Origin of the sequence: Methanogenium cariaci JCM 10550, assembly GCF_001315945.1 — an archaeon.
Lineage (GTDB): Archaea > Halobacteriota > Methanomicrobia > Methanomicrobiales > Methanomicrobiaceae > Methanogenium > Methanogenium cariaci.
In genome coordinates this window covers 105823-161590 of record NZ_BBBG01000001.1, presented here as the reverse complement: position 1 = coordinate 161590, position 55768 = coordinate 105823, and the positions used below count along the sequence as shown (strand labels likewise).

General features: G+C 55.8%; 58 protein-coding genes, 1 tRNA gene and 21 pseudogenes (2 of these 80 running past the window's edge). 35 read left to right on the top strand and 45 right to left on the bottom strand.

Annotated elements, in window-relative coordinates; translation table 11 throughout:
• The 12 genes and pseudogenes from JCM10550_RS01045 to JCM10550_RS00995 form a co-directional block, all read left to right on the top strand.
• Window positions 1-1044 (top strand): annotated as a pseudogene (locus JCM10550_RS01045) (SPFH domain-containing protein); it begins 76 nt to the left of the window's first position.
• 232 nt (window positions 1045-1276) lie between these two features.
• Window positions 1277-2875 (top strand): annotated as a pseudogene (locus tag JCM10550_RS01040) (CTP synthase).
• A 6-nt stretch (window positions 2876-2881) separates the two neighbouring features.
• Window positions 2882-3814: pseudogene (gene guaA, locus JCM10550_RS01035) on the top strand (glutamine-hydrolyzing GMP synthase).
• A gap of 69 nt (window positions 3815-3883) precedes the next feature.
• Window positions 3884-4985 (top strand): annotated as a pseudogene (locus JCM10550_RS01030) (acetylornithine/succinylornithine family transaminase).
• Window positions 4966-6052, top strand: a pseudogene (locus tag JCM10550_RS01025) (histidinol-phosphate transaminase). Before JCM10550_RS01030 ends, JCM10550_RS01025 begins: the two co-directional pseudogenes overlap by 20 nt.
• The gene (locus JCM10550_RS01020; RefSeq protein WP_062396377.1) at window positions 6049-6561 is read left to right on the top strand and encodes an adenylate kinase family protein; all 513 of its coding nucleotides are present in this window, start codon (window positions 6049-6051) and stop codon (window positions 6559-6561) included. Before JCM10550_RS01025 ends, JCM10550_RS01020 begins: the two are co-directional and overlap by 4 nt.
• Window positions 6558-7161, top strand: a pseudogene (locus tag JCM10550_RS01015) (CDP-alcohol phosphatidyltransferase family protein). The gene JCM10550_RS01020 and the pseudogene JCM10550_RS01015 overlap by 4 nt, the downstream one beginning before the upstream one ends.
• A gap of 226 nt (window positions 7162-7387) precedes the next feature.
• Window positions 7388-7702 (top strand): hypothetical protein, encoded by a 315-nt coding sequence (locus JCM10550_RS01010; protein WP_157199799.1) that lies wholly within the window; start codon window positions 7388-7390, stop codon window positions 7700-7702.
• A complete protein-coding gene (locus JCM10550_RS01005) occupies window positions 7681-8205 on the top strand; it encodes a hypothetical protein (RefSeq protein WP_062396373.1) in 525 nt (174 codons plus the stop codon). Before JCM10550_RS01010 ends, JCM10550_RS01005 begins: the two co-directional genes overlap by 22 nt.
• Window positions 8202-8363, top strand: a complete 162-nt coding sequence (locus JCM10550_RS17835) for a hypothetical protein (RefSeq protein WP_157199798.1) — start codon at window positions 8202-8204, stop codon at window positions 8361-8363. The genes JCM10550_RS01005 and JCM10550_RS17835 overlap by 4 nt, the downstream gene beginning before the upstream one ends.
• Before the next feature lie 724 nt (window positions 8364-9087).
• Window positions 9088-9537 (top strand): hypothetical protein, encoded by a 450-nt coding sequence (locus JCM10550_RS01000; RefSeq protein WP_062396371.1) that lies wholly within the window; start codon window positions 9088-9090, stop codon window positions 9535-9537.
• A gap of 150 nt (window positions 9538-9687) precedes the next feature.
• A complete protein-coding gene (locus JCM10550_RS00995) occupies window positions 9688-10134 on the top strand; it encodes a hypothetical protein (RefSeq protein ID WP_062396369.1) in 447 nt (148 codons plus the stop codon).
• A 137-nt stretch (window positions 10135-10271) separates the two neighbouring features.
• On the opposite strand, the gene JCM10550_RS21255 is transcribed toward JCM10550_RS00995, so the two are convergent.
• The 6 genes from JCM10550_RS21255 to JCM10550_RS00965 all read right to left on the bottom strand — a co-directional run bounded on the left by JCM10550_RS21255 (window position 10272) and on the right by JCM10550_RS00965 (window position 13646).
• On the bottom strand, window positions 10272-10751 hold the full coding sequence (locus tag JCM10550_RS21255; RefSeq protein WP_245618564.1) for a hypothetical protein: 480 nt from the start codon (window positions 10749-10751) through the stop codon (window positions 10272-10274).
• Between the two features lie 178 nt (window positions 10752-10929).
• Window positions 10930-11130, bottom strand: a complete 201-nt coding sequence (locus tag JCM10550_RS21250) for an HD domain-containing protein (protein ID WP_245618563.1) — start codon at window positions 11128-11130, stop codon at window positions 10930-10932.
• A gap of 37 nt (window positions 11131-11167) precedes the next feature.
• Entirely contained in the window at window positions 11168-11401 is a 234-nt protein-coding gene (locus tag JCM10550_RS21245; protein WP_245618562.1) for a hypothetical protein, read from the bottom strand.
• Between the two features lie 27 nt (window positions 11402-11428).
• Entirely contained in the window at window positions 11429-12850 is a 1422-nt protein-coding gene (locus JCM10550_RS00975) for an MATE family efflux transporter (RefSeq protein ID WP_062396362.1), read from the bottom strand.
• A 236-nt stretch (window positions 12851-13086) separates the two neighbouring features.
• Window positions 13087-13344, bottom strand: coding sequence for a hypothetical protein (locus JCM10550_RS00970; RefSeq protein WP_062396360.1), 258 nt, complete (start codon window positions 13342-13344; stop codon window positions 13087-13089).
• Window positions 13332-13646, bottom strand: coding sequence for a hypothetical protein (locus tag JCM10550_RS00965; RefSeq protein ID WP_062396352.1), 315 nt, complete (start codon window positions 13644-13646; stop codon window positions 13332-13334). Before JCM10550_RS00965 ends, JCM10550_RS00970 begins: the two co-directional genes overlap by 13 nt.
• Before the next feature lie 149 nt (window positions 13647-13795).
• Between JCM10550_RS00965 and JCM10550_RS19445 the strand changes: the two genes are divergently transcribed.
• Window positions 13796-14203, top strand: coding sequence for an ion transporter (locus JCM10550_RS19445; protein WP_062396350.1), 408 nt, complete (start codon window positions 13796-13798; stop codon window positions 14201-14203).
• Window positions 14094-14714, top strand: a complete 621-nt coding sequence (locus tag JCM10550_RS00955) for an ion transporter (RefSeq protein ID WP_083475201.1) — start codon at window positions 14094-14096, stop codon at window positions 14712-14714. Before JCM10550_RS19445 ends, JCM10550_RS00955 begins: the two co-directional genes overlap by 110 nt.
• Here JCM10550_RS00955 and JCM10550_RS16590 read toward each other — a convergent pair.
• The 14 genes and pseudogenes from JCM10550_RS16590 to JCM10550_RS00895 form a co-directional block, all read right to left on the bottom strand.
• On the bottom strand, window positions 14674-14871 hold the full coding sequence (locus JCM10550_RS16590; RefSeq protein WP_083475200.1) for a hypothetical protein: 198 nt from the start codon (window positions 14869-14871) through the stop codon (window positions 14674-14676). The two genes, JCM10550_RS00955 and JCM10550_RS16590, sit on opposite strands and share 41 nt — an antisense overlap.
• A complete protein-coding gene (locus JCM10550_RS00950) occupies window positions 14822-15814 on the bottom strand; it encodes a nitrogenase component 1 (protein WP_062396347.1) in 993 nt (330 codons plus the stop codon). The genes JCM10550_RS16590 and JCM10550_RS00950 overlap by 50 nt, the downstream gene beginning before the upstream one ends.
• The gene (locus JCM10550_RS00945; RefSeq protein ID WP_062396345.1) at window positions 15807-16859 is read right to left on the bottom strand and encodes a nitrogenase component 1; all 1053 of its coding nucleotides are present in this window, start codon (window positions 16857-16859) and stop codon (window positions 15807-15809) included. Before JCM10550_RS00945 ends, JCM10550_RS00950 begins: the two co-directional genes overlap by 8 nt.
• Window positions 16819-17647: pseudogene (gene cfbC / locus JCM10550_RS00940) on the bottom strand (Ni-sirohydrochlorin a,c-diamide reductive cyclase ATP-dependent reductase subunit). The gene JCM10550_RS00945 and the pseudogene cfbC overlap by 41 nt, the downstream one beginning before the upstream one ends.
• 51 nt (window positions 17648-17698) lie before the next feature.
• Window positions 17699-18208 (bottom strand): YqhA family protein, encoded by a 510-nt coding sequence (locus tag JCM10550_RS00935; protein WP_062396343.1) that lies wholly within the window; start codon window positions 18206-18208, stop codon window positions 17699-17701.
• Between the two features lie 77 nt (window positions 18209-18285).
• Window positions 18286-19356 (bottom strand): TrkH family potassium uptake protein, encoded by a 1071-nt coding sequence (locus JCM10550_RS00930; RefSeq protein WP_281175198.1) that lies wholly within the window; start codon window positions 19354-19356, stop codon window positions 18286-18288.
• Complete coding sequence (locus JCM10550_RS24060) at window positions 19308-19772, bottom strand: potassium transporter TrkG (RefSeq protein ID WP_281175197.1); 465 nt, start codon at window positions 19770-19772, stop codon at window positions 19308-19310. The genes JCM10550_RS00930 and JCM10550_RS24060 overlap by 49 nt, the downstream gene beginning before the upstream one ends.
• A 131-nt stretch (window positions 19773-19903) precedes the next feature.
• Complete coding sequence (locus tag JCM10550_RS00925) at window positions 19904-20308, bottom strand: desulfoferrodoxin family protein (protein WP_062396342.1); 405 nt, start codon at window positions 20306-20308, stop codon at window positions 19904-19906.
• 15 nt (window positions 20309-20323) lie between these two features.
• Window positions 20324-21518: pseudogene (locus JCM10550_RS00920) on the bottom strand (FprA family A-type flavoprotein).
• Window positions 21518-21682: a rubredoxin gene (locus tag JCM10550_RS00915; protein WP_062396340.1), complete on the bottom strand. Its 165-nt coding sequence runs from the start codon at window positions 21680-21682 to the stop codon at window positions 21518-21520. Before JCM10550_RS00915 ends, JCM10550_RS00920 begins: the two are co-directional and overlap by 1 nt.
• Window positions 21683-21899: 217 nt before the next feature.
• Complete coding sequence (locus JCM10550_RS00910) at window positions 21900-22454, bottom strand: nucleoside deaminase (RefSeq protein WP_245618561.1); 555 nt, start codon at window positions 22452-22454, stop codon at window positions 21900-21902.
• A 139-nt stretch (window positions 22455-22593) separates the two neighbouring features.
• Window positions 22594-24645 (bottom strand): annotated as a pseudogene (locus JCM10550_RS00905) (DEAD/DEAH box helicase).
• Window positions 24642-25463, bottom strand: coding sequence for a MarR family transcriptional regulator (locus JCM10550_RS00900; protein WP_062396338.1), 822 nt, complete (start codon window positions 25461-25463; stop codon window positions 24642-24644). The pseudogene JCM10550_RS00905 and the gene JCM10550_RS00900 overlap by 4 nt, the downstream one beginning before the upstream one ends.
• Window positions 25447-25963: pseudogene (locus tag JCM10550_RS00895) on the bottom strand (ArsR family transcriptional regulator). The gene JCM10550_RS00900 and the pseudogene JCM10550_RS00895 overlap by 17 nt, the downstream one beginning before the upstream one ends.
• Window positions 25964-26022: 59 nt before the next feature.
• Here JCM10550_RS00895 and hypF point away from each other — a divergent pair.
• Window positions 26023-28268, top strand: a pseudogene (gene hypF, locus JCM10550_RS00890) (carbamoyltransferase HypF).
• Between the two features lie 21 nt (window positions 28269-28289).
• Here the strand turns inward: hypF and JCM10550_RS00885 are convergent.
• The 17 genes and pseudogenes from JCM10550_RS00885 to JCM10550_RS24050 form a co-directional block, all read right to left on the bottom strand.
• Window positions 28290-28508, bottom strand: coding sequence for a response regulator (locus tag JCM10550_RS00885; RefSeq protein ID WP_062396336.1), 219 nt, complete (start codon window positions 28506-28508; stop codon window positions 28290-28292).
• 2 nt (window positions 28509-28510) lie between these two features.
• Window positions 28511-28696 (bottom strand): hypothetical protein, encoded by a 186-nt coding sequence (locus JCM10550_RS00880; RefSeq protein WP_062396333.1) that lies wholly within the window; start codon window positions 28694-28696, stop codon window positions 28511-28513.
• A 258-nt stretch (window positions 28697-28954) separates the two neighbouring features.
• Window positions 28955-30178: a hypothetical protein gene (locus JCM10550_RS00875; RefSeq protein ID WP_157199796.1), complete on the bottom strand. Its 1224-nt coding sequence runs from the start codon at window positions 30176-30178 to the stop codon at window positions 28955-28957.
• Between the two features lie 59 nt (window positions 30179-30237).
• Window positions 30238-30618: a cupin domain-containing protein gene (locus JCM10550_RS00870; RefSeq protein WP_062396329.1), complete on the bottom strand. Its 381-nt coding sequence runs from the start codon at window positions 30616-30618 to the stop codon at window positions 30238-30240.
• Window positions 30615-30890 carry a hypothetical protein gene (locus tag JCM10550_RS00865; protein ID WP_062396328.1) on the bottom strand — a complete coding sequence of 92 codons (276 nt, stop codon included), beginning with the start codon at window positions 30888-30890 and terminating at the stop codon, window positions 30615-30617. The genes JCM10550_RS00870 and JCM10550_RS00865 overlap by 4 nt, the downstream gene beginning before the upstream one ends.
• Window positions 30891-30894: 4 nt before the next feature.
• Window positions 30895-31458, bottom strand: coding sequence for a DUF6159 family protein (locus JCM10550_RS00860; RefSeq protein ID WP_062396326.1), 564 nt, complete (start codon window positions 31456-31458; stop codon window positions 30895-30897).
• Window positions 31459-31569: 111 nt separating this feature from the next.
• The gene (rpl12p, locus tag JCM10550_RS00855; protein ID WP_062396324.1) at window positions 31570-31872 is read right to left on the bottom strand and encodes a 50S ribosomal protein P1; all 303 of its coding nucleotides are present in this window, start codon (window positions 31870-31872) and stop codon (window positions 31570-31572) included.
• Window positions 31873-31895: 23 nt separating this feature from the next.
• A pseudogene (locus tag JCM10550_RS00850) lies at window positions 31896-32748 on the bottom strand (50S ribosomal protein L10).
• Window positions 32748-33398: pseudogene (locus JCM10550_RS00845) on the bottom strand (50S ribosomal protein L1). The pseudogenes JCM10550_RS00850 and JCM10550_RS00845 overlap by 1 nt, the downstream one beginning before the upstream one ends.
• Before the next feature lie 57 nt (window positions 33399-33455).
• Window positions 33456-33934 (bottom strand): annotated as a pseudogene (locus tag JCM10550_RS00840) (50S ribosomal protein L11).
• Between the two features lie 118 nt (window positions 33935-34052).
• Window positions 34053-34538: a transcription elongation factor Spt5 gene (locus JCM10550_RS00835; RefSeq protein ID WP_062396319.1), complete on the bottom strand. Its 486-nt coding sequence runs from the start codon at window positions 34536-34538 to the stop codon at window positions 34053-34055.
• On the bottom strand, window positions 34538-34720 hold the full coding sequence (locus JCM10550_RS00830) for a protein translocase SEC61 complex subunit gamma (RefSeq protein WP_062396317.1): 183 nt from the start codon (window positions 34718-34720) through the stop codon (window positions 34538-34540). The genes JCM10550_RS00835 and JCM10550_RS00830 overlap by 1 nt, the downstream gene beginning before the upstream one ends.
• 6 nt (window positions 34721-34726) lie before the next feature.
• Window positions 34727-35834 (bottom strand): annotated as a pseudogene (gene ftsZ, locus JCM10550_RS00825) (cell division protein FtsZ).
• On the bottom strand, window positions 35831-36004 hold the full coding sequence (locus tag JCM10550_RS17830) for a hypothetical protein (protein WP_157199794.1): 174 nt from the start codon (window positions 36002-36004) through the stop codon (window positions 35831-35833). Before JCM10550_RS17830 ends, ftsZ begins: the two are co-directional and overlap by 4 nt.
• A gap of 74 nt (window positions 36005-36078) precedes the next feature.
• On the bottom strand, window positions 36079-36324 hold the full coding sequence (locus tag JCM10550_RS00820) for a hypothetical protein (protein WP_157199793.1): 246 nt from the start codon (window positions 36322-36324) through the stop codon (window positions 36079-36081).
• 43 nt (window positions 36325-36367) lie between these two features.
• On the bottom strand, window positions 36368-36667 hold the full coding sequence (locus JCM10550_RS24055; protein WP_062396313.1) for a D-aminoacyl-tRNA deacylase: 300 nt from the start codon (window positions 36665-36667) through the stop codon (window positions 36368-36370).
• Window positions 36668-36787: 120 nt separating this feature from the next.
• Window positions 36788-37177: a D-aminoacyl-tRNA deacylase gene (locus JCM10550_RS24050; RefSeq protein ID WP_062396312.1), complete on the bottom strand. Its 390-nt coding sequence runs from the start codon at window positions 37175-37177 to the stop codon at window positions 36788-36790.
• Window positions 37178-37376: 199 nt separating this feature from the next.
• Between JCM10550_RS24050 and ileS the strand changes: the two are divergent.
• Window positions 37377-40579 (top strand): annotated as a pseudogene (gene ileS / locus JCM10550_RS00805) (isoleucine--tRNA ligase).
• Between the two features lie 63 nt (window positions 40580-40642).
• On the opposite strand, the pseudogene JCM10550_RS00800 reads toward ileS, so the two are convergent.
• Window positions 40643-41379 (bottom strand): annotated as a pseudogene (locus tag JCM10550_RS00800) (tRNA(His) guanylyltransferase Thg1 family protein).
• 49 nt (window positions 41380-41428) lie between these two features.
• Window positions 41429-41696: pseudogene (locus JCM10550_RS00795) on the bottom strand (PRC-barrel domain-containing protein).
• Between the two features lie 52 nt (window positions 41697-41748).
• On the opposite strand from JCM10550_RS00795, the pseudogene JCM10550_RS00790 reads away from it, so the two are divergent.
• Window positions 41749-42924 (top strand): annotated as a pseudogene (locus JCM10550_RS00790) (CBS domain-containing protein).
• A 3-nt stretch (window positions 42925-42927) separates the two neighbouring features.
• On the opposite strand, the pseudogene JCM10550_RS00785 reads toward JCM10550_RS00790, so the two are convergent.
• The 3 genes and pseudogenes from JCM10550_RS00785 to JCM10550_RS00775 form a co-directional block, all read right to left on the bottom strand.
• Window positions 42928-44606 (bottom strand): annotated as a pseudogene (locus JCM10550_RS00785) (radical SAM protein).
• Entirely contained in the window at window positions 44596-45222 is a 627-nt protein-coding gene (locus JCM10550_RS00780; RefSeq protein ID WP_062396310.1) for a 6-hydroxymethylpterin diphosphokinase MptE-like protein, read from the bottom strand. The pseudogene JCM10550_RS00785 and the gene JCM10550_RS00780 overlap by 11 nt, the downstream one beginning before the upstream one ends.
• A pseudogene (locus tag JCM10550_RS00775) lies at window positions 45212-46689 on the bottom strand (DHH family phosphoesterase). The gene JCM10550_RS00780 and the pseudogene JCM10550_RS00775 overlap by 11 nt, the downstream one beginning before the upstream one ends.
• A gap of 94 nt (window positions 46690-46783) precedes the next feature.
• On the opposite strand from JCM10550_RS00775, the gene JCM10550_RS00770 reads away from it, so the two are divergent.
• Window positions 46784-46860: transfer RNA gene (locus JCM10550_RS00770), tRNA-Lys, on the top strand.
• 113 nt (window positions 46861-46973) lie between these two features.
• Here the strand turns inward: JCM10550_RS00770 and JCM10550_RS24045 are convergent.
• Complete coding sequence (locus tag JCM10550_RS24045; protein WP_281175196.1) at window positions 46974-47108, bottom strand: hypothetical protein; 135 nt, start codon at window positions 47106-47108, stop codon at window positions 46974-46976.
• Window positions 47105-47869 (bottom strand): ABC transporter ATP-binding protein, encoded by a 765-nt coding sequence (locus JCM10550_RS00765; protein WP_245618560.1) that lies wholly within the window; start codon window positions 47867-47869, stop codon window positions 47105-47107. The genes JCM10550_RS24045 and JCM10550_RS00765 overlap by 4 nt, the downstream gene beginning before the upstream one ends.
• 184 nt (window positions 47870-48053) lie before the next feature.
• Here JCM10550_RS00765 and JCM10550_RS21235 point away from each other — a divergent pair, with 184 nt between their 5' ends.
• The 12 genes from JCM10550_RS21235 to JCM10550_RS00725 all read left to right on the top strand — a co-directional run bounded on the left by JCM10550_RS21235 (window position 48054) and on the right by JCM10550_RS00725 (window position 53819).
• On the top strand, window positions 48054-48359 hold the full coding sequence (locus tag JCM10550_RS21235) for a hypothetical protein (RefSeq protein ID WP_245618559.1): 306 nt from the start codon (window positions 48054-48056) through the stop codon (window positions 48357-48359).
• A 330-nt stretch (window positions 48360-48689) separates the two neighbouring features.
• Window positions 48690-49190, top strand: coding sequence for an ABC transporter permease (locus JCM10550_RS21230; RefSeq protein ID WP_245618558.1), 501 nt, complete (start codon window positions 48690-48692; stop codon window positions 49188-49190).
• A 54-nt stretch (window positions 49191-49244) separates the two neighbouring features.
• Window positions 49245-49607: a hypothetical protein gene (locus JCM10550_RS21225; RefSeq protein WP_245618557.1), complete on the top strand. Its 363-nt coding sequence runs from the start codon at window positions 49245-49247 to the stop codon at window positions 49605-49607.
• Window positions 49573-49767 (top strand): hypothetical protein, encoded by a 195-nt coding sequence (locus JCM10550_RS21220; protein WP_245618556.1) that lies wholly within the window; start codon window positions 49573-49575, stop codon window positions 49765-49767. The genes JCM10550_RS21225 and JCM10550_RS21220 overlap by 35 nt, the downstream gene beginning before the upstream one ends.
• A gap of 100 nt (window positions 49768-49867) precedes the next feature.
• On the top strand, window positions 49868-50578 hold the full coding sequence (locus JCM10550_RS00755) for an ABC transporter permease (RefSeq protein WP_245618555.1): 711 nt from the start codon (window positions 49868-49870) through the stop codon (window positions 50576-50578).
• Window positions 50545-50949: a hypothetical protein gene (locus tag JCM10550_RS21215; protein WP_245618554.1), complete on the top strand. Its 405-nt coding sequence runs from the start codon at window positions 50545-50547 to the stop codon at window positions 50947-50949. Before JCM10550_RS00755 ends, JCM10550_RS21215 begins: the two co-directional genes overlap by 34 nt.
• Before the next feature lie 54 nt (window positions 50950-51003).
• Window positions 51004-51258, top strand: a complete 255-nt coding sequence (locus JCM10550_RS00750; RefSeq protein WP_062396308.1) for a hypothetical protein — start codon at window positions 51004-51006, stop codon at window positions 51256-51258.
• Window positions 51236-51532: a PEGA domain-containing protein gene (locus JCM10550_RS00745; RefSeq protein ID WP_062396307.1), complete on the top strand. Its 297-nt coding sequence runs from the start codon at window positions 51236-51238 to the stop codon at window positions 51530-51532. The genes JCM10550_RS00750 and JCM10550_RS00745 overlap by 23 nt, the downstream gene beginning before the upstream one ends.
• Window positions 51529-52365 (top strand): PEGA domain-containing protein, encoded by an 837-nt coding sequence (locus JCM10550_RS16580; RefSeq protein ID WP_083475196.1) that lies wholly within the window; start codon window positions 51529-51531, stop codon window positions 52363-52365. Before JCM10550_RS00745 ends, JCM10550_RS16580 begins: the two co-directional genes overlap by 4 nt.
• 103 nt (window positions 52366-52468) lie before the next feature.
• Complete coding sequence (locus JCM10550_RS17825; RefSeq protein WP_157199792.1) at window positions 52469-52672, top strand: hypothetical protein; 204 nt, start codon at window positions 52469-52471, stop codon at window positions 52670-52672.
• Between the two features lie 233 nt (window positions 52673-52905).
• Window positions 52906-53412: a PEGA domain-containing protein gene (locus JCM10550_RS00730; RefSeq protein ID WP_062396302.1), complete on the top strand. Its 507-nt coding sequence runs from the start codon at window positions 52906-52908 to the stop codon at window positions 53410-53412.
• Entirely contained in the window at window positions 53409-53819 is a 411-nt protein-coding gene (locus JCM10550_RS00725; RefSeq protein WP_062396301.1) for a PEGA domain-containing protein, read from the top strand. The genes JCM10550_RS00730 and JCM10550_RS00725 overlap by 4 nt, the downstream gene beginning before the upstream one ends.
• Window positions 53820-54066: 247 nt before the next feature.
• Here the strand turns inward: JCM10550_RS00725 and JCM10550_RS21210 are convergent, their stop codons facing one another.
• Window positions 54067-54363, bottom strand: a complete 297-nt coding sequence (locus JCM10550_RS21210; protein ID WP_245618553.1) for a hypothetical protein — start codon at window positions 54361-54363, stop codon at window positions 54067-54069.
• A gap of 53 nt (window positions 54364-54416) precedes the next feature.
• Between JCM10550_RS21210 and JCM10550_RS21205 the strand changes: the two genes are divergently transcribed.
• The 5 genes from JCM10550_RS21205 to JCM10550_RS00710 all read left to right on the top strand — a co-directional run.
• Complete coding sequence (locus tag JCM10550_RS21205) at window positions 54417-54749, top strand: hypothetical protein (RefSeq protein WP_245618552.1); 333 nt, start codon at window positions 54417-54419, stop codon at window positions 54747-54749.
• Window positions 54647-55039: a hypothetical protein gene (locus tag JCM10550_RS21200; RefSeq protein WP_245618626.1), complete on the top strand. Its 393-nt coding sequence runs from the start codon at window positions 54647-54649 to the stop codon at window positions 55037-55039. Before JCM10550_RS21205 ends, JCM10550_RS21200 begins: the two co-directional genes overlap by 103 nt.
• Before the next feature lie 31 nt (window positions 55040-55070).
• Window positions 55071-55202 (top strand): hypothetical protein, encoded by a 132-nt coding sequence (locus tag JCM10550_RS24040; RefSeq protein ID WP_281175221.1) that lies wholly within the window; start codon window positions 55071-55073, stop codon window positions 55200-55202.
• 158 nt (window positions 55203-55360) lie between these two features.
• Window positions 55361-55546, top strand: coding sequence for a PhzF family phenazine biosynthesis protein (locus JCM10550_RS00715; protein ID WP_172673722.1), 186 nt, complete (start codon window positions 55361-55363; stop codon window positions 55544-55546).
• Window positions 55519-55768 carry the 5' portion of a PhzF family phenazine biosynthesis protein gene (locus JCM10550_RS00710; RefSeq protein ID WP_218185080.1) on the top strand. The gene runs 227 nt beyond the window's last position, so the window shows 250 of its 477 coding nt (coding positions 1-250); the start codon lies at window positions 55519-55521; the stop codon falls past the right edge of the window. Before JCM10550_RS00715 ends, JCM10550_RS00710 begins: the two co-directional genes overlap by 28 nt.

The window sequence follows — 55768 nt, the reverse complement described above, 5'->3', positions numbered from 1 at the left end:
GTGTGGTGATCGTGCAGCCCTACCAGCAGGCGCTGGAAATCAGGCTGGGCCAGTATAAAGGCCGGCTGAACCCGGGATTCCGGTGGGTGATTCCCTTCATCACGGATATCATCAAGATTGACCTGAGAACACAGGTGATGGACGTCCCCCCGTCAGGAGGTCATCACCAAGGATAACTCACCCACCAATGTGGACGCCATTGTCTACGTCCGGGTGGTTGACCCGGAGAAGTCCGCCTTTGAGGTTGCGAACTTCCGTATGGCCACCGTGGCTCTTGCCCAGACCAGTCTGCGTGGCATCATCGGTGACATGGAACTCGATGAGATACTCTATAACCGCGAACTCATCAACAACCGTCTGCGTGACATTCTCGACCGTGAAACCGACCAGTGGGGGGGAGTAAAGGTCGAGCGGGTGGAGATCAAAGAGGTGGATCCGGTCGGTGCCGTCAAACAGGCAATGACCGAACAGACCGCAGCAGAACGGGAACGCCGTGCTGCTATCCTGCGTGCAGATGGTGAGAAACGCTCGGCGATTCTCACCGCAGAAGGGATGCGACAGTCGATGATCCTCGAAGCAGAGGGTGACCGACAGAGTAAGATTCTCCGGGCGGAGGGTGACCGGAAATCCCGTATCCTGCAGTCACAGGGTGAGGCGCAGGGTCTGCGCATCCTCTCTCTCGGTTCACGGGCACTTGACCGGAAGGCCATTACGGTGCTCTCCCTTGACGCCCTCAAACAGATGGCAGACGGTCAGGCAACAAAAATCATCTTCCCGTTCGAACTCTCCGGACTCATTAAACAGAGTGCAAAGTTCCTCGGCGAAGAGGCAGAGGTGCTCGTCGACGAGGACTGGAAGGATATTTTACTGGACGACTCCATCCTCGGCAAGTCCCCCCCTGCCGAAGAGGGCATCGAGGATGCCACAGATTATGTAAAAGAGATCGAGAAGAAGATTCAGACACTGGAAGACCCGACCACCCCCCCGGTGAATCTGGATGCATCCGTAGAACCGTCAGAACCTCCGCGAACAGAACGGGACTAACCTTGTTTTTCCCCCCCGTCTCCTTTTTTCCGGAAACACATTCACCTGAGACGAGGCACTGCACTGCACCGGCAGGTTTTCTCTTTCCGGACCCCCCCTGTTCCCGGGCACACGATCATACCGCACCCACCTTCCGGTAACCTCAATGATAAAGTGCGGGTACATGCAATAATATAGGCAAGGAGTAACGGTCGGCACTATATGCTCCGGTCGGGAAGGGGGGGAAAATCAGGTGAAATATATTGTTGTAACGGGCGGGGGGGTGATGAGTGGCCTGGGAAAGGGCATCACCACCGCATCAATTGGCCGTCTGCTAAAAAACCGTGGGTATGCAGTTACCGCGGTAAAAATCGATCCGTACCTGAATATTGATGCAGGTACGATGAACCCCCCCGGTCAGCACGGAGAGGTATACGTCCTCTCGGATGGTGGCGAGGTCGACCTTGATCTGGGAAATTATGAGCGGTTCTTAGACATTGAACTCACGTCCGCCCATAACATCACCACCGGAAAGGTCTACCGGGAAGTCATCGAGAAGGAACGGCGTGGAGATTATCTGGGCGCAACAGTCCAGATCATCCCGCATATCACCGCCCAGATCCGGGAATCCATCGCGCATGCCGCGACAATACCGGTCGCACCGGGTGAAGTCCCCGAGATCTGTCTCGTGGAGGTCGGTGGCACGGTCGGCGATATCGAGAGTATGCCGTTTCTGGAAGCGGTGCGCGAGATGCGCGCAGAACTCCCGAAAGAGGATATGGCCCTTGTCCATGTCACGCTGGTCCCCCGCGGACAATATGGGTGACCACAAGACCAAACCGACCCAGCACTCGGTGAAGGCACTGCGGGAACTGGGTCTCCAGCCGGATGTCATTGTCGGCAGAAGTGACTGTATCATGAGCGCTTCCACCAAGAGGAAAATTTCCGCATTCACGGATGTGGCAAGCAAAGCGGTGATCAGTGCGATCACCGCACCGGACATCTATCTGGTGCCGATGGAGATGGAGAAGGAAGGGCTCGCAGAAGTGATCACCGAACAGCTCCACCTGAAGACACACGAACCGGAGAACAGCTGGTACACCCTGATCAACCGGGAGAGTACCGCCCGCGTGACCATTGCCATCGTGAGCAAGTACGGTATCGAGGATGTTTATATCTCCATTAAGGAGTCCCTGAAGCATGCCGGGTTTGCCCTTGCAACCGAAGTGGATATCCGGTGGCTGGATGCAGAGACCTTTACCACCAGCGAACTCGCCGATGTGGACGGCATTCTGGTGCCCGGCGGATTCGGTCACCGGGGTATTGAAGGAAAAATCCGGGCCATTGAGTATGCCCGGACCCACGGGAAACCCTATCTGGGTCTCTGCCTCGGCTTCCAGCTCGCGGTCATCGAGTTCGCCCGCCATGTGGCAGGCATAACTGACGCGACCAGCGAAGAGATGGGGCCCGGCAGTCACGTCATCGCCATTCTCCCGGAACAGGAAGGGGGGGTGGAAGATCTGGGTGGCACGATGCGCCTCGGAAACTGCACCGCAGATCTTCACAAAGGCACCCGTGCATGCACTTTATAACACCGGGACCATCATTGAACGGCACCGCCACCGCTATGAGGTAAACCCGGAATATATCGAACGCCTCGAGGATGCAGGACTGGTCTTCTCCGGCAGATGCGGGCCGCGGATGGAGACCTGTGAACTGAGCCAGGACGCGTTCTTCCTCGCGACCCAGTTCCACCCGGAATTCAAATCAACCCCCCCGACACGGCCATCACCCCCCCTATGTCGGCTTTGTGCGGGCATGCCGTGAACAAAAAATACAGAATCAGGAGTAAGCAATCATGGTAAAAGCAGAGAAATTTATCGAGGAAGCAATCGCGGATATCCAGAAGAAGGCCGGAGATGAATATGTCGTCATGGCACTCTCCGGCGGTGTGGACAGTTCCGTCTGTGCAGAACTGGCCAAGCGGGCGATAGGCGATCGCCTGATCCCCCATCTACGTGGATACCGGCCTGATGCGAAAAGGAGAGAGCGAACAGATCAAAGCACTCTTCAGTGACATCAACCTGAAGATGGTTGATGCAAGTGAGGAGTTCATCTCCGCCCTCTCAGGCGTGACCGACCCGGAAAAGAAACGCAAGATCATCGGCGAGAAGTTCATCCGGGTCTTTGAGCGTGAGGCACGCGAGACAAAAGCGGCCTACCTTTTACAGGGCACCATTTACCCGGACATCATCGAGAGTGAAGGCGGCATCAAGAGCCATCACAATGTCGGCGGTCTGCCTGTCGACATCAACTTCAAGGGAGTCATCGAACCCCCCCTGGTGGACCTCTACAAGGATGAGGTACGGGAAGTGGCAGGCGCTCTTGAGATGCCCACCGCAATCCAGCACCGCATGCCCTTCCCCCCCGGCCCCCCCGGTCTTGCTGTCCGCTGTGTGGGCGAGGTGACCGAGGAAAAGATCGCCATCGTCCGCGAGGCAAACGCCATCGCCGAGGAAGAACTCGTCGAACAGTTCTCCCGTGGCAGTGCCTTGCCGCAGTCATCGGTCTCGGGACCGGAGTGAAAGGAGACATCCGCCTTCACGGCTGGATTGTCGCCGTCCGTGCGGTATACTCCCGTGACGCAATGACCGCAGAACCGGTTGAAGTTCCGTGGGAGAACCTGCACCGCATTGCATCACGAATTACGGCAGAGATTCCGGGCGTATCCCGTGTGGTCTACGACATCACCCCCCCCAAACCCCCCCCGGCAACAATCGAATACGAGTGAATATAGAAAAAAGAGGAAGCGAAAAAAATGGTACAGGACGAATACCGCGATATGTGTGAGACATACCTGATGCGCAACTTTGGCCGTCACATGCTGATTACGCACGGCAAAGGGGCACGGGTATGGGATGATGAAGGGAATGAATACATCGACTGTGTGGCAGGCATTGCTGTCTGTTCCACCGGCCACTGTCACCCGAAGGTTTCAGAAGCCATCTGTCGTCAGGCAAAAGAGCTCATCCACATATCAAACCTCTTCTACATCCCCGGACAGGCAGAACTCGCAAAACGGATTGTAGAGAAGTCAGGCATCAAAGGAGGCCGGGTCTTCTTCTCCAATTCCGGCAGTGAGGCCGTTGAAGCAGCCGTGAAACTGGCCCGTGTCCGCACCGGCAAGAAACGGTTCATCGCATTTAAATCCGGGTTCCACGGACGTACCTTCGGTGCCCTCTCCCTGACACACAAGGAAGACTACCGTCTCCCCTTTACCCCTCTGCCGTATGACTGTTCATTCGTTGAATACGGTGACATCGAGGGCCTGAAGGCCGTGATGGACGATACCGTTGCCGGGGGTAATCCTGGAACCGGTGCAGGGCGAGGCAGGAGTCTTCCCCCCCGCACCGGACGGGTTCCTGGAGGCGGTGCGCAGCGTGTGCACCGAGAATGACGCGCTCATGATCATCGATGAGGTGCAGACCGGATTCGGACGGACCGGTACATGGTTCGGCTTCCAGCACGCAGACATCGAACCTGACATCATCACGATGGCAAAGGGCATCGGCTCCGGGTTCCCGATGGGTGCGATCGTCGCCCGTGAGGGACTCGAATTTTTACCCGGCGAGCATGGCGGCACCTTCAACGGTGGCCCGCTCGCCTGTGCCGCGTCACACGCCACACTCGATGTCCTCGAAGAGATCATCGGCGACATTGAACGCAAGGGCCAGCGCTTCCGTGACGGACTCGCCGCTCACCATCCCCCCCGCCAGAGGGGGGGCCTTATGATCGGCGTCACCCTCGGAGATCGCTGTGCACCGGTGAAGGATTATTGTGAGGAACACGGAGTGCTGGTCAACTGCACCAGCGGAAACCTTCGCCTCATCCCGCCGCTCGTGATCACAGACGAGGAGATCGACCAGGCGGTCAGAGTTATCAATGAAGCACTTGATTCGTAAGGATTTTCTCAAAGAAGGCTACGTCTTTGCAACACGGGCAGCAGAGATTGCCCGTGCTGCGGGGGGGCACACCCGCCCGGCACGTCTGGCAAGCAACGAGAACCCGTATCCACCGTCACCGAAGGCAGTCAAGGCGGCAGCAGATGTGCTGCCCCCCCACGCCAACCGTTACCCGGACGAGACCAACAAAGAGTTCATTGACGCACTGAAGAAGCGTCACGGTGACTACCGGTTTGTCGCGAGTGTCGGGATGGACGGGATCATCGATACGGTCATCCGCACCCTCATTGCAGACGGTGACCAGGTCGCGGTGGCAACCCCCACCTACTCCTACTACGGGCTTGCGGTGCAGGCACAGGGAGGAACGACCGTATCCGTGCCCCGGAAGGCCGACTTCTCCGTTGACCCGGAGGCATTCTGCAGGGATGCGGCGGGGGGGACGAAGCTTGCCTTCCTCTGCACCCCGAACAATCCGACGGGGGGGACGACAGAGACCCCGGAGACAATCGCTGCAATCTGTGAAAATTATGAAGGAATCCTCTTCCTTGACTGTGCGTATATCGAGTTTGACGGAACCGACTACCGTCCTTTGATGAAGAGATACCGGAACCTGATCATCGGCAGGACGATGTCCAAGGCCTATTCGCTTGCAGGTCTGCGGGTCGGATACGCCTTTGTGCCGGAATGGTACGAACCAATATACCAGCGGGCAGCCACCCCCCCCTTCACCCTCAACATGGTCTCACAGGCAGCCGCCACAGCGGCACTGAGGGACACCGTGCATGTCAAAAAGATCGTATCCGTCGTTCAGGAATGGCGGCAGCGGTTCATCGACGAATGCCCGTATCCGGTCGTGCCCGGCGGGGCAAACTTTGTGATGGTGGATGTCGCCCCCCCGTAAGGCGGATGACGTGGTGACGGAACTTGCCCAAAAAGGGGGGGTCATCGTCCGGTCCTGTGCCAGTTTCCCCCCCGGTCTGCCGGACCACTATATCCGGGTCTCCATCGGAGAACCGTGGGAGAACGAAGCCTTCATCGCCGCAATAACCGACATATACCAGCCATGATGACCGCACTTACCGGGACACCCGGCACCGGAAAAACGACCATTGCAGCACTCCTCACCGCCCGCAATATGCAGGTGGTGTCACAGAAGGAAACGATGGCACCCTACATCCTCGAACATGACGCTGAACGCGACACCGATATCATCGATGATGAGGCATGGGTGGACGCCTTTGTGCCGGTGGAGGGCATCATCGAAGGCCACCTCACCCATCTTCTGCCCGCAGACCGGGTGGTGGTTCTGCGCTGCCGCCCGGATATCCTCGCCACACGCCTGAGAGCACGCGGCTACGCGGAAGAGAAGGTGCAGGAGAATGCGGAGGCAGAGGCGCTGGACAGTATCCTCATCGAGGCGCTGGAAGTGCACCCGGAGACGCATGTCACCGTGATCGATACAACGGAACAGTTGCCTGAAGAAACCGCGAATGCAATCGAGGCATTTATCCGTGGTGATGCACCACATAGCTTCACACTACCCGACTGGTCAGAATATTTAGGAAGACGTGTATGACAGTTGACAACCTCCGGCCCCCCCGTGTGCAATGGATCGTCGAACCCGTAGCGAAGGGTATGGCGAAAGTCGGGTTCACCCCCCCGAATGCCTGTTCGGTGATTGCCATGCTCGCGGCGGTTGCCGGGGGAGCGGCATTTTATTACGAAGCGTCCCTCGCGGGCGTCCTCTTTGTTCTTCTCAACGCCTTCTTTGACGGGGTGGACGGGGCGATTGCCCGGGTCACCGGCACGGCAGGGATGAAAGGCGACTTCCTTGACCATGTCATCGACCGGTATGCCGACATATTCATCATCACCGGCATATTCGCAGGGCCTCTTGCCTCGCCTTTCATCGGGGGTCTTTGCCCTCACCGGTGTGTTGATGTCCTCCTACCTTGGCACACAGGCACAGGCAGTGGGCGTGGGCCGGGTCTACGGCGGTATCCTCGGCCGGGCCGACCGTCTGCTCCTGTTGATCATCTTCGGCATCATTGCCGCATTCATTCCGGGAGCGGTGTATGCAGGCCTCACGGTGATGGACGGGATGCTCATCATCTTCGGTGTCCTCGGACATATCACCGCCCTGCAGCGGTTCCACGAGACCTGGAAACAGCTCTGATATTTTTTTATTTTCCTTTTTCTCCCCCCCATTTTCGGGAACGATTTAAACCCGGAGTTACCTGTCCGGGCTCCGGTCACCATACTACTATTGCTGCAAAGAAGGAGGGGGGGATACTCTCTCCCCGAAACAAACCGTTTCAGTCAAAGGTAACCAGATCGGGTGTCCGAAACGGTTTTATCCGCTGCTGAAAGATTAAGGGCAGATGTATGGGGGGGTGCATAAAATGGCAAAAAAATCAACACCGATTCTCCTGTTGCTTGCGGCGCTGGTAATCATCGTAATCGTCTCAATATATCTGTCATCGGTATATCTTTCCGGCGGAATACCCGGAAGTGCAAACGTTGGATCACCGGTAATTGTCTCCACCGGTTCCGGCACCGTATATCGTATATCTGCACCGATGCCGACGGTCAATGAGACGTATCCGGTGTACAGAACGGTCACTCCGGTCGTAACAGAAAACTACGTCAGAAAAATCGCAAAAAATTTCAGTCTTGAGGGGGGGAGGTCTCAACGATGGGTTCCGGGATTCTCCTGATAAAGGATACCGCGAAAGAGCCGGAAGAGCGGGTTGAAGTCTTTCAAAATTCCGGAGGATTCCGGTATACGATTCCGGATAAAATGTTTCCAACCGTGGATCATCAACCAAATTTACCCTCGGATGATGAAGCAAAAGTGATTGCCGAAACATATTGTTCGGGCCGGGGGGGTCTGCTCTCTGAAGGAGAGTGTTTCGATAACGTGTCGGTCTGTTTCCGTCAGGGTGCATGGGATGCAGGAAAAGAGATCAGTTCCTATAACGTCACCCTTGCGGCTCAGTGCAGGCAGACCATCGATGATCTGCCGACAGTAGGCGGGACAACAACGGTCTACATTGGCGAAGCGGGTGAAGTGGTGGGGGGGGTGACGAAAACATCCCGCGAACGGGAGGAAAACCCGGTCCGGTATTCCAGCATCATCAGTCCAGAGCAGGCGATTGAAGAACTGGCAGCGGGAACGGATGTCATTACCCCGCTGGGGGGGGAAATTACGACAACGTGACGATAACAAACATCTCACTTGCGTACTGGATTGAACCTCTGGCCTCTTCCCAGGAATATGTGTATCCGGTGTATGTCTTTTCGGGAACAGCAGAAGGGAAGGGAGAAAGCTATCCGGTCTCCCGATACCTGTGGGCAATTCCCTCTGCAAAGAGATAGTAATTCTCTCTTTTTTATCGGACAATCAGGAAAGGAATGAAAACCTACGGGGGGGGACAGGGGGGGGAAGACGTTTGCACTTTTGCACCTGCTTTGCACCCAAATACGGGCAAAAGTGTAACCATAAAAAACGACCAAAATGGCGGGCATTTTTGTACAGGAGGTAATAGGAGAGATAGATGTACAGAGAGTATGATACGTTTGCACACATATTCAATAACATACAGCAATCCCGGAACCTTTGGTAAGGGGGGGAATGGGTGTCTGTCTGATCCCGGTGCGAGTGTAACTGACACGGATAAAACTGACGATTGTAGCTCAATTTTGAATTAAGATTCGTATAATCCGTCAAATGCTTGCACCTCAAAGTGTAACTCTGAAAAAACGAGTGTAAATGTGCAAACAAAGAACACCAGACGCACCCTCCCACTCCCATACAACAGGTCAGAAGGGGGGGGAGTCAGGATACAAGCAAGACCCGCATATCATGGGACGACAAATCGATAGTGATTCATCATTATGAATGGTCCGAATACAACGGAACCGTCTCCAATATTGGTCAGTCCGCATGAGGGCTGCGTTCTCTGAAACAGCATACCGGACCCGGTGTCCGAAACGGTTATCGTTGTTGGTGAAAAACTGATGACTATCAGGGGGGGATTCACCAGAATGAAACAGGACACCGGAGTGCACCACACCAAAACCGGAAAAAAGAGGCATCGTCATGGAGACTGAGGACGAGAGCATTACGGCATCCAATAGAGCGCTCCTTATTACCATCGCTGCAATCGCGGTTATCGTCTTAGGTGGAATATTCCTGTTATTTTACTCAACCATACTATATCATGAACAGCATGTCATTGCAGTAGCTCGTCCTGACTTTGAATCCGATAGTGTAGTACCGCGTCACATCACATCGGATGACTTCAAAGAACATCCCGCACTGGAGGAATTAATCGTTAAGAGAAAATTAGTATTGGTATCATATGGGTTGTTCTGGGATGTTCTGCTCCGTATTGATCCCCCCCGATCCCACTACCACACGGCAGGTCAGAAGGGGGAGTCAAGGTACAGCAAAACCCGTATTTCATGGGACGAGAAAAATATATTGATTCATAATTATACATGGTCCGAATACAACGGAACCGTCTCCAATATTGGTCAGTCCGCATGAGGTCTGCATTCTCTGAAACGGCGTACCGGATCCGGTGTCCGAAACGGATATCCCTGTCGGTGAAAGACTGATGACTATCAGGGGGATTCACCAGAATGAAACAGGACAACGGAGTGCACCACACCAAAACCGGAAAAAAGAGGCATCGTCATGGAGACTGAGGACGAGAGCATTACGGCATCCAATAGAGCACTCCTTACAACCATCGCAATAATCGCGGTGGTTATCATAGGTGCAATAGTCCTGTTATGTTATTTCATAATACTAACCGGAGAAGGATTTGTCACTGCAGGACCTCATCCTCGTATCAGTGATGGAGATGCCGCCCGCTGCGAAATCACTCAGGAAGATTTCAAAGAGCATCCTGCACTCAAAGAACTGATTGTTCAGAGAAAATATGTCCTCTTTTCGCATGGAGTATTGCTCGACCTCCTCGTCCGCATTACTCCCGGGACCTATTCCTTCTCGGCAGTTCATGATCCGGGTTCCCGGTACAGCAAGAGAGTAATTTCATACGAGGAATACCGTGTATTGGAGAATCAGTATTCCGGGTGTGCATACAACGGCACGGTTTACGCTATTGTCCAGACTGCATGAGGGTTACACGGCACCGCTCTTTTGGTGCCGTCAATACGTTTCCATTTTTCAGAATGAACCCGTCCTTTGAGCATGATTCCGGAAGTGCCGCTTTGGTATCAACAGTTCCCGCGGAATGGATTCAAAATATTTGTCGGTCATGCCTGCGATATAGTCCCGCACCAGTTCTGCGGGCGATGCCGCCGCGATATATGCCGGGGGGGAGACATGCTCCGCCCGGATGAGATCCTGGTAGATAAGAGAGTCCGTGTGCTCCTTTTCGACGTCGGAGAGGAACCGTTCAAACTCAAAGGCAAAGAGTTCGTTGATCGTATCATCTGTGCATGCAGAACGGCATTCTCATAGATCTGCGCATAGTTGTATTGTTTGAGTGCCTGCACGCAGGCCGATACCTCCGGTGAAAAGCGAACCTCCCCCCCGCGATTGAAACTACCGGCGATGACATCCCGGCAGACCGTGTCGATGATCGACGCGTTATATCGGCGGTGGTCTCCTTTCAGGGAGAAGGTTTCCCGGCATTCATTGGGCAGACCGGGAAGGGACGAATCAAGACAGCCAATCTCAATCGCGTCCTGCAGGTCACGACCCAGATACGCAATGGTGTCTGCAACCCGCACCACACAGCCTTCGAGGGTGCCGGGTGCGGGGGGGTCACCGCCTTCGAGCAGCTGTGTTTTTTTCCGGGAGAGGTCGCAAAGCCGGTGATTGGGTCAGGAGAAAGCTGGGAGTTGTGCACTTCCCCCCCGTTATGGCAGAGGATGCCATCTAAAACCTGCAACGTGAGGCGGGTGTCCTCTATCGTATCGAGAAACTGCACGCTCTGCACGTCATGACGAAACGGGCCGATATGATGAATCTTGCAAAGAGCGGAGAGGCACTCCTCCCCCCGAAGTGGCCGTAGGGCGGGTGGCCGATATCGTGGCCGAGGGCAATCGCCTCGATCAAATCCTCGTTGAGGGAGAGGGCCCGGCCGATCGTCCGCCCGATTTTTGCCACCAGCTGGATGTGGATCGCCCGGTGGGTGATATGCTCGTTATCTAAGAGATAGAAGACCTGGGTCTTGTCGATATACCGGGAGAAGGCCCGTGAGTGATGATGCGGTCAACATCCCGGAAAAACGGCGGCCGGATGACCCCCCCGTCCTCCGGAAGCCCCCCCCGTCCCGCCGGATGGCCGCATCGTCACGGCAGGCATGAGAAGAGAGCAGCGCCGCCTTCTCCTCCTGTCGCCGGATGATCTCTTCCAACTGTGCACCCATAATCTCCATACTATCTGCATTGCCTGCCACAGCACATTAAACTGATTCCTCCGGAACACTTCCCCCCCGCCGGATGAGCATTTTGGTATAGATGCGTGCCCAGACAAATCCAATACCGGCACCCACGGTATTCCCGATGACAAGCCCCCCCCACCAGATACCCATGATGCCCCCCCAGCCGAAGGTGACCGCCAGAAGATAACACGAGACCACCATCATAACGATGGTGCGGATGAGCGTGATCACAAGAGAGTCCATGCCCCCCCTGCCAAACCCCCCCTGAAGAAGAGAGGCAGAAAAGATACCGAAACTTATCGCAGGGAAAAAGAAGCAGACCGTCTGCAGGAAGGAAACAAGACCGGGATAGAGGTGGGCTGCATCCTCACTATAGCTGAATACCTGGGCGATATACGGGGGGGCGCCGAGGTAGACGGCGACCGTGACGATGAGACTGATGAGAAGCCCCAGGCGGATGGCATAGAGGTGTCCCTCCTCTGCCTTGCGGATGAGGCCCGCCCCGTAGGCCGCCCCCCCACAGACCGAGACGACCGCTGTTGAAATGGCAATAAGAGGGGGGGTGATACCGATTGTGATCACCCGCCAGCCGGTGACATAGATGGCGACACCGTCTGTCGTGGCCACCATGAGAATGATCAGGTTGAGGGCAAACGTTGTCAGTGCCATTGACACATGCTGAAACGAGGCGGGTATGCCAACCTTCAGAATCTCCCCCCCGGTGATCGGCCGGGAAAACGAAAACCCGGCAAAGGTGATCTGCACATGGGTATCCCGTTTCACAAAGATCCACCAGAATATCGGGATACAGGCAGTGATGAATGCGACCACCGTTGCCCATGCCGCACCTTCGACACCCAGCCCCAGCCCGTAGATAAAGATCGGGTCGAGGATGATATTCACCAGAGAACTGACGAGCATCACATACATCGTCCGTTTTGCATCGCCCTCACCACGGAGGAGAGCGCTGCCGATGGCAAGAAAGAGAATAAAAAACGTGCCCATGAAGGTGATGTCGGCATAGCCCGTGGCCATCGCAGCGACCGATGTCTCCCCCCCGAGAATCGTCCCGAAACTGCCGGTAACCAAGAGCCCGGCGATGGTGATCAGAACCGAGAAGACAAGAACCAGCACTGCGGTGTGGGCGGCAACACGGTTTGCTCCTTCATGGTCCCGCATGCCGATATGACGGGAGATGGCCGACCCCCCCACGCCGACCCCCCCCATGCCATTTGCAAACCCGAAGACCGCAAAGAAGAACGGAAAAAAGAACCCGACCGCCGCAAGTGCGTCGGCACCAAGGCCCACCACCCAGAAGGCATCGGTCAGGTTATAGACAGTCTGGAGCAGCATACCGATCATCACCGGCCAGGCAAGGCTGCGGATGGCCGGTTTCGGGTCTCCGAGGAGGGTGGCAACACCCGCTTTCATCGGACCGGTCATACCGTGCCCTCTGTTCGACCAAGAGCCGGAGAACCGGTGCGGGGGGGATTGCAACACCCACTCATATTATTGGAATCTGACCGCAAAAATGATAAATCTGCGCAGGAGAGGACAATATCACCGCAGTGCAACAGCTTCCAGGAGAAAAGCCCGCATCGCATTCACAAGAGCCCGGGTTACTCGGGGGGGATATGCCTTTGTATATCTAACCGTGAAAAAAGGGGGGGGAAGCAGCCTCAGGCAAGGGCAAGACAAATGAGGCAGACAACCGGGGGGGGAATGACCAGGTTGTCCTCAATGGGTGAGACAAGTTCTGCGATGCCCGCCACAACCGCTGCCACCGCCGCAGTGAGAGGGGGGGGCAAAAGAACTACGAGAGGGATACATGCCGCAATGATACCTCCCGCCGTGCCCTCCCAGGATTTTCCGTTGAAGATCCGGTGCCGCCCGAAATGCAGCCCCCACAATCGTGCTGAGAGAATCAAGAACCGCAAGGGTGAGCACCCCCCGCCACGACATATTCCACCGGGAAGAAGATCAGACAGAACAGGGCAGACAGCACAAAACAGACCGCGCCGTATCCCGGCATCCTTCCGGTGCGTTCGAGATTCTTCACCATCGCTGATGCCACCGGCACCCGGTAGCCGCGGTCCACCAGATCGATGAGCACAAACCCGCCGAAGAGGCCGAGGGCAAGCCCCCCCATGATGGCATACTCTCTGCTAAGGAAAAAGATCCCCAGGGCGATGAGGACACCAAACCCCAGATGCACCAGCTGACGGCCGTCTTCATTCATTGTTCGGTATTTGCGATACCAGCGGATAAATTCGCCGGAAATACCTTGCAGACAACAAAACAGGAAGACAAATACAGGCGGAACCGGAGAAGACCCGACCAAAACCCTGAATAAATCTGATAAAAAATACTACAGAGGAAGATGAACGGATGGGTCGGATAAAAACACGGGTATTTGAGATCGTATCCTCAGCCAAAGAGGATGACAAAACCAGCCTCTGGTTTGATATGCTGATCATCTTCCTCATCCTCATCAGCGTGGGAGAGTTAATTCTGGTAACTGTCCCCCCCGGTATGCTGTTTCGCCATTTCTGGCTGTTTGCCACCATTGAAATTGTCACGGCAGTGGCATTCACCATTGAATACCTCCTCAGGATGTGGTCATGCACCGTCGATGACCACTATAAAAAACCCATTATCGGCCGAATCCGCTACGCCCTGACCCCCCTTGTCCCTCATAGACCTCATATCCATCCTGCCCTACTATATTCCCTTCCTGATCCCCCCCGGCGCCAATGTCACCTTCCTGCGGACACTCAGGGTATTTCGCTTCTTTAAACTGGGCAGATATTCCCGTTCGTTCCAGCTCATGATCAAGGTACTGGAGCGAAACCGGGAGTCACTGTTAGGTACGGTCTTCATCATCATGGTGGTGCTTATTATTGCCGCCTCCCTGATGTACCAGATTGAATTCACTGCCCAGCCGGAGGTCTTCTCCAGTATTCCGGAGGCGATGTGGTGGGGGGGCATTGTCACGATTGCGACCATCGGATATGGGGACATGGTGCCGATAACCCCCCCGATGGGCAAAGCACTGGGCTTTGTCATCTCCCTTGTCGCATCGGCCTGTTTGCCCTCCCGGCGGGTATCCTTGCATCCGGATTCTCCGAGGTCATCAAGGAGGAAGAAGAGGAAAAAAAGAAAAAAAATTCAGAACAATATCACAATACAACAAATGAATATGATATCTGTCCTCACTGCGGACGGGAAATTCGTCCGGAAGACCGACAAAAATAATATTTGGAAATTCAGCATTCTTTTTTTTCTGCGTTCACCACAGACTCGATGAGCCAGAGGACACCCTCAGTGCCTATCAGCGGGCGGTGGCAGAGCATGGAGCTTTTGCGGATGGGCGTGGTGATCTGCACAAAGGGCACGCCCGGTGCAAGGGTCGCTTCATACCGGGACCCGAGGATCAGATCCGGATCCCCCCCTGCCGCGATCATCCGTTTCACCGCCCCAGATCCGGGGGGCCCAGGTGCATAACGAGCCCTCAGGCGGCTGGTTGCGGGCACCCGCACCGCATATCTCCGCATCCAGAAAGGTGGAAAAGAGGTCGGCAGCCATATCGATGTAGCCGGCCATCCCGAAGAGCGCCACCCGCGGCGGGTCGTTGACGCGGAGGTAGCGGTCACATGCCTTGACCACCAGTTCTTCCGTCTCCTCACAGATATCCGTGACCGGGCCACTATCTGCATCCGGAAAGAGATCAGACAGGGCACAAAAGGTGCTCTCTATGGCATCCAGCCCGCAGAGTGAGCCGACGGACTGCCCGATGCCGGAGGCCACATCAGGAAGCGCGGTCACCGTCATCTCCGCCGGTTTCATGGCGGAGGCCAGCGTATCGGCACAGTAGCGGGCCGCAACCGGTATACCTGCACAGGCAAGCAGGCGTTCGGCCTCCATCCGGTTTCCGACGGCAAAGGGGGGGTCGGTTGATATGAGCCCGTCGATGTTCACCCCCCCTTCCCGTGACGGGTCCGTCTCCGTGGGGGGGAGTGCGGCCAGTGCGAGCCTATAGCCGTCCGTCATGTCACCACAATAGCCGGGGGGGGCATCGATGATCAGGGGGTCGCACCCGGCACAGTAGGGGGGGCCGAGGTCTTCACCGATGGTCGCAGGCACACAGGTGTTGATGACCACAATCTTCTCGCTGAAGGGCACCAGAGCCTCCGCCACCTCGTGCAGGCGCTCACCGGTACCGAAGATCACCTCGTCCTCGACAAGATAGGTGCAGTTGACAGGATCAGGTATGAGCGAGTCTGCAAAGAAGTAGCAGCCCGACGCCCCGTGTATGATGACGCCTGCCCCGTCCAGCCCGGCCATCGCCGCAGCGGCGCCGACCATCGCACAGGGCCAGAGGGGGGGAGTAGTACAGGGTTTAGCCATTGATAAACCTCCGCCACTGCCGGAGCATCCGCCGCAGACCGAGGGTGCCCACCGGCATACAGAAGGGGGGGATGGGAATAACCGTGCCTTCCTCGGAGACCCGGATACCCACGGCCTTTGCCACCTCGGCAAACATATCCATCTCTGCCGACTGGAACCCGAATGAGTCAAAGGTTACATACTCACCGGCCAGATCTGAGAATTCATCCGCCAGTCCGGCCTGCTGCTCTTCTTCGGCCCGGACCGCATCCGTGGTGTCACGACCGGTGAGACGGCCCGCATCCCGGATGAATTGAAGGGTTGCCGAGAGTCCGACCGGAAACTCAGGAAGAGAAGGGATGCCGGTACATGCATCGAAATGCCGCCCCCCCAGTACGCCGCATTTGTCCTCCCGGAAGAGGTTCAGCCCGGCATCACCGAATTTCCCGATATCCTCCACCGTGATGTCACGCACATACCGGATGTTCACGTCAAGGTCGAGCATGCCGAGGAGGCGGGAAACTTCCTGAAAATTGTCCTCCGCCTCAAACTCCAGATTCTTCTCACCGATGATATTTACTTTTCCGGGGTTTTGTTCTCCGGGGGGGGTGATAAAAGACGAAAGTGCAGTGAGGGTCCCGGTATAACCGTCCACAAAGGTGCCGCCGAGAAACCCGGAACTGGGCACATAGATGACCGGGCAGTCCCACGGCTGGCTACAGATACCTGCTACATCATCCCCGATGGTCTCGGAGACGCAGGTGCTTGCGACCACCACCGCAGCCGGATCATCGGCACAGACATCGGTCAGCACCTCCTGGAGTGCGTCCTCACCGCCGAATATAATCTCATTCTCACCAAGACCGGTGGAGACGATTTCCGGGATGCGGAATATATCGTGTTCGGCAAGGGTGGTGTGCAGGAGTGAGGCATTGATATGGCTGCAACCGTCCGGGCCATGGATCAGGGTCACCGCATCGGTCAGAAAGGCACTGACCGAGAGGACACCCATGACCGTACAGCCCTCAAACCGTGAGGTGCGACCGGGCAAGCTCTTCAAGTTCATGCATCTCGAGTGGGGGGGTGGGAATAGTATACGTGGTGTTTTCCATGATCTCACGCGCCAGTTGCCGGTAGACCTCCGCCTGTTCCGACTCCGGTGCGTAGTCGATAACCGTGCGCTGGTTCACCTCGGCAACCTGAACGATGTTCGCACGGGGGGGGATATAGGCGATCATCCGTGAATTCACGCGTTCGGCAAATTCACGCACCAGTGCCTCCTCGCCGGGGATATTCTTTGAATTGCAGATGACACCGGCAAGGGAACAGACACTGCGTGTACGCCGGGAGAGACGGGCGATTGCCTTGCAGATGTTGTTTGCCGCATAGAGCGACATAAACTCACCCGAAGTCACGAGGTATATCTCCTGTGCGTAGCCGTCACGCATGGGCATTGCAAACCCGCCGCAGACCACGTCACCGAGGACATCATAAACGATCACATCGCCATAGAGTGCCTCCAGACGCTGGAGCAGCTGAAAGGTGGCGATGATGCCACGGCCCGCACAGCCGATGCCCGGTTCCGGTCCGCCTGCCTCGACACACCGGATACCCCCCCATACCCGGTGAAGACCGCGTCAGAGACCGCGATATTGGCATCACCATGTTCACGTACAAGATCAAGGACGGTCGGAATCCACTCCCCCCCCACATCAGCATCCGGGTGCTGTCATGTTTCGGGTCGCACCCGATCTGCATGATATCCAGCCCGCAGTCAGAGAGAGCTGCCGAGAGATTTGCGGATGTGGTGGACTTCCCGATACCACCCTTCCCATAGAGGGCGATCTGTTTCATTGACTAAAGTTTAGTTGTGCGTGCTCTTTATTCCTCCTGATGGAGAACGGGTCATTCCCCCTGCCGGAGCAGCATCAGGCTGACCGAGAGCAGAAGTATCGCTACCGGCAGAATGAGATTTTCAAGGGTTAGGTTGGCATAGCCGGTCTTTGTTGCCGTCTCAAGAAAATGTACAAAAAGGATGAAGACGATGACCTCCCCAAGGATCATCTTCAGCTGAAAGATACTTTTGATTTTCAGCCATCCGGGAAAACTCAGCCGTTCTTTGTCCTCATCTTCCACGAGAAAGAGATACCAGATGCCATAGGCAAAGATCATCATCACCAGAGCAAAGAGAAAGACATCAATAGCCTGCGCCAGTGACACCGTTGCAAGGTCGCCCGGTGTCAGGTATTCGGGAAGAACGTCCTCACCAAAAAACGCATGCCCGTAGAAATAGTAGACAAATGCCGATATGGTCTTTTCAACACCGATAAAAAACATCAGCACCGAGCCGAGAAGGGAGGAAATCGCCGCAACCGTTACCAGATAGCGGATCTTTGTGAAATATTGCCAGACCATTTTATCTTCAGCCTCCTCCGTGCCCTCAGAGTAAGACGTTCTTTTGCGGCAATAATGATTTCCTCACCCCCCCATCCTTACCACTCAAACCCGCGAATGAGACCGATAAAGAAGACCATCACCGCCATCACCTCAAGCCTCCCCAGCCACATCTGGAGAATGAGCACCAGTTTTGACCAGACGGTCAGATCAGGGGGGGATATAAAACCGGTGGATATGCCGTTGTTGCAGGTGGCGGAGATCACATCAAAGATCACGAGGGTCGTATCAATATCGGGCTGTTCAAAGTGCATGATGATGACAAGGGCAAAGAGAATCGGCAACAGGAAGAGCACAACGGTGAGCATATTCCGTGAAACAAGGAATTCAGCCTCTGCCCGCTGAAATGTTTTGCCATTATAACGCAGAGGAAGCAATGCCTTCGGGCTGACAAACGACCGTTTGAACCACCATTTGATCCCTTTCAGGCCGATAAGGATGCGGGAGAGTTTCACCCCCCCTCCTGAGGTACTACCGGATGACCCGCCGATAAAGACCAGTATGGAGAGAAAGAGCACCGAGACCGGTTCCCAGATGGCAAGATCCGCGGACTGGAACCCGGTGGATGTGACCGCCGCGGATGCCATAAAGAGACCGGTTATGAGTGCAGACCACTGGTCCAGACCGTTAAATACGATCAGGTCTGCGGTGATGATGACAAAACCCAGAAGGATCAGCAAAAAGAGCAGCTTTGCCTGTTCATCCTTAAACAGACTGACCTCCCGTTTCCGGTACATCAGATAATATATCTTGAAGGGCAGGGCTCCCGCAATCATCACGGGTATGATGAGCAGTTCGAGGATGCGACTGTCGTAGGCCGGGATTCCCCCGGAATGGATGGTAAACCCACCGGTCGATATCGCCGTCATGGCAATATTGATGGCATCCCAGAGTGGCACGCCGGATAGCAGGATCAGGAATACTCCTGCAAGGGTGAGGATCAGATATATCCGCCACATCTGTGCCCCCCCCTGTTCCACCACACTCGGCATGAAGGCATCACTGCGCCCTTCCATGCGTTCGGTACTGTAGAGACGGTGGCGGGATATAGAGGAACGGTTTAAGAGGGCGACCGTGAACGCCACAATTCCGATACCCCCCCGAACCATTCCATCAGAGTGCGCCAGAAAATAAGGGTGTGGGACAGGGCATCCACATCAGGGGGGGCCATCGTCATCCCGGTATCCGTCCACCCCGACATCGCCTCAAAGAAGCCGTCAATGTAGGGCATGTCGGCACCGAAGACAAAGGGCAGTGCCCCCACAAGGGCACAGATCAGCCAGATGGCAGCCACCGAGAAGAGAGACATGGAGAGACGCGGTTCCCGGTCTGTTGCCGGAAGCCGGATCAGAACCGTCCCGAGACATATGAGAACCACCGGTACCGATGCCATCGGAAGGAGCATGTCAAATTCCTGATAGATGAGGGCAACGACAAGGGGGGGAATGCAGGTGCCGGCACCGATATACCGGAGGATTGTGCCGATATCCGTGGTCAGGGTCAGGTACTGGTGAAGACGGTCCATACGCATGTACACATTGCGGGAGTGCGGCTATTATGCTTTTGTTCCGGAACACAAAGCAGGATTATACCTGCATCACCGCAGACATACGGAAAATACCAAAAAAATGAGAATCGGGATGACGGGAATCTGTTTCAGCGGTTGACCCAGAGGTTGTGAACATTGCAGCATTCATACGCCTTTACGTCCGTGTCCGGGCAGGGGGGGAAGAAGGCTTCCGGTGCATCACCGGGTTTCAGATAATGGATCATCAGATCGGCACCGGCCTGCACAGCGATCCACATGATGTAATGCTCATCTGCCATCGGATGGGGTGTTGATCCGACTTTGACTCGTATCCCACCCTCCACCTTCTCAATAATAGGGACGTGCTTCTCGGTGGCAAAGTCTGCCGTCTGTTCAGAGAGTTTCTCCACCTCAGTGCCGGCACAGCTGACCGAGAGGGTATCTTCAGATGATAACAGACACATGCCGGGATCCATTTCCATGATCGTGCCGCCGCATCCGGGGCACTTGTAAAAAACAGGGTTTTTTTCCATCAGGTTCGCCTCTTTTCAGACGAGGTGATGATCCTGATGGCGTTTATAGATTTCGTCTGCCAGACCGATTACCGCGACCAGCTCCTGTTCGCCGGGTTTTCCTTTGATATACACCGGGTCAAGCATCTCTGCACTGAGTTTCGGCATCATATCTCCCAGCGTCTGCACGGTCTTTCCTCCCCCCCAGCCGAATGAACCGATGACTGCCATATACCGTGCCTTCGGCTTGAGAATATTGGTGAGAAACGCAATATGTGCCGCTTTGGGGGTGCGGCCCGAAATGAACGGTCGGGGTACCGATGACAATGGTCGTGGCATCGATGAGGTCCATGGCAATCATGCCCGGTGATGCGGTGCCGAGGTCGTAGGGACGCACCTGAATGCCCCGCTGGATCAGTGCCTCCACCAGCCGGTCCACCATCCAGCGCGTACTTTCATGCATGGACACAAAGGGGGGGATGATCACGAGATTTTTGCCCTCTTCTGATGACCAGTCCCGGTAGAGGGACATGATCTCTTTCGGGTCACGGTATACCGGCCCGTGGCTCGGTGCGATCACCGCCGGTCAAGAGTATCCACCGCATCCAGATAACCGCGGATCTTGCCCCCGGAAGGGTTGCATGATAACGGCAAAATACCGTTTTGCAGCCTCATGCAATCGGCATGAACCGTCAGAAAAGACGTCTGACGTGGCAAGGTGCGAACCAAAGAGATCACAGGAGAAGAGGATGCGGTCTTCCGGCACCCAGGTCACCATCGTCTCCGGCCAGTGCACCCACGGCATCGGATAGAAGACAAGGGTCTTATCCCCGAGAGAGAGGCAGTCATTCTCCTCCACTACCATGATACGATCTTCCTCAATTAAGACCATGGAACAGAGCAGCTCTTTGCCCTTCTCCGTTGTGACAACGGCTGCCATCGGAAAGAGTTCAAGCAGCAGCGGAAGCGAACCGGAGTGGTCCTGTTCCGCATGGTTCGCCACGATATAGTCTACGGAATCAACCTTTGCCCGGATGAGATTTGTCACATACTCCTCATCAAATCCTGCTTCCACGGTGTCGATGAGTGCAGTCTTCTCGCTTCCCCCCCGGACGACATAGGCATTGTATGTTGTCCCGTCCGGAAGGTCCATTAGGTTATCAAACGCGGTCCGGTGCCAGTCAATCACACCCACCGCCTCGATGCCGGGAAGAATCTCACGTACGACCATCATTTCACCTCACTGAACTTTGTCTTCGCTGCACCACAGACCGGGCAGCACCACTCCGCCGGGATATCAGCAAACGCTGTCCCGACAGACACTCCTTCGTCACCTTTCTTCGGGTCATAGATATGCCCGCAGACCATACACTTCATCCGGCATGCTGTATCCATCTCATTATCTCCTGTTCCGGCATATCCCTACAAAAAACAGGTTTGTCCGGAACCTTCTGCGGAATAATTACAGCACCATTATTTAAATGAATTAGTATCTCACTAAAAATATTTCAGAACAGAAAAGATGGATTTCACCACCGGGTCATTCAGTGCATGACCGGTACAGGGGAAATCCCGAACGAAAATTCCCCCCCCGGCAGCGACAGAGGATCTCTCAGAGTGCCCCGATATCCTCATTCCAGATGTCAGCATGGCGTTCAATGTACCCTGCCATCATCTCTGTTAATCCGGGCAGATTCAGATCTACCACCCTGACACCTTTTTCCCGCAAAAAATCCTCTGCACCGGCAAAACTGGCAGACTCCCCCCCCACAACCACCTTCGGGATGCCGAACTGGACAACGGCTCCCGCACAGAGATAGCAGGGCATGAGGGTCGAATACAGCACCGTATTCCCATACCGCCCGATTCTTCCGGCATTTCGGATGCAGTTGATCTCGGCATGCATCAGGGGATCATCGTCCTGAACTCTCCGGTTATGACCCCCCCGTGAGAGAATCACCCCCCCGTCCCGCACCAGCACGGCCCCCCCGATGGGAATGCCGCCCTCGTTCAGGCTCAGTTTTGCCTCTTCAGTCGCCGCCTGCATATACAATCGATCATCGTCCCCCCCGGAAGTCACTCGCATTACTCTCAGTGTAGAGAGCACAGGCGGATAAAGACTGTCTTCTCCGGCGGCAATGAAACGCACCCGTAGCTCCTCCATCATTCGTCCCGGTTCATCCGGATATCACCACCGGTAACGGATAAACCGGAGAAGGACTTCAACAAAAAACAACAAAAAAATGATCAGGAACGGATGATATCCGGCAGAAAAGCGATGAGCATACCCGAAACAGGTACCCCCCTCACGCATCCTGATCTTCCACACAGTCCAGTTCCGCAACAATCGCGAGGGGGGGATCTTTTGTCTTTCGAACCATCTTAAGAATCCGGGAAAGACGTTCAACGCCGATGAAATGCTCGGCCATCACCTGCCCCCAGAGGGGGGGAGAGAACAATCTTCCCGTTCCGTTCGCGGATGTAGCCATCCTTTTTCAGAAGGGGGGGCCAGACATCATCGAGTTCCCCCCCGACCATCGTTGTGCAGATCCCGGTCAGGCATGCAAGTTCTCCCCCCCCGCATACCACGGCATTAGCGACATACTCCTCAGATGAACCTTCAATATCATAGACCGGAGAGACCTCCTCCATCTCTCCTTTGAGGAGACGAATCGCTACCTCCTCTTCCGTGCCGCCGCCGGACTCCCGTGAATAGACCCCCCCACCCGGTTCGGCGAGGATGACCACTTTTCCCAGATCGTGGAAATCCGGCCGACCGGCGCGACCCATCATCTGGGAGAACTCCTGCACCTTTAGCCACGAGATACCCATTGCAAGGGCATCGAAGATGACCTGGGATGCCGGAAAGTCCACCCCTGCCGCAAGGGCAGCGGTGGTGACAACCGCAGCAATTTCTCCCTTCTCAAACATCTTCTCCACCTGACGTCGTTCCGTGGAAGAGAGCCCGGCATGATAGGGCATCGCTTTCTTGCCGATAGCTTCTGCCACCGTATGGCAGCGTGCCCGTGAATTGGTGAAGACAATTGTCTGCCCATGAAATCCCTTGGACGAGGTTTTTTTGAACTCCTCGGTGACCATCTTTTTGATCAGAGGTATCTTCTCTTTGCGCTCCGTGAAGATGAGATGACGTTCCAGGCCCACCGGCCGTTCGTCATACCGGACCAGCTCAGCACTCAGTTTCTGTGCAAGCGCAGACGGCGACCCGATTGTGGCGCTCAAAAAGAGGTACTGGGCCTTCGGGGGGGCGACATGCCGCAGGCGGGCAATCAGACCGTCGAGCCGGTGTCCCCGGTCCGGGTCTTCCAGCATCTGCACTTCATCAATGACGACGGTGCCCACCTTTGCCAGACGTTTACCCATCCGCAGATGATGGTCCACTCCTTCATACGTGCCGACGATGATATCAGACTTCATACTGCGCCGGGCCTTCTGACCATTGCCCGGCAGGTGAATCCTCGAAACACCGGTCAGAAGCGAGACATTCAGAAAATCACCGTAACGTTCAGAGAAACGGCGATACTTCTGGTTTGCAAGCGCAACAAGAGGAACTAAAAAGAGCATACTCCCCCCCCGGCTCTCACTGAGATTTTTCATCCCCCCCGCCATCTCACCGATAAAGGTCTTGCCACTTGCTGTCGCCGCCACCACCAGCTGGTCCTTGCCCTTCAAAAGACCCGCATCGACACAGAGCTGCTGAACCGGCATCAGGTTTTTCACTCCGGATGCGTCTACAAACTTCTTCGGGAGTGGGAGAGCGGTAATGGGCTGCGTCTTGCGTACCGCATGGGGGGGTTCAAGCCGGTCAAAGAGCGTCTGGGCAGGTTTTGTGGTATCCGGCTGCAGCATGCCAACGACACGGTCAAGATCCCGGTACACATCCAGCATATGCTCCAGATGGCCGAGGGACTTCATACCCATCCCTCCCAGATAACCTGCCTCACGGCGGAGTTCATTCTTCGCACAGTGCATGCAGATCTCCTCATGCCCGTACTTCACCGCATTCTTATGTTTCAGGGGGGGAGTTACCCGATCGGTTAAGAGACAGGTCCGGCAGAGCCGGATCACCGCGACAGGAATCTGCAAATCCTTGCACATGGACCGGAACGCCTCATCCTCACCCGTAAGATAGACTTTCTGCCCCCCCGTAATTCCCGGATCAGCTCCTTTGTGGGAACACGCCGCGGCTGACGCCTGCCCGCATCACGGTAACGGAACTCTTTCGGACGACAGCCCTTGCCGGTCTTTGAAAGTTCCAGATCGCCGCTACCGGTCACACGCCGGCCATCGTAAAAATAGAGGCGGTAGGGTCCCCGCCGTGGATTAACAATAATACTCATGAAATGCTCAAATCGCAGATCTCATACGGAAGACCCGCACTCTCAAGCCGTTTCAGGAACCCGGTGAACTCCTCATCGACGATGACCATCGCACAGTTGATACCATGGAATGAAGCCTCCAGCACTCCTTCCCGGGCACCAAAGAAGGCATCCTCAGTGACACCGACACTCTTCAGAAGCACCATCGCCTCAAGACCTACCGCACCGATATAGTCCATGCCTTCCAGAGCATCAAGGATACGGTCAGGAGAGACACTGCGTGACCCGCCCCCCCGCTGGATACGTGGCACCTTGCATACACGAATGGTTCCTTCTTCGAGTGCGATGATACCGGAGAGTTTCGTCACCCCCCCGACATCCTCTCCGGGCTGGGCAGCAATAGTTACCTCTCCCATCGCCGTCTGTTCAGCTCTGGAGGCATACAGAAGCCCTCCCTGCATAAAGACACCGACCCGGTCCCCCCCCATCTTCAGGGGGGGTTCCTTGGCAATGGCAGTCCACACAGAGACATCCTGTATGACATCCGTCGTTACATACTTCAGATAGATATCAAGTGATTCTGCGGCATTTGTTACCCACTCCACACCCTTCTTTGTGACATTGTAGCGGCCTCTGCCGTTTGAGTTCACAAATCCGTCATCCACCATCTCACGAATGTATTCACTGACCGCCTGTGGTGTGACACCCATCTTTGTGGCAATCTCCTGCTGGCGCACAGAAGGCTGATGGGCGGCAATCTCCACTAAGATCTGAAAGCGTGTCGCTTCACGCTTACTCTTCAGTACAGTGTAGTACGGGTCATCACTGTGAATCGTCAAGCAGCACCAGCCCCCCCTGGCCTTTCACATCAAGATTCGGCATCCGCTTTGCAAGTCCCCTGATGTAGACCGGACTCACTTTGTACTTGCGCGCGAGGTCATTGTATGACGAGATTCCCGACCGTACATCCTGCTCAAGGCAGTCAACCATGCCCCGTAGTTCTTCATCGGTAGACGTCGAGATATAGAGAAGATCACCCAGATCTTCCATCGAACACTGGAATCCCGCCCTGAATCGGCTGTATGTCGTTTTATATTCTTTAGAGGGCCGCTCCCCCCGGCTGCGGCATCCGCCACTGCTCCTCAATCAGATTTCCTTTCTTTAGAAGTCCGAGACATTCAGCCACGGATTCTGCGCCGATTTCAGCACAGATCTCTTCTTCGGTCATCCATTGTTTTGAGAGGAGGTCGTAGGCTTTTTTGAATTGTGAGTTGTTAAAAGTAACAATGAGCGGAACTAATTCTAGGGGATCATTAACGATCCGATTATGCCCTGTCAAAGTAAAAACCCATGTAATATTAAACGTATAAATGAATAAAGATTATCCAGACATCAAATATGCGAATCAGAGGGCAGATATCAATAAAAGGCATCGTTCAGGGAGTAGGATTTCGCCCGTTTGTTTATAAAACCGCTCATGACCTCGGCATGCAGGGCACGGTTCGTAACCTCGGCAGTGAAGTAGTGGTGCTCGCAGAAGGAGACAACTTTGAAGAATTTATGCGCCGCCTCTCCCTTGGCACCCCCCCTCTCCCATATCGACACCGTCACTGTCACCGATTCAGATGAACCGGTTCCAAGAGGATTTACGATCCTCGAAAGCACAACGGGCACCCTCTCCGGTTTTATCCCGGCGGATGTTGCCACCTGTGACGAATGCATCAGGGACATATTCACCCCTGGCGGCAGATACGAGGGATACTGGGCCACCTCCTGTGTGAACTGCGGCCCCCCGCTACAGTATCATTCGCAGTCTGCCCTATGACCGGGAGCGTACCCGGATGGACACATTTCCCATCTGCGGTGCATGCGAAGACGAGTATACCGACCCCCGCCTCCCGCCGCCATCATGCACAGACGATTGCCTGTGCTGCCTGCGGGCCCGCACTCTCCCTGTTGCGCACCGATGGCACCGCGATACCGGGTGACCCCCCTGCATACTGCAGCGTCCCTTCTTGACGGAGGTGCCGTTGTCGCCATCCGTGGTCTGGGGGGGGATTCCATATCGCCTGCACCGTAGAGGCAGCCGAACGCCTGAAAGGCAGCCTCGGCAGACCCGAACAGCCCCTTGCTGTCATGGCCACCGGTGATGAGATCGAACGGGTGGCCATCGTATCAGAGGCAGAACGAACGTGTCTCAACAGCCCCCCCGCCCACCCCCCCATCGTCGTCCTGGTAAAAAAAGACCCTGAGGCCCTCGGGAGATCTCCAAACTGCATACTCTCGGCTGCATGCTCCCCCCCTATACCGCCCTGCACCATCTGCTCTTTGCATCACTCAGCCACCCGATGCTCGTCATGACAAGCGCCAACCCCCCCCGGATACCCGATGATCACCGATACCCGTGAGGCATGCGAGAGGCTCGGCGGACAGGTTGACTACATCCTCACCCACAACCGGGTCATCCAGAACCGGTGTGACGACTCGGTCGTGCGCGACGGCAAGATCCTCCGGCTCTCCCGCGGCCTTGCCCCCCCGAAACGGCAGAGACAGGACCTCGGCGATGCTGTATACTCGGCACAGGCCCGGAGCTCAATGCGAACATCTCCATCTACCAGAATGGCTACTGCATCACCTCACCCCCCCACGTGGGCAATGTGCGCAATCCGGCGACACTCACCTACCTGAAAGAGACAATAGACCGAACGGCCAACCTGCTGGGCGCAAAGTTCGATGTGATCGCCCATGACCTGCACCCCCCCCAGTTCCTCTCCACCCGCTATGCCCGCGAACTTGCAGAGGAGACGGGTGCCACCCTTATGCCGGTGCAGCATCACAAGGCACACATCGCCGCTGCCACCACCGAGCCGTGCATCGGTATCGCTATTGACGGGGTCGGCTACGGCGAGGACGGCACAGTATGGGGGGGCGGGGGGGAAATCTTTGCCGGTAGCGTCCCCCTGTCTCACCCGCGTCGGCCACCTCGAACCGGTGATGATGCCGGGAGGCGACCTTTCCACGAAATATCCCGAACGCATGCTCTACGGCATTCTTCCGGAAGAGGAGACCGCAGCACTTCTGGCGGCCCGTGGATGGGATGCCACCGCCCTTGCAGTGCTGGAGAAACAGGTGAAACAACGCTTCAATGTCACCCTCTCCTCCAGCACCGGCCGAGTGCTGGACGCCGCGGCAGCACTTCTCGGTGTCTGCCGGGAACGCACCTTTGACGGTGAACCCGCACAGGTGCTGGAGACCACTGCCGTGCCGGGCACCGCCACTCTCTGGGACCGCGAATTCATTCAGGACAACGAACGTACCATCCTCTCCACCTCCGCCCTCCTCAGGGAGGCGTTCTCCCGGATGAAATACGAACGGACCGCGGACATCGCGGCATCATTCCAGCGGACACTGGCAACCGGTATTGCGAGATCGCTGTCATGGCCGCAGAAGAGAAAGGCTATCAGAAAATTGCCCTGAGCGGCGGCGTGGCATACAACCAGGCGATAGAATCAGCCATTCGGGAAACCATTGTGACATCAGGTCATGAGTATGTCATCAATACCCGGTATCCCCTGGGTGACGGGTGTATCTCATACGGGCAGTGTGTCTGGGCAGGCACTGCCCTGAAAAAGAACAGAAAATGAGCAGAATACAAATTTACAGAATTAATTTTTGGATACAGCTACCGACTCGAGAATCTCACGAAGGTTCGCCGAACGGTAGGGTTTTCTCAGCACTCCGGAAAATCCCTGCCGGAGGAAATCATCGGAATTCATCTCTGACACAAACCCACTGGTGACAATCGCACACACATCCGGGTCAATTGCCTTCAGTTTTTTAATTGCCTCCGTTGCACCCATACCGTCAGGGATGGTGATATCCATAATTACTGCATCAAACGGTTCCCCCCCGCGAGGAATGACCTGCGGTATTCCTCGACAGCAGTCTCGCCGTCCGGAGTCGCCATTGGATTGTACCCCCCCATCTTCTCAAGCAGAATACAGGTAATTGTTCGGATATTTTCCTCGTCATCCATTACGAGGATCTTTTCGGGCGTATCTGTTATGCTCATATATTCCCCCCCTTACGTAGTGGCAGCCCCCCCGCACCCCCCCTGTAATTCGTTGTGCCAGCCAGAACACGGACGAATTGACATGCCCTATTGCATATCAAATCCATTCACAAAATATGCAGATCACAGATATAAAAGTTCGCATAACTCACCCCCCCAGCAGATATTATCCAAAAAAGTCATCACGCCCCCCCATCATGTCATCAGGAATATCTGTAGGGAAGAGGTCCCATATTAGTGTATATGCCACCCGGCCGATCAGACCGAGAACCAGACGAGAACGGCCGCACCAAGAAGAATGAGTGTACACCCGCCTGCCCGCCGAAGTACCTGCCGGTATTCCAGCCTCATCACCGACATCCGTTCCGGGGGAAAACCTGCGACAGCGGCAGTGATGATCACCAGAAGCGGCACCACAAACATCAGATTATAAAGGACCAGAAGCCCGGTTGCGGCCCATACCTCAGATCCGGAGAGCATGGCAAGGATGGCGAGATAGACACCCCCCCCGGTGCAGGGCAGTTCGATAAGGGAGACGACAATGCCCACAAGGAACGCGGAGACGACACCCCCCCCGCGTAGTGCAATCCTCCGAACAACAGCGAGGCGGGAGCTGGAGATGCGGAGAATGACTTTCCCCCATCCTGCCGGAACGAATCCGCCACCATCACCATCCCGAGGAGAAGAGCAATGACCCCTGCGACGCAGGAGAAATACCCAGAGAACCCGCTCACCCGGACCGCGGCGAGCAGGCCAAACCCGGCGAGGAAGTAGATCAGATAGATGCCCGCCACATAGGCAGCCCCGAAGCGGAGCATCTGCGCCCTCCCCCCTGCACCTGCAAGGGTGAGCAGGAGAAATATGAGGACGGCCACCGCACAGGTTGATACCATCGATGAGACCCGCTGCAATAACCAGTCCCACCGGAGGAAGAGAAATCGTGGCGGGCACCACGGTGACATTTGCAGGCGAAGAGACAACCGGATCCAATGGTGGATCGGTGGCATTGACAGTGACATCTGCAACCACAGGATCTTCTGTCACGGCAGGCACCCCCCCGGTCGGGGGGGACGCAAGGTGGAGGGGGGGCAGATCTGTTGATATCGCACCATACCCCCCCTCAAAGAACGAGCCGTCGCTCAGAAACACCGTCGGGTAACGCGGATACGGGATGCCGTAGGCCTCACCAAACGAGAAAAAGAGTGACTCATTCTCCGTGCTGTTCCAGACATTGTAGTTCACAAAGCTGACCGACGGATACTCCGTTGCAAGCCGGTCTGCAACCGGCAGTGCCTTTGTGCAGGCAATGCAGTGCTCACTGTAAAAGAATGTGGCCGTCAGATTTTCAGCGGATGTATTGCCCGTTACCGGAACCGCACTGCAGATACCCGGAAGGATGGCCGCAGAAAAAAGAGAGATAAAGATGACAAGGAGAAGAGCAGGATGAACACCCCGTCCGGCACTACCTGCACCCCGTCTCATAGTATGCCGTTGTGTCATACAGGAGATAAGCATGGTGATGGCGGCCCGGCGAGGCGGATTCAGACCACCCGTTCGTCATCCGATTCGGTCCACATCGGATCAACGATGGCAAGAAACACGAGGCGTTCGTCACCGGTATTTGCGATGTGCTGCACCGCACCGGCAGGTATAGAGACCACCTGCCCGGCATGTACCTCCCCCCCTGCCTCATCACCGATATGCATCATGCCGCTACCGGCAAGGATGTAGTACACCTCATGAGATTCTGCAAGGCGGTGGGGGGGATATGACATCTCCCCCCCCGGTTCCAGATATGCATGGGCGAGACTGAAGCGGGCACCCACCGCACCGGAGAAGTGGGAGGGGTGCAGCAGTTCACAGAGATGGGTGCCGTCCCGGGCATCAAAAACCGGACAATCCGTCAGACTCCTGATGATCACTGACGGAACCCCTTCGGCACGAAGGCGCCCTCGACAAGAGACCGGTCAATCGCGTCCGGCACCACACCGGTCGTTGCATACCGGTACATGATGGCGACAAAGATGCCCTGCAGTGCTCCATAGAGAACCGCGGAAACCACCCAGAGCAGGAAGGCGACTGCGAAGATCACAAGACTCACTTCAAACGAACCGATGACCATCGCGAGCACACCCGCAAGCAGCAACAGGATTGCGGGAATAAAGATCAGTCCCAGCGAGAACGACCCGACCACCGTCTCACCCCCATGTTGATTTAAAGAGTTTCCACGACCGCTGAATCGCAGCAAACCCACCCAGATCATCCACTACAATCACCGGTATCACAAAGAATGTGGCAAGTGACCAGGCCGCCCCGAGGAGAGCGGATGCAAGCGATGCGAGGAGGTTGTCCCCCCCGTCGCCACGGATGAGCCGCAGGATGAGACCCACCGTTGCCGCAATCAGCGTCCACGAGAGAATCTTTCCGATGCGTGCAGAGGCCGCATGAATACCGTCCATGAATGTCGGATCGCGGCCATCCAGTCGTATCAGGGCACAGCTGACAAGTGCGGTATTGAAGTAAATAACGATGAAGTAACTCACGACATAGAAGACAAACAGGAGAACAAGCCCAAGGGGTGAACTCCCGGATGTACCCACATCAGTGAGAAAGCCTGAGAAAAAGAGCGGCAACAGAAACGTTGCCACCACCAGCAGAGTGACGACGCCAGAGAGAATCGGAAAGAGAATCATCTCCCGGTCTTTTTTGAGTATACCAAAGGTTTCTTTAAATAACTGAAACCCACGGCCGATACGTGACATAATTACCCATCAGACCCGAGAACATAAATGAACCACGATTTATCCGGAGCATCGGAGAGCAGGAAAGAAAAAGAACAGTAAACGATTGCTGAATGAAAAAGAAAAAAGGGATTAGCCGAAGAGAGCGCCGAGACCGGCCATGCCGCCCTCTTCGTCCTCTTCTTCCTCTTCCTCAACTTCTTCTTCAACAGGTGCTGCTGCAGCTGCTGCAGGTGCTGCTGCGGCTGCCACAGGTGCTGCTGCTGCCTTTGCGACAGCTTCCTCAATGTCGACACCATCGAGTGCTGCGATGAGTGCCTTTACACGGGAGTCCTCAACTTCAATGCCTGCTGCTGCCAGAACTGCGGTAACAGCTTCCTCAGTTACTTCTTTTCCTGCGTTGTGCAGAACAAGTGCTGCGTAGATGTATTCCATTTCTATTTACCTCAAATATGTTATTATTCAGTCATCCCTTTCAGAGCTTTTGCCTGAAGTGATGCACGTCCGATAATCAGTTCAACAATGTCACTCGTGTATATTGCGGCCTCAACACCAAGGTTGCGGGCTTCGCCTGCAGCCTTTGCAATGATTGGCTCAATCGTCTGCGCAGTCGGATAAGCTGCAAAGACACCAAGATTGAATGCCTGCTGGGCTGCGAGAACCACATTGTTGTAATATTCAGTCTCATCGATTGCCAGCGTGGACGGCTCAAAGAATGTGCCATCGTAGAAGGCCACCTGAAGACTCAGACCAACATCAATTGGGCGGATATCAAGCTTGGACAGGACTTCAGCCTGCTTTGCCGTGATCTCTTCGCCTGCTTTGATAAAGACCTTCCTCTCGCGGATGACAACCTTTCCACCTTCAATTGCGGCAGGAAGACCTGCCTGCTGGAATACTCCGACGATGGGGGCCCGGCTTAAAGCTGGTGGGTCCCTTCTCGACGACAATGTCCTCAGGCGCAACGTCACCGGGACGTGCAACCATCTTGGTCATTGTCTGCTGGAGCTTCCGGTAGAGCTGGAACGGGTTGTCGTTCGTGTAGATAAGTGCACTGTGTCCGTCAATGTATGTGGTGATGCCATCGATTGGCTCACCCATTGCCGTAAAGGCGTGCTCGACGAGCGTGTTTCGGGTCATACGCAGGACGGCCTTACCCTGAAGGTCCCGGCGCATCTCCTGCATCTGTTTTGCAGGAATACCATGCAAGTCTACAAGACCTGTAAGTGCGTATTCCCCCCCTGCAAGCGAGACAATCTGCTCGACTTCATCCTGTTTCCACTGTGGCAGATGTGTCGTATATAATGCCATTATATAATCCTCACTGCCGGACCCATGGATGTCTTTACATACACTGACCGGATGTTCATTGCACCGCTCTCCAGTGATCCCTCAACCCTGTGCAGTACCGCTTCGATGTTATCTGCAAGCGCATCTGTGTCCATACCGGCACTACCGACCTTCACGTGGAAGGTGGTCTTGTCCTTTGAACGGAACTTAACAGATTTGCGCAGACGTTCGACCATAGGGCCGACATCCATCGTTGGCGGAACAGGGGGGGGTGGGCATCTTACCGCGTGGACCGAGGCGCGTACCGAGCCAGCGACCGACAAGCGGCATGACAGCGGTTTCTGCAAGGAAGAACCGGTATTGATCCGCAAATACGCGGGCCTCACGGGGGGGTTCTCCTCCCAGACGCTCGATCTCTTCAGGTCCGATGATGAGGTCTACACCTGCAGCTTTCGCCTGAGTGGTGATATCTCCTTTCCCAAGCACACAGATCTTTTGTGGCTGACCTGTGCCTGTGGAAGAATCATCGTCTCATCAATACGGTTTTTTGGCTGCGACATGTCGATATTCCGGAGATTCACTGAAATTTCAATGCTCTCCTGGAACTTACGTTCAGGCGCTGCCTCCATTGCCGCTTTCACGGCATCCAGAATCTGGACCCTATCAACCATTCATTTTCTCCATAGTTCAACGACCCGGAATCCGGATCTTCTATAGGTTTTCATAGTCTATTCACTGAGAATGCTGTCGTATTCGCCTGCATTGATCTTGGGGGGGAATATATCTTTTGGATTTATCCCTTCAACCGTGACACCGACACTTACACACGTTCCGATAACCTCTTTTACGCGGTTTTTCAGATCGTATGAGATCATGTCGTCTGCCTTCATACGGGCAATGCGAACAGCAGCCTCGAGCGGAAGATCTCCTACCTTCTGGAGATTGGGTTCTCCTGAACCCTTCCCCAGACCAACCTCTTTCATGATGAGGGCAGTGGTGGGAGGGACACCTACGGAAACTGTGAAGTTCTTCTTGTCATCGACTTCAACGGTTACAGGAACCTGCATACCGTTAAACTCAGACGTCTTGGCGTTGATCTCATCAACAACCGCCTTCACATTAATTCCGAGAGGTCCCAGGCAGGCCCTAATGGAGGGCCGGCCGTTGCCTTTCCGCCGGGTACCAATACCTCGACTACTTCTCCCATTGTAATATCACCAAACCGCAGTGCCGCCTGTAGACAGGCAACACCTGGCGTGGGTCAGTACATGTCTGCATACTACCACTTAAAACTACGGGCATGCAGGAAAAAATATGAGAATAGATTAATCTTCGGGTGCCTTCTCAATAACGCGGACATTGTCCCCGCGTACGGTAATGGGAATAGGCACCATTGATTCATAGAGTTCAAGGGTAACCTCTTCTTTTCCTGCGTCAACGCGCTTGACAACGGCTTTTTCACCTTTGAAAGGACCTGCAATCAGCTCGACAATGGTGCCCTCGTCGATACCGCTCACAGCCGGTTTTGGCTCAAGGAAATGTTCAACCTCACTGAAATCAGTCTCACCTTTCACCACTGCACGCGCATTAGGAATAAGGCGGACCAACTGCTCCATCCGGGCATATTCATCCGGGGGGGTCTCGATGAAGACATATCCACGCACCTCGTCCGGGGGGGCCATAATCGCGGTGATGACAAACTCATCATGATCCTCAAGAACCTTGACGATGTCATCCACGACTTTCCGCTCCTTGTTGGCCGTCGTCTTGAGCGCGTAAATCTTGTTTCCGAACTCACTACTCATTATCATCACAGGGTGGCAAACGCCATAATCTCGTATACAATAAACCCGAACATTCCAATGATCAGGATACCCATTGCGGCAACGATTGCGATCTTATTAAATTCTTCACGGGTGGGTGTCCGTGCAAGTTTCAGGACACGCCAGTATTTCTTGAATATTTCTTCGTTTACTGTTTTTAAATCAGCCATTCATCATCACCTGAGGAAGTCTATATCAAACTCCGTAGAGTTTCTCTTTGACGAAAACATCTCGCTGCGCCCATATATCTGGGGGGGAGAGTTCACGCCTGTCACGACAAGCATCGTGCGCATCCTGCCCTGCATATCCGGGTCAACCTGGGCACCCCATATGATCCGTGCCTCCGGATCGATACGCTCGTAAACCTCCTGTATCACTCCTTCCGCCTCAGACATGGTCATATCAGGTCCGCCGACCACATTCACGAGGGCAGCGGATGCGCCGGAGATATCAACATCGAGCAGCGGTGAACGCAGGGCTTTCTTTACCGAGTCCGTGGCCTTGTCGTCACTGTCACTCTCGCCCATACCGATCATCGCTACACCGCCACGTTCCATGACGGTTCGGACATCAGCAAAGTCAAGGTTCACCAGACCGGGCTGGGTAATCAGCTCGGTGATGCCTTTTACTGCACGCATTAAGACTTCGTCAGAGACCTTAAAGGCTGCGTGCAGGGGCAGACGTGGGACGACTTCGAGGAGACGGTCATTCGGCACGACAATAACAGTGTCTGCAACGTCACGGAGGCGTTCAAGGCCCGCTTCAGCGTTTTCCATCCGGATGCGCCTTCTGCGGTGAAGGGGAGCGTCACGACTGCAATCGTAAGCGCACCGGTCTCCCGTGCAGTTTTCGCAACGACGGGGCAGATCCGGTGCCGGTGCCGCCGCCAAGCCCTGCAGTGATAAAGACCATATCACAATCGGTCATGGACTGGTTGATCTCCTCAACATTCTCAAGGGCGGCCTCTTCTCCGACCTGTGGCACAGAACCGGCACCAAGACCACGGGTGCGTTTCCGGCCAATAAGAATTCGGGTATCCGACTTTGTACGGATCAGGTGCTGGGCATCGGTGTTCAGTGCAACGAGGTTTGCACCGTAGATACCCTCTTCGGTCATGCGTGACATCGTGTTCGAACCGCCACCACCACACCCGATGACTGCGATCCGTGTCTGGAGTCCTTTGATGATCTCCTCAAGCTCCAGATCCCGTTCGTTGGACGCGTCAACGATATATCCGGACTCCTCATTTGTCCGTTTAATTGCCTCTTCTACGATTGATCTCATAGGTAGTTCTCCAATCCCGGAACGTGGATCACCCGTTCAGTCTGTACAGAGACCATCTCCGGCGTAATTATTGTGCCATCAATATCAATCACCTGTCCTGCTGCCAGCCTGCCGAAAAGTGGTCCTTTCGGAACCCCCAGAGTGCGTGCTTTTTCCGGGTCGAAACTCACCTTTCGTATGATAATTGTATCATCACTGGTGTGGGCAGATCCATCGCTGGTTAAGATTTTGATGCATGATGATATTAAAAGATGCAGGATTTGCGATCCATATCTGCCATAGGTAAAGGCGAATGGCAAAGGTGCGCCCCCCCGGAAGAGATCGCCATAACTACCGGCATTCCGGAAACAGAATGCATATATTCTGCATCACCATGTTTCAGAGCTTCCTGGAGGAGAACTTCAGGAATATGGACCAAAACCGGATTCTCGTCCCCCCCGGAAAGACCCATCACCCTAAGGGAAGCACCGGGCGCTTCTGCCTGCGCCATCTTCCGCATCTGAAGATATACGGAAAGAGGAAGTGCCCCCCCATCATCCGCAGTTCGCTCTCCGAAACCCGGGAAATACCAGAATCATGGAGAAGAACGGATATTTTTTTGACAACATCCCCCCCTGAAAGGCCTTCCGGTCGATATAGGCCACCTCAGCGCTGCTCAGCGCTGCCATCTGTCGGATCATTGCGGCATCCATGCCGGCCACTTCCCGCGTATGGGCAATATGACCCCACGCTGCCCTGCCCGCAAGTGCAATATCGGTCTCGCGTGCCGCATAATGGTTGCCACCAAAGCCGATGAGAGGAATCGTCTCACCCGGCCCCCTCGGTGAGGACATGCACAAGGGCATCAGCAACCGCCGCCCCCACAGGCAGGATTGGTCCATTCCGCTTCAGTACTCCCTATTTCGATGAAAAAAGACGGAGTAGAAAGCCCGGTCGGACCGTGATGGGTCACCTCATAGGAGACGCGAAAGCCCTCCGGGGGCACGGGTGGCAAGGGCACACAATGCCGCATGCATCCATGCAGGGGCGGCACGGGAGAGCGTGCGGGGTTCTCCTCCCAGTGCCGCATCACCGTAATTGCCGGTGGTATGAACGGTCAGGGCAGGTACCGGATTTTGGGAGGTGTGACGGGAGAGAAAGATGATCAGGTCTGCTTCTGCCCGTTCGTCCAGGCGTTCTTCATATATGAGGCGGCCCGGTGCAGTCATGAACCGGAGAAGGTGCCCTGCCCAGGTGCACTCCTCTCCGTCATGTCCTTCTGCCCCCCCAAGGAGAGGGGCCAGATGTGCGGCGATATTGATACCCGCCGGGTCCAGTGCAGAATGGATCAGGGCAATCTTCATCGACATCCTCCGCCGACTGCTGCCACACGTTCTTTTTCATTATCGCATGATGCAGCACCGATGACTGCATGCTGAAGGGGGGGCATCTCATCCATTCTCTTATCATCACCTGTATGTCTCGTACACATGTAGACCCACACAAATACCTATCTTTCTGCAGATACTAAATCTCAGGACATATATTCAGAGGAATCATTGTATGAGAGAGGTCACGAGCAATTTTAACGCAGAGGAGGTGGAGGCCGCAGTCCGCTCCTTCTGGGATACAGACGATATTTACGCACAGGTCAAGGCGCAGCATGCAGGAGATCCCCCCCCTGGTTCTTTGTGGACGGACCCCCCCCATACACCACCGGCCATATCCATCTCGGCACTGCATGGAATAAAATAATCAAGGATTCGATTCTGCGCTTCCGCCGCATGCAGGGATACGACGTCATCGACCGGGCAGGTTATGACATGCACGGCCTCCCCATTGAGGTGAGAGTGGAACATGAACTCGGCTTCTCTTCCAAAAAGGACATCGAGACCTACGGCATCGACAAATTCATTGAGAAGTGCAAGGACTTTGCCATCACCCACAAGGAGATCATGTCCGACCAGTTCCGCAGTCTGGGCATCTGGATGGACTTCGCAAACCCCTACCAGACCATCACCCCCGACTACGTGGAGGCGGCATGGTGGACCCTGAAGCGTGCGGAAGAGAAGGGTCTTCTGGACCGCGGCTACCGGGTGGTCAACCTCTGCCCCCCCCGTTGTGAGACGGCCATTGCCGACTCGGAAGTGGAGTACTGGGACGAGACCGACCCGTCCATCTTTGTGAAGTTCCCGGTAGAGGACCGTGAGAACGAATACCTCGTCATCTGGACCACCACCCCCCCGTGGACGCTGCCTGCCAATGTGGCCGTTGCCGTCCGCGATGACTTCACCTATGCCCGTGTCCGGGCAGTGAAGGACGGCAGAGAAGAGATCCTCTGGATCGGTGAGGAACTGGTGGAAGAGGTGCTCCGCAAAGGCCGCTATCAGGACTTCACGGTCCTTGAGACGGTCACCGGGGACGCCCTCATCGGCATGCACTACCGTTCACCACTGGAGGAACAGGTGCCCGTCCAGAAGGATGTGGAACACCGGGTCGTCTACGCCGACTTTGTCACGATGGAAAACACCGGCCTCGTACACCTGGCGCCGGGCCACGGCTGGGACGACTCCCTCGTGGGCCAGAAGGAGGGGCTTGAAAGCCTCTGCCCGGTGGACAACGCAGGTATCTACACCGCAGATGCCGGTATCTTTGCCGGTACATTTGTGAAGGATGCCGACCCGGACGTGATGGACGCCCTCGGGGACAATCTCCTTGCAAAAAAGAAGATCACTCACCGCTACGGACACTGCTGGCGCTGCAAGACCCCCCCGATCATCATGATCTCCACCGAACAGTGGTTCCTCTCCATCCCGAAGATCAAAGACCAGATGCTCGCCGAGATTGCCCGGGTAGAATGGCAGCCCGACTGGGCCGGATCAGCACGCTTCCATGACTTTGTGGCAGGTGCCCGTGACTGGTGTATATCACGCCAGCGCTACTGGGGGGGCATACCGATTCCTGTCTGGGAGTGCGATGCCTGCGATGCCCGGAAAGTCTTTGGCACGGTCGCAGAACTCAACGAGGCTGCAGGGACACACCTCACCGACCCGCACCGCCCGTATGTGGACGATGTGACCATCCCCCCCTGCACCTGCGGCGGGACGATGCACCGGGTCGAAGATATCTTTGATGTCTGGTTTGACTCGGCGATGGCCTCATGGGCCACCCTCGGATTCCCCCCCGGAAGACCACAGAGTTCGAACGGCTCTGGCCGGCGGCGTTCATCACCGAAGGACAGGACCAGACACGCGGCTGGTTCTATTCCCAGCTGGGCGCCTCGGTCATCGCCTTTGACCAGGCACCCTACAACAAGGTGCTCATGCACGGCTTTGCGCTGGACGCAGAAGGCCGCAAGATGAGCAAATCGATCGGCAACGTGGTCACACCCGAGGAAGTGGTGGCAAAGGTCGGCGTGGACGTACTCCGCCTGTATCTGCTCTCCGCAAGCGCCCCGTGGGACGACCTGAAGTTCAACTGGGAAGGCATCAAGACCATCAACCGGACTGTTAACATCCTCTGGAATGTCTACCGCTTCCCCCCCCTGCCTACATGATCCTTGACGCGTTTGCACCGGCAACCGCTGCAGACGGCACATGGAACGGAGAGTATGTCAGCGCACACCTCCCGGAGATGCCGGAAGAGGACCGCTGGATCATCTCACGCGTCAACAGCCTTGCCGCACAGGTTGAGAAGGACATTGAGGAAGGAATGCTCCACAAGGCCACCCGCGCCTGCCTCACCTGCATCCTGGAAGACATATCCCGCTGGTACGTGCAGCTTGTCCGGCCGCGGATGTGGCTGGAAGAGGACGCACGCGAGAAGCGTGAGGCATACGAGACGATGTACTACGTCATGCGACGCATCTGCTCGGCCCTCGCACCGTTTGCACCGCATATCACCGATAATATCTACGGAAATCTCCGTACTGATGCAGACCCGGAGAGCATTCACATGCTGCCATGGTTTACCGGCGACGAAGCGCTCATCGATGCAGCCCTTGAAGCAGAGATGGACGTGATCCGTTCCTTTGACGAGGCAGTCGCAACTGCACGGCAGGAAGGTGGCCGCAAACTCCGCTGGCCGGTCGGCGAGACCTTTGTTATCACCGACAGTGATGCCGTGGAGACCGCCATCACACAGATGGGTGACCTCGCCCGCCAGCGTGCCAACAGTCAGGCGGTCAGCATTATCCGGGGCGCATGGGACCGCATGGGCTGCTCCGCAGAACCGGTGATGCGGGGCATTGGCCCTGAATTCGGTAAAGACGGCCCGAAGGTAAAAGCAGCAATCGAAGTGGCCGACGCCGCAACCCTGAAGGCAGCCATTGAAAAAGATGGCGAGGTATCGGTGGACGGGTTTACCATCACCGAAAAGCACATCGCCTTCTCAGAAAAAATGCCGGAGAACGTCTTTGCAACAGAGATGGCAGATGCCACCGTCTGTGTGGACATCAGCCTCACCCCCCCCACATTGGAAGGTATCGGGTTTTCCCGTGAAGTGGTGCGGAGAATCCAGGAGATGCGGCGCCAGCTTGACCTGAATGTGGAAGACTTCATCACCGCAGACGTGGCCATCACCGACACGCGTGTGCGCGACCTCCTGGCAGGCACGCATGAAGACGATATTGCCGGAGAAGTCCGGGCCACCACACTTTCCATCACCCTGTCGCCGGGGGGGAGACCGGAGGAGAGGAAGGTCTGACAACAGAATGGAATGTGGAAGGAGTCTCAATGACCATCCACATTCAAAAAAGCGAGCAGTAGATCACCAGAAATCACACCGTGATTTCCAAAATAAATTATTTTTAAAAGATTGCTGCGTTCATCTCAAATGAGATGGGAACGCAGAAAGGCAACCCCCCCTTCCGGTTCGCTGAAGAGCGGGAGATCGTCATCCGGCACGACCACCCGGCGCGCCGCGGCGACCCGCTCATCGGTGACCGGATTGTACCCCCCCTCTTTTATGATTTCTGTGCGGTAACAGGCAATGCCGCGCCGTTCCCAGGCCGGTGTCTTTGCAAGGTTGATGCCCCGCTTAAACATCATCTCATGCATGGCAGGACCCTTCATTCCCCCGGAGCACGCGCCGCCTGTGTTGATGTCATCCCCCCCTCTGCAATGAGCGCCTGCTGACAGTAGCCGTTGATATGATTGCGCCATGCCTCCCGCTGGCGCATGTTCATGTATACGATGGCTGCGGGAACGTCTGCCAGAATGACACGGGAGTCAAACGCCACCGGTTCTGTCAGGTGAAGGGCGAGGGTGAAAGCACTTGCCGCATACGAGGCACATACCGAGTCTATCTTCTCCACCCGGCCGTTGAAGGGCACACGGGGGGGAAAGAAGAGAGATATCTCGTCTGAGAAGGTGTAGGCAAACGACGGTTCAAGGCCCGATGATGAGAGCAGCTGCTCAGATACCTTCGTCATGGCATCGGAAAACCTTCGATCATAGGGCTTTTCAAACCCTTCCTCACGAGTTAACCGGTGAAACGCCCGCCCGTCAAGCCGGACAATGAAGGGTGGAAAGATGGAGAGATTTCTGAATATTTCCCGGTCCTGCATATCGGTCATCTCCAGAGTTTTCGGAACCGGAACCACCCGCACAGCGGCATCAGTCCTCGATGATCTCGGGCCGGGACATTCCTGCAAGGTGGCGGATAATGACGATGTCTCCGACTGCCTGATGATGCGGTATGGAATCTTTACCCCCCCTTGTAATTGGTGAGATCAAGCACTTCCTGATTCACATTCCCCCCCAACGCAAGTGACTCCATCTTTTTTGTATCGACATTGATGACCACATCCTCCACATCACCCACGTAGACGGCGTTTTCGGTATACACCTTCATCCCGAACAATTCGGTTATTGCACTCTTCATCGTAATCATTTGAAGGTATAATCATTAAATATTAAAAATATAATCCATTTCTATGGACGGTTCCTTTGAGATCGGAAAACTAGCAGGCATTCCGATAAAGATTCACTATACCTTCTTTTTGATCATTCCGATCTTTGCCTCATCATCGGAACCCAGATTGAACTGACCGTGTCCCTCGTTGAACAGGTGTTCGGTCTTCCCGAGCCGATTGACGCGTCCCTCATCACCGAGGGCATCATGCCATACCTCCTGGGTGTGCTCGTCTCCTTCCTCCTCTTTGTGGGGGGTATTTCTGCACGAGATGGCCCACTCGGTGGTTGCCATCCGCAAGGGCATGAAGGTTCGTTCCATCACCCTCTTCATCCTGGGAGGCGCTTCAGAGATAGAAGACGAGGTCTCGCCCCGGCCACGGGACGAACTGCCGATGGCCATCGCAGGCCCCTGATGAGCCTCTTTATCGGACTGGTCTCCGAGGGCATCGCCTACGCGAGTCTCATCTCCATCCCCGACCCGGCAGTCGCAGGCCTCTTTTTTATATCTTCGGCTATCTGGGCCTGCTCAACATCATCCTCTTCCTCTTCAATCTCCTGCCGGCATTTCCGATGGACGGGGGGGCGGGTGCTCCGCGCCCTTCTTGCGATCTGGCTTCCGATTGAAAAGGCAACCCGCATCGCAGCAGAGATTGGGAGGGTAATAGCCATTATCTTCGGTATCTTGGGCCTTATTTCCTTCAATATCATTCTCATCCTGATTGCCGTCTTCATCTATCTCGGTGCAGGTCAGGAGGTGACCATGATCCGCTACACCCAGCTGCTTGCAGGCGTCAAAGTCCGCGATGCGATGACCACACCGGTGACCACGGTTGTCCCGGATATGCCGGTCACGGAAGCCATGAACCTGATGTATTCCACCCGCCATCTTGGGTTTCCGGTGGTGGATCGCGGCAGCCTCTCCGGCATGGTTACCCTGCATGACATCCAGAATGCCTCAGATGTCGACAGGGATGCCCTCCAGGTCCGCGATATCATGACACGGGAGGTAATCACTATCACGCCCGACCATGACCTCTACGATGCCCTGAAAATACTCGCCCCCCCAACACCATCGGCCGCATACCGGTTGTTGAGAACGGGAGGTGACGGGTATTGTCACCAGAACAGATATCCTCAAACTGATGGAGATACGGGAGGTGAGCGGCACAACCACCCGCAGTGTGTTCAGACCGTAGCATTCAGAACGAAAGATACGGATCAAGCGGCGTCTCTCCTGCAATCTCCCGGAATGCATTGAGGGACGCAAACGGCCGCTTTGCGATGAGAGAGACGGCCCGTTTCTTTCCAATGCCCGGAATATACCGGAGGGCTGACGCAGGAAGGGTGTTGATATTGATGGGAACCGGCATGGCGGTGACCGAGCGCCGCCCGTGATCGCAGACAACGGCATCAAGCACCGTCTCGGGAATATCTCCGGGCATACCGGTGAGAATGGGATATGAACCCATCTGCCGTCCAAAGGAGACCCGACCGCACTGTTCCACATAGATGTCGCGCAGCAGCGTGCCTGCCGGAAAGACCTGCTGCAGCATCGGGATGTCAAACGTCTGGCGCACATGCTCGCGGAAGGTGCGGAAACGGGCATCATGCTCACCCAGGGTATTCTCTTCCCATGCCCGCGTGCCCTCAAAGGGCATCAGCTGACGGATATTGACCCGGCGCACCAGGAGACCGGATGCCAGAAGACCCGTGAGGAATGCCTCGTTTTTATCATACGTAGCTTCGGTCTCACCGGCAAGGCCACAGACAAAGTTCAGGCCCGGCAACAGATGAGGAACGCCCCTGTCCCGGACACCCCCCCCACCTCGTTTACGATGCGGATGGCATCCATCACCATCGCGGCATCGGCCTTGAGGTTGTTTGCGGCAACCACCGCGGGATCTGCCGTCTCCATGCCAAAGGCGGCGACGTCCCCCCCTGCAGTATGGTAGCGAACAATGACCCCCCCAAGAGCCTCACGGGCAGCGTCCGGGTTGCGGGCGATGGTGCCGGGGGTTGACATTGTCGATATGCAGGGTCTTGAGGTTGGGTGCCACCTCCCGGATTCCAGCAAAGAGTGTCTCAAGTGCCGTCGCGTCAGGGGGGGCAGGATATTCCCTTTCTCCCTTCGTCCCGTAGGCAAGAATGTCCGGCTGGCGCCCGAGACGAAAGTGCACGGCCCCGTGTCTGGCAAGGGCGGCAATCTCCGCATGGACATCCGCTGCCGGACGATACTGCGGCTGGCCGTAAAACGGTTCGGTGCAGAACGAACAGCCACCGGTCACCGCTCGTGCACAGCCACGGGCGGTCTCAATCTCACAGATAAGCCACGGAAACCGGGGGGGATGTTCGGTGATGATGCCACTCCCTGCAATGAGCCAGCGCGAGAAGTCAGGATAGGAAAGCGTACCCTCGGGGGCTGCCCCCCCAGCAAGCAGGCTGGCAAGTGCTGCCGGGACATCCCCCCCTTCCAGCAGGTGGTCGAACCCGGAGATCGCCTGCCTGACTGCAGCCTCACCACCCCCCCCGGGACTGTAGCCAAAGGTGACCGGTCCGCCAAGAACGGTCACCGGCCCCCTGAGGGTGGCTGCCACCTGCCGAATCTCGGTCAGGGTGGCAGGTGTGCCGGCAAAATAGGTGCCCGGCACGGTGACCCCCCCCGCAATCATCACCACAAGAGCCGCCCGGTCCAGCGGTGCAAACAGGATGAATCCACCCTCAGCTGATCGATGGTCAGGTAGCGGACGCGATATCCGGCTTCAGTGCAGACACCTGCCGCCGCCCGGATATTCGGGGAGATGTAGGGCGAGACACCCAGGCATGCCGGTTCGTCGACATAACCGTCCACAATCCAGGCTTCCGGTGTGTCAGAGGTCATGGCCGATGAGAGAGAGCAGATCGCGTGCCCAGAGAAGTTTTCCCCCCCGTTTCATCGGTGGCACGGACCGGTCGTCAAGGTCAAATCCGACAAACCGCACCTCTGCTGCCCCGAGGGCATCCGCCGCAAAGGCGGCGCGGTCACCGTCGGTAAATCCGCCCCAGTTATGCAGATGCCCGAACGGTCGGGTCTGACAGGAAAGAACGAGCGGCCCCTCAAAGCGCGGCACCCAGTGTCGGAGAAGCGGCACATTGTCCCCGTGACCGTGCACCACCATTACCGATCCCTGTCGGTTCATCTCAAAAAATGAGTCCTCCGCTCCATCCAGATCGGTAAAGACGGCATCCGGAAGGATACCTGTGTTAAAGAGGACATCTGCCGCGGCATCTGCCGCAAGAACCGTCCCTTCGATAGTATCCACTTCACTGAGAAGTGAGGGAGCATTGCCACAGACCGTGACCGTTTCTCCGTTGATGCGTTTTGCAAGCATCACTGAATCATCCGCAGACGAGAGGGTGGCTAGCAGGCGGGCTGCCGTTTCATCGTCTTCCGGGTCAAAACCAAACGTCTCGCATATCGCAAGGTAGTGGGGGGGTTCCCAGTCCTCAAACCTCATTGGGTTCCTCTTCCTCCACACCGACAATCTCCATAAAACGGTGAAGGATTGGGTCAATGATGAGGTCCAGCAGGTCATCCTTGTTGCGTGCCATGGAAAAAACGCTCAGGGGGGGGATATTGGCAGCACCCATACCGGAATGCCCGCCCGCCTCGCCGATCTCACCAAAGGCCTCCTCCATCGCCTGGCCGATATTGAGGCGCAGGTCCTTGTTGCGGGAGGAAAAGGAGATCAGCTGATCCGTGATGCCATAGACCACCGCAGTGTTGACCCCTTCCAGCTGAATGAGCATATCTGCCGCTTGGGGGGGAATGGCATCACGGTTGCGCACGTAGCCGACATTGGAGAAGAGATAACCGGAGACAATCTTCCGGTTCCGGATTGCCGCACCCATCACCTCAAGGGTCTCCTGAGATACCGACTGGGAGGTGATCTTTGCCAGAAGATCTGCATCCGTCAAGGCAGAAGGAAGGCAGAAAGATTGAGGTCAAGAGGAGAGGTATTGCGCCGGAAACCCCCCCGCGTATCAGCCATGATGCCATAAAAAAGGGCGGTTGCGACGTTTTTATCCACCGGAATATCCAGTTCCTGCATATACTGGGTCATCAGGCTCGCCGTCGCGCCCATATCCGGCCGACGGTCGAGGAAATCATACCCGTTTTTGGCATCATCGTTCGGATGATGGTCAATGACGATATTGACCCGATCATCCTTTGAGAGTGCATTGTTGATTCCCGGACCCGGAGAATCGACGATCGCGAGGTAATTACATTCAGCACGTGCTTCCGGCGATATACGGTCCATCTGGATATCCAGCAGGTTCACAAAGGCACGGTTCTCCTGATGACCAATCTTCCCGTCATAGAGAATCCGGCATTCGAGATTTCCTTTGGATGCCGCACGTCCGAGAGCACAGAGAGCCATCGCACTGGATATGGTGTCAGGGTCCGGGTTTGTATGTGTCACAATGCCCAGCGTACCCCGCCATGAGGAGAGCAGATCAAAGAGTCTGTGCGCCTGCCGTGAGGACTGAAGTTTGCGTGCGTGGTGCACGGCCTTTTTAGCAAATACCTCCTGCGGATGCAACACTACATCGGCGCCCACTGCATGATAGATATCTTTCCCCCCGGCATCCACTGCACGTGCAATGATATAGGCCGCGGGATTTTCTTCCTTTATTGTCCGCACCGCGGAGAGATTTGCCTTCTGCTCACTGGAGAGGACAAATGCCACTTTTGGAACCGGAATATCTTTCAGCATACCCGTATCGCTGATATCCCTGCAGAAAGCCTCATATTTCTGGTCACGGAGATCCTGCACCTTTTTCTCGTCCTGATCGATGATGATGATATCATCGGTCTCCTTGAGAATTTCGTAGAGCACATTGTAGCCAATACTGCCGCATCCGAGTATCAGATAATCCACCGATGACGCCGACTGAGTTCCGTTAGGATGATTCTCCGGCATGATACCACAAGTTTCTGTTTTTATGAGAATAATAAGGATGTCCGAAAAGTATATCGTTTAGAACTTACAACATTAGTTGTCCACAACACAGGGGGGGCCTGTAGCTTAGTCAGGAAGAGCGCCGGACTCTTAATCCGGCGGTCAGGGGGGGTTCAAATCCCTTCAGGCCCGCTAAAAACTTCTTTTGAGATTCTAACTGAATAAAGATGATTTTCGAGATCAGATCATTCTGATTCATTTCTGCGTGACACACACTCCCGACAGGGGGGGGAGGGCACCACACCTTACTTCCCGATCATGAGCAGCATCTCCTCAAGACTGGGGGGGTAGCGCGAATCAATACGCCGAACGGCACCCCCGGCAGAGGCTACCGCCGCAGTCACAGAATTGAGGTCAGACATGCTCTCAGCAACGGTCACATACTCCCCGCTTTCCTCTTCAAAATCGAGTGAAGATGGAAGGGCAGCAATATCAGCTGTGACAAACCGGATATGGTATGACAGGGAGCCAAACTGTTCCCTGAGCTCTTCCATCGTCCCGAAGCAGCGACCTTTCCCTGCCGCAGGATGAGTACGCGGTCGCATATTTCCTCAACCTGATAGAGATTATGAGCGGAAAGCAGGATGGTCTTCTGCCAGGTGTCACGCAGGTGCGCGAGGTAGCTGATGATGTAGCGCGAGGTCATCGGGTCCAGACCGGAAGTCGGCTCATCATAAATGAGAAGAGAAGGCTTGTGCAGCAGAGAACGGGCAATTGCCACCTTGCGCCTCATCCCTTTCGAAAGTTCACCAATACGTTTCCCCCTGTGGATCCAGTTTAAGTGATTCGAGCAGCTCCCCACTCCGGATTCGGCATTCGTCTGCAGGGATGCCATAAATATCCCCAAAAATCTGAGATAACTCTCCACGGTCATTGTCTCATACAGGCGGGACTCCTCCGGAAGATACCCCCCCAGTATCTCTTTCAGACGTGCAGGGTTGCGCCTGACATCGATGCCTTCGATGATGAGATCGCCTGCAGTCGGCTGAATCAGACCGGCCATACACTTCAGAAGTGTCGTCTTTCCGGCACCATTGTGCCCGATGATCCCGAAGATACCGGGATCCTCAAAGGAGAAACTCACCTCATCCAGTGCCCGGAACGTACCATAATCCTTTACCAGCCTCCGTGCATCAATCATCTGCGAACACCACTGACAGAGTGCTTGGCAGTTATATGATTTAAGCCTCAGGTTCGGGATCAGTTATCCTGCGGCATATCCCCATATCAGACGGATTTCTTACCGGTAACGGGTCATCGGTGAGAGATCTCCCACAGCAAATGTCAATACTTAAAATAGGATTGACTGCCACCTCAGCACAGTAATGCTGTCACCGCTGCGCCAGATACTGACCATGAGCAGATGGGAGATACGCCGGTCTGCGACCACCATGCCGCGCGAGGTCATCCCGGTAGCAGTGGCACTCTTCATCCTTCTTATCATTGTCACCGGCTACACACAGGAGAGCGGGATTCACCTGCAGGACCGGATGTACACGGCAGGCGTCGACTCAGCGGAGACCGGCACAATCATCCTTGGTGACCCACGATTCACAGTATACCGGGGGGGACAACAGGGGGGGAACGGACCTGACCATCGCCCCGCCGGATGTCCGGGCGGTGGATACTGACCGGGGGAAGGCCGCCCTGAAGGCCTTCCAGACCGATTATAACCGCTACCAAACGGCACAGTATAACCGTGAGAATGACCTCTTTGCCGCATACCCCCCCTCTGGATCGATATACAGTATGTCAGGAGCGAACTGGATTTCACGGCCACCGAGACGGGCACCGGCGTATCCGGTGCCCCCCCCAACCCCCCCTATGCGAATCCGGTTCCTGACCGGCCGGTACAACCCGTTGACAAACCGTCAGCGGAGATCGGATATACCAAGGAGGAGCTCAGGGCAGAACTGGTCGGATCAGAAGACGAAGACAGCACGGTTGCACGCTACACCGACGTGGTTGCAGGGGGCGGGGCACTGGGCGACTTCAAAACCCCGTCCCAGCTCACTCCGCCCCTGCCTTTCGACGCGATTGTGCTGGTCTTTGTCTTCATCTTCCCCCTCTACTTCACCTCCCAGTTCTACATGATGTCGGTGATGAACGAACGGATAGAACGCAGAGGTGAGGTTCTCCTCTCAAGCCCCCTTCGGCCATCAGCCATTGTCATCGGAAAGATGCTGCCCTATCTGGTGGTGATGATTGCAGTAACCGCCATACTCTCCCTTACCACCGGCGAGACGGCAGTCGTCCTTGCCGCCGTCTTCCCGGTCATCCTCTTCTTCCTTGCTGCAGCACTCCTCATCGGGATGGCCGCACGGAGTTTCAAGGAGCTCTCCTTCATCTCCATCTTCTTCTCGACCATCGCGACATCCTACCTCTTCTTCCCGAGCATCTTTGCAAACATCCACGTCATATCCCTCATCTCCCCCCCTGACCCTCATCATCTATGCAATTGAAGGCACCCCCCCTTCACGCTCGCTGATTACTTCTACTCCACCTTCCTGTTCTGGGTGACGGCAGGGATTCTCTTTGCCATATGCATCGTCAACTTCAACGAGGAACGCCTCTTCACCCTCCACCCCCCCCTGCGGGCCAAGGTGCGGGAGTACATCGGGAGCGCGGTCTCAGAGAAACACCCGTTTGCCTCACTCTTCGGGATCACCCTCTTCTCCATCCCCCCCTTTGTTCTGATGGCGCAGCTGATGCTCCTGGTACTCCTCTTCAACCTCCCAATGCCGTTCTCCCTTGTGGTGCTCATCTTTGCAGCGGCGTTCATCGAGGAGTGGGCAAAATCGATTGCCATCTATGCAATTGCCGTGGAACGGCCCGCGTTCTCACGTGGAGAAATGTCATCCTCGCCTCTCTGGCGGTGATGGCGGGGGGTTCCTCCTGGGTGAGAAACTTCTTCTCTTTGCCACCCTCGCCCAGATCTCCGAGTCTATCTTCGGCGCCGCCCTCTTCACCAGCCTGCAGGTACTCTGGCTGCCCCTGACCCTGCACTTCACCGGCGCTTCATCACCATCTCTCTCCTGAAAATCTTCGGGAAGAGATGCTACCCAATCGCACTCGCCATCGCGTCCCTTGTCCACGGGGGGGCATATAATCTCTACTTTATCGCAGGAGGCATCTGAGAATGGACCTGAGACATGTATACGTCATCACAAAAAAGGAGCTGAGGGCCATCAATGCCGAGAAGACGATCATCCTCGCAATTCTCCTGCAACTCTTTATTGCGATGTTCTCGTCGTTTCTCATCGTCGGTCTCGCCGCGATGTATGACCCGGATGCCCTCTCTGCATACTCACACCAGCAGTACCCGGTCGCCTACACCGGATCCCCCCCCTCTCCGCTGGAGGAACTGCTACGGGAGAGCGGCGACTTTGTCGTCTATGAGATGGACCTCTGGACCGCGGTCACCGCTCTTGAGGAACGCAAACTCAGTGCAGTGGTCTGGGTACCGGATACAGCACCGGATGCAGATGACCCCGTTAAAATAACACTGTATACCATCAAAAACGACATCCAGTCATCGGTTGTGAACAGCAAACTGAGAAATGTCTTTGTTGAATACGAAGACAGCCTGCGTGGCATCCGTGCGGACCGCATCTCATCTGATCCCATCGTGGTGAACCTGCCGCCGGAGGTGCCGGGCACAAACTTCTATGAATTTGTCTATGGTCTCCTCATCCCGCTCCTTATCTTCATGCCCGCGATCATCTCTGCAGCACTGATCATCGACATGATCACCGAGGAGTTCCAGCACAACACCGTCGAGACACTCATCTCCACCCCCCCATCACCTTCGCCGAGATGGTATGGGGCAAAGTCTCTGCCTGCTTTGTGATTGTACCGGTGCAGGCAGCGGTCTGGATCGGTCTGATGGTGGTAAACGGCATCCATGTATCAGGTATTGTGCCGATACTCCTGCACGTGAGCGTGGCGTCACTGCTCATGATCCTCCTCTCTGCCTTCGTGGCCCTCCACTACCGGGAACGGACAAGCGCCCAGTTTATCTTTTCGACAGCCCTCGTGGTGGTGCTGATAGGTGTTCTTTCCCTGCCCGCAAACCCCGCAAACCTGATAGTTCTCCTCTCCATCGGCGCTGCAGGGAGTGAACACTGGATCGTGCTCGCAGTGATGACAGGTATCCTTGCCGCGGGTATGGCCGCACTCAACCGGTATATGCGTATAGTGGAGAAGACTGCCCTGCAATGAGCAGCCATGCCATATATTTAAATACCATTTTCCGAATAGGGGGTGTCGATCCAAATGAAATGGTTTGCACTTTTTCTCATGGCCTGCACGCTTGTTGCAGGGATAGTCTTCCCGGCAGGAGCCACAACCCCCCCGGAACAGCCGATCGCAGGCATTGCCCACTATGATATCTACACCAATGTGGATGCGGCGGACATCTCCTTTAACGGCGTCTATATGGGCCGGACATCTGCCGGATACCTCCAGGTGACGGTCAACACGCCCGCCCCCCCCATACACCCAGGCAGTGGCATCCCGTGCCGGGTATAGCAATGCTTATGCAAACCTCCCGACCGCCTCACCGGGAGGCATCTACTCGGTCAGCCTCACCCTGACATCCCTTGCTCCGTCCTACGGCACGCTCTCGGTCACCTCGTCCCCCACCGGGGGGGCCGCCATCTATGTCGATAATACCTACCGGGGGGGTCTCACCCCGCAGCAGATCAGCCTCACCCATAATCAGTACACACTCCGGCTGGAGCACAGCGGATATAACAGCTACACCGATCAGTCTATGTCTACGGCGGCCAGACGACGACCGTGAGTGCATCCCTTGTCCCGTCCACCTCATACGGCACGATCTCCGTTTCCAGTTCACCATCCGGTGCCAACTTCTATCTGGACGGCAGTTTCCGCGGCACAACCACCCAGACGATAGGCGGCCTCATCGCACGTTCATACTTTGTCGAACTCACAAAACCCGGCTACCAGGACTGGACCGGGTCAGTACGCATCCATCCGGGCCAGGTCACCTCTGTTTCCCGGACACTGGTGCCGGTGCAGTCACCGACCACAGGTGCCATCTCTGTCACATCAAACCCGTCCTATGCCGCCGTCTATCTGGACGGCACCTATGAAGGCCAGACATCACCCGGCAGACCGTTCATTATCAGTGCAGTCAGTGCGGGCAGCCATACCATCATGGTCCGCCTCTCCGGCTACACAGACTCGGTATCAACGGTCACTGTCAACTCCGGGAAGACCACAACAGTAAACGCCGAACTCACCCCCCCTCCGGCGAGGGATATGGCTCACTCTCGGTCACCTCTTCTCCAACGGGGGCAGAGGTGTATGTCAATAATGCAAAGTCAGGCATCACCCCCCCGGTCACCTCAGACAAGGTGGCGCCCGGTTCGTATACCGTCACCGTCCGACTTGCAGGATATACGGAGTGGTCATCCGTTACTGAGGTGCAGGCAGGATCCACCTCATACGTTTCGGCACGTCTCTCACCAGTCCCCCCCACACAGTCACCCTCCTCCCCCCTCTGCTGCCTGCCGGTGCACTCATCATACTGGGCAGTGTCTTTCTCTGCAGACAGGAGCGCAGGAGAGACTGAATACATATTTTTCTTTGGGCAGTTACTGCCCCCCCTGAAATCAGTACAATTCCCCCCCCAAAACTGAGGAATTGTTCATCAAATCCGGGCTGAAAACAGCAGATTATTTATATCCGTCAAAATAATCGTTCACAGATCATCATGGTACGAAAATTCTACGTGCTCATCATGAGCATGCTCATACTCGCCGCTGCAGCACCTGCTGCACTGGCCGAGACCACTTTGCCCGGGGGGGCCACCCAGGACATTGGCATTGCTCCGTTGGCGGGGGCGAGGGATGGTATGACATCTACACCAATGTGGATGGGTGTTCCATCTATTTTGACGGAGAATACAAGGGAATAACCACTGGCGGCGTCCTGAGTGTCGGAGTGTATTCCACTGCAACACCGTATCGCACAGTGAGAGCAGAAAAAAGCGGATTCACCTCTGCGTCCACATCCCTTCCCGCAACCCCCGGGTGCAGGAGAACACCGCTCTGTCTATCTGACCTTAAATCCTATAACACCCACCACCGGAAACATCAAGATCAGTTCCACCCCCATCCGGTGCAGCAGTCTATGTGAACAGTGTCTACTATGGTACGACCCCCGCACACGGTCTCAAACCTCCCTGCCGGAAACAATGACCTGAGACTTACCTATTCAGGCTACAAGGACTACCGGGACACGATCAACATCGTTGCCGGACAGACCCAGACCACCTATGCGGTCCTGACAGCAGAGGTGAGCTATGGTACACTCTCCGTTTCCAGCACCCCGTCCAATGCAAACATCTACCTGGACGGTTCATACAAGGGCACCGCCCCCCCACGGACCATTGGAGGCATCTCCAAGGGATACCACACCCTTGAGATCACCATGCCCGGATACCAGGAATGGGCAAACTCCATCCAGATCCATGCAAACCAGGTGACCTATGTGACGGCAACACTCACCGCAGACCCACAGTCCACCACCGGTGCCATCTCGGTCTCATCAAACCCATCCTATGCCTCCGTCTATATTGACAATGTCTACTACGGCACCACCAACCCGGTCGTGCCCTCCTTGCAAACAACATTGCAGCAGGCAGCCACTCGGTGAAAGTCACCCTCGCAGGGTACGATGACTCCGTCTCGACGGTGACCGTCAACTCCGGGCAGACCACAACGGTGAACGCCAACCTTGGCGGCGGTCCGTCTGCAAAGGGAACTCTCGATATATCGTCATCACCGACCGGTGCCACGGTCTTCCTGAACAACGTGAACAAGGGCATCACCCCCCCGGTGACCCTCAGTGACCTGATCCCTGGCAGTTACACGGTCACCCTTGAACTCTCCGGCTACACCACCTGGTCCGAAGTGACCCAGGTGAACAGCGGCGCGACATCCACGGTCTCGGCAAGCCTTGCCCCCCCGACACACACCGCCACCCAGAGTCCGGCACCCGTGCTTGCGGTGATCGGTGCCCTCGGTGCCTGTGCAGTCATCCTTGCCGCACGCAGGGAATAATCCCTTCTTTTTTTCAGACATCCGAATCTGTATCGTTAATATCATACCGAGAACAAGAGTAGGGGTAATGAAGGTCTTCGTCATCACCCCCCCGGGAATGTACACGTATGGTGCAATGGTCATTGCAGGCATCGTCCGTGATGCAGGATATGCGGTGACACTCACCCGCACGCTGGAGGCACCCGCGGGAGAGACGGTGTTTCTGAGTTTGTATTCCACACAGAACCTGATGGACGAGGCACTCAAATCATTTATTGCCAAATACCGGGAGACGGGAGGCCGGGTCTATGTCGGAGGACCAGTCTCTGCCGTGCCGGAGATGGTGCTTGGCGAACTGGCACCGGACGCGGTCATCTGCGGTGAGGGAGAGGCAGGGGGCACTCGCCCTCCTGCGGGACGGAATCTCAGAATCAGTACCGGGGGGGATTGCCTTCACGGGCCCGGACGGCATCATCTCCACCGGCCCGGCATCGCCCTGCCCGGTGTCCCGTCCGCTGCCTTCATTCCTGCGGATATCGCCATGCAGGACGTCCGGGGGGGGCATCAGCCTATATCGAGACACAACGGGGTTGTATTGGTGCCTGCACCTTCTGCCAGGTGCCTCGCTTCTTCGGGCGTGATATCCGCTCCCGCCCTCTGGACGAGATCCTCGCAGAGGTGCAGGCATTCAAAGATGCCGGTGCAACACGGCTCTCAGTCTCCGGCGGGACCGGGTCCCTGTATGGTTATGCAGACGGAAAACTCAATGACGAGGCCTTTGCCGAACTCCTGCGGGGGATGGCGGAGATCATGGGCCGAAGAACGTCTCATCCCCCCCTGACATCCGGGTGGACTGTATCTCTGACACCGTCCTTGATGCCATCCGTGACTACACCATCGGCTGGGTTTTCTTCGGTCTGGAGTCGGGCAGCGACCGGGTGCTGCGCCTGATGGGAAAGGGGGGGCGACAGCGGCACAGGGCGGTGAAGCCATTGATGCCTGCCGGGCCCACGGGCTGCGTGTCGCGGGCAGTTTTATTGTGGGATATCCCACCGAGACTGAAGCAGAGTATGAGGAGACCAAAGACTTCATCACACAATATGCCCTTGACGATGTCTTCATCTCCACGGCAGAACCGATTCCCGGCACCCCGCTTGCAGATCTTGCCCTGCGTACACCTGACGCAGACAACCCTGCCTTTGCCCCCCCACATACCGGGGAGTACAGATCTCTGCACCTGACGGAAGCGAGGCACGGTCATTTGACCTCCGGATGCATGCGGACCTGTTTAAGCCGGGCCTGCACGTGGTGACCGACCAGATATTCAACGCCTATCTTGCGGAAGTACGAAAGGACGGAGAGGCGGTCAGAAAGGTAACAGAATTACTCCGTCGGTATGCCTGAATAACCACGATTTCACCTTTTTTTACCGTGTCTTTCATTCCATCTCTTTGACATCCGGGAGCGACCCGAACATTCAGAGAGAGAACGTCCCATTTTGCCGCGGCACATATTTACCCGATCAGGCCATACTACGCCCTATGGCAGGCAGATATTTCATCGTGGATGCATACACCTCCCCGACCTTCGCCGGCAACCCGGCGGGAGTCTGTATCCTTGGCCATCCGGTGACAGAGGCATGGATGCAGGATGTCGCCCGCGAGATGAATCTCTCAGAGACGGCCTTTCTTTCCCGCAAAGAGACGGGCTGGGATATCCGGTGGTTCACCCCCCCCATGTGGAGGTGAACCTATGCGGGCATGCCACCTGTGCCGCCGCCCACGTGCTGGTGCAGGAAGGAGAGGAAGAGGCAGGCAGGGAGATTCTGTTCTTTTCACGCGGGGGGGGACTGCTCATGGCTGCAGCAGAACCGTCTACGCCGGGAGAGAAGGGGAACAGATCCACAGGTTCCGTCAGACTGACGTTTCCGGCCCTGCCGGCCACACCCGCACCCATCCCGGACGGGCTGG

Excerpts from the sequence above, each read along its gene's own strand:
- JCM10550_RS01020 (WP_062396377.1), top strand. The coding sequence starts at position 6,049 with ATGATGACCGCACTTACCGGGACACCCGGCACCGGAAAAACGACCATT.
- JCM10550_RS01010 (WP_157199799.1), top strand. The coding sequence starts at position 7,388 with ATGGCAAAAAAATCAACACCGATTCTCCTGTTGCTTGCGGCGCTGGTA.
- JCM10550_RS01005 (WP_062396373.1), top strand. The coding sequence starts at position 7,681 with ATGGGTTCCGGGATTCTCCTGATAAAGGATACCGCGAAAGAGCCGGAA.
- JCM10550_RS01000 (WP_062396371.1), top strand. The coding sequence starts at position 9,088 with ATGGAGACTGAGGACGAGAGCATTACGGCATCCAATAGAGCGCTCCTT.
- JCM10550_RS00995 (WP_062396369.1), top strand. The coding sequence starts at position 9,688 with ATGGAGACTGAGGACGAGAGCATTACGGCATCCAATAGAGCACTCCTT.
- JCM10550_RS21245 (WP_245618562.1), bottom strand. The coding sequence starts at position 11,401 with ATGGAGATTATGGGTGCACAGTTGGAAGAGATCATCCGGCGACAGGAG.
- JCM10550_RS00975 (WP_062396362.1), bottom strand. The coding sequence starts at position 12,850 with ATGACCGGTCCGATGAAAGCGGGTGTTGCCACCCTCCTCGGAGACCCG.
- JCM10550_RS00965 (WP_062396352.1), bottom strand. The coding sequence starts at position 13,646 with ATGAATGAAGACGGCCGTCAGCTGGTGCATCTGGGGTTTGGTGTCCTC.
- JCM10550_RS19445 (WP_062396350.1), top strand. The coding sequence starts at position 13,796 with ATGGGTCGGATAAAAACACGGGTATTTGAGATCGTATCCTCAGCCAAA.
- JCM10550_RS16590 (WP_083475200.1), bottom strand. The coding sequence starts at position 14,871 with ATGATCGCGGCAGGGGGGGATCCGGATCTGATCCTCGGGTCCCGGTAT.
- JCM10550_RS00950 (WP_062396347.1), bottom strand. The coding sequence starts at position 15,814 with ATGGCTAAACCCTGTACTACTCCCCCCCTCTGGCCCTGTGCGATGGTC.
- JCM10550_RS00945 (WP_062396345.1), bottom strand. The coding sequence starts at position 16,859 with ATGAACTTGAAGAGCTTGCCCGGTCGCACCTCACGGTTTGAGGGCTGT.
- JCM10550_RS00935 (WP_062396343.1), bottom strand. The coding sequence starts at position 18,208 with ATGGTCTGGCAATATTTCACAAAGATCCGCTATCTGGTAACGGTTGCG.
- JCM10550_RS00930 (WP_281175198.1), bottom strand. The coding sequence starts at position 19,356 with ATGGTTCGGGGGGGTATCGGAATTGTGGCGTTCACGGTCGCCCTCTTA.
- JCM10550_RS24060 (WP_281175197.1), bottom strand. The coding sequence starts at position 19,772 with ATGGACCGTCTTCACCAGTACCTGACCCTGACCACGGATATCGGCACA.
- JCM10550_RS00925 (WP_062396342.1), bottom strand. The coding sequence starts at position 20,308 with ATGGAAAAAAACCCTGTTTTTTACAAGTGCCCCGGATGCGGCGGCACG.
- JCM10550_RS00915 (WP_062396340.1), bottom strand. The coding sequence starts at position 21,682 with ATGGATACAGCATGCCGGATGAAGTGTATGGTCTGCGGGCATATCTAT.
- JCM10550_RS00910 (WP_245618561.1), bottom strand. The coding sequence starts at position 22,454 with ATGATGGAGGAGCTACGGGTGCGTTTCATTGCCGCCGGAGAAGACAGT.
- JCM10550_RS00885 (WP_062396336.1), bottom strand. The coding sequence starts at position 28,508 with ATGGATATCACCATCCCTGACGGTATGGGTGCAACGGAGGCAATTAAA.
- JCM10550_RS00880 (WP_062396333.1), bottom strand. The coding sequence starts at position 28,696 with ATGAGCATAACAGATACGCCCGAAAAGATCCTCGTAATGGATGACGAG.
- JCM10550_RS00875 (WP_157199796.1), bottom strand. The coding sequence starts at position 30,178 with ATGAGACGGGGTGCAGGTAGTGCCGGACGGGGTGTTCATCCTGCTCTT.
- JCM10550_RS00860 (WP_062396326.1), bottom strand. The coding sequence starts at position 31,458 with ATGTCACGTATCGGCCGTGGGTTTCAGTTATTTAAAGAAACCTTTGGT.
- rpl12p (WP_062396324.1), bottom strand. The coding sequence starts at position 31,872 with ATGGAATACATCTACGCAGCACTTGTTCTGCACAACGCAGGAAAAGAA.
- JCM10550_RS00835 (WP_062396319.1), bottom strand. The coding sequence starts at position 34,538 with ATGATAATGAGTAGTGAGTTCGGAAACAAGATTTACGCGCTCAAGACG.
- JCM10550_RS00830 (WP_062396317.1), bottom strand. The coding sequence starts at position 34,720 with ATGGCTGATTTAAAAACAGTAAACGAAGAAATATTCAAGAAATACTGG.
- JCM10550_RS00820 (WP_157199793.1), bottom strand. The coding sequence starts at position 36,324 with ATGGCGCAGGCAGAAGCGCCCGGTGCTTCCCTTAGGGTGATGGGTCTT.
- JCM10550_RS24055 (WP_062396313.1), bottom strand. The coding sequence starts at position 36,667 with ATGTCCTCACCGAGGGGGCCGGGTGAGACGATTCCTCTCATCGGCTTT.
- JCM10550_RS24050 (WP_062396312.1), bottom strand. The coding sequence starts at position 37,177 with ATGAAGATTGCCCTGATCCATTCTGCACTGGACCCGGCGGGTATCAAT.
- JCM10550_RS00780 (WP_062396310.1), bottom strand. The coding sequence starts at position 45,222 with ATGAGGTTTGAGGACTGGGAACCCCCCCACTACCTTGCGATATGCGAG.
- JCM10550_RS00765 (WP_245618560.1), bottom strand. The coding sequence starts at position 47,869 with ATGATTGATGCACGGAGGCTGGTAAAGGATTATGGTACGTTCCGGGCA.
- JCM10550_RS21235 (WP_245618559.1), top strand. The coding sequence starts at position 48,054 with ATGCTGTCACCGCTGCGCCAGATACTGACCATGAGCAGATGGGAGATA.
- JCM10550_RS00755 (WP_245618555.1), top strand. The coding sequence starts at position 49,868 with ATGGACCTGAGACATGTATACGTCATCACAAAAAAGGAGCTGAGGGCC.
- JCM10550_RS21215 (WP_245618554.1), top strand. The coding sequence starts at position 50,545 with ATGGTATGGGGCAAAGTCTCTGCCTGCTTTGTGATTGTACCGGTGCAG.
- JCM10550_RS00750 (WP_062396308.1), top strand. The coding sequence starts at position 51,004 with ATGAAATGGTTTGCACTTTTTCTCATGGCCTGCACGCTTGTTGCAGGG.
- JCM10550_RS17825 (WP_157199792.1), top strand. The coding sequence starts at position 52,469 with ATGGTACGAAAATTCTACGTGCTCATCATGAGCATGCTCATACTCGCC.
- JCM10550_RS00730 (WP_062396302.1), top strand. The coding sequence starts at position 52,906 with ATGGTACGACCCCCGCACACGGTCTCAAACCTCCCTGCCGGAAACAAT.
- JCM10550_RS21210 (WP_245618553.1), bottom strand. The coding sequence starts at position 54,363 with ATGCCCCCCCCGGACGTCCTGCATGGCGATATCCGCAGGAATGAAGGC.
- JCM10550_RS24040 (WP_281175221.1), top strand. The coding sequence starts at position 55,071 with ATGCATGCGGACCTGTTTAAGCCGGGCCTGCACGTGGTGACCGACCAG.